General features: G+C 70.1%; 45 protein-coding genes and 2 tRNA genes (2 of these 47 only partly in view). 14 read left to right on the forward strand and 33 right to left on the reverse strand.

The annotated features are described in order from the left end of the window. Window positions 1-1,432: the 3' portion of a glycosyltransferase family protein gene (locus tag H9Y04_RS27550; protein WP_187816736.1), read on the forward strand. 719 nt of this gene lie to the left of the window's left edge; only the last 1,432 of its 2,151 coding nucleotides appear in the window; its start codon lies off the left edge, out of view; its stop codon occupies window positions 1,430-1,432. A gap of 84 nt (window positions 1,433-1,516) precedes the next feature. Here H9Y04_RS27550 and H9Y04_RS27555 read toward each other — a convergent pair whose 3' ends face one another. The 20 genes from H9Y04_RS27555 to folC form a co-directional block, all read right to left on the reverse strand. Next, window positions 1,517-2,800 carry a nucleotide sugar dehydrogenase gene (locus H9Y04_RS27555; protein ID WP_187816737.1) on the reverse strand — a complete coding sequence of 428 codons (1,284 nt, stop codon included), beginning with the start codon at window positions 2,798-2,800 and terminating at the stop codon, window positions 1,517-1,519. Between the two features lie 9 nt (window positions 2,801-2,809). Beyond that, window positions 2,810-4,438: a glycosyltransferase family 2 protein gene (locus H9Y04_RS27560; RefSeq protein ID WP_187816738.1), complete on the reverse strand. Its 1,629-nt coding sequence runs from the start codon at window positions 4,436-4,438 to the stop codon at window positions 2,810-2,812. A 63-nt stretch (window positions 4,439-4,501) separates the two neighbouring features. Further along, window positions 4,502-5,524, reverse strand: a complete 1,023-nt coding sequence (locus H9Y04_RS27565) for a Gfo/Idh/MocA family protein (protein WP_187816739.1) — start codon at window positions 5,522-5,524, stop codon at window positions 4,502-4,504. Window positions 5,525-5,526: 2 nt separating this feature from the next. Further along, window positions 5,527-6,633 carry a DegT/DnrJ/EryC1/StrS family aminotransferase gene (locus H9Y04_RS27570; RefSeq protein ID WP_187816740.1) on the reverse strand — a complete coding sequence of 369 codons (1,107 nt, stop codon included), beginning with the start codon at window positions 6,631-6,633 and terminating at the stop codon, window positions 5,527-5,529. 333 nt (window positions 6,634-6,966) lie between these two features. Then, window positions 6,967-10,962 carry an Rne/Rng family ribonuclease gene (locus tag H9Y04_RS27575; protein WP_187816741.1) on the reverse strand — a complete coding sequence of 1,332 codons (3,996 nt, stop codon included), beginning with the start codon at window positions 10,960-10,962 and terminating at the stop codon, window positions 6,967-6,969. A 250-nt stretch (window positions 10,963-11,212) separates the two neighbouring features. Then, the gene (locus H9Y04_RS27580; RefSeq protein ID WP_187816742.1) at window positions 11,213-11,980 is read right to left on the reverse strand and encodes a TIGR03936 family radical SAM-associated protein; all 768 of its coding nucleotides are present in this window, start codon (window positions 11,978-11,980) and stop codon (window positions 11,213-11,215) included. Window positions 11,981-12,028: 48 nt separating this feature from the next. Further along, on the reverse strand, window positions 12,029-13,300 hold the full coding sequence (locus tag H9Y04_RS27585) for a hypothetical protein (protein ID WP_187816743.1): 1,272 nt from the start codon (window positions 13,298-13,300) through the stop codon (window positions 12,029-12,031). A 15-nt stretch (window positions 13,301-13,315) separates the two neighbouring features. Further along, window positions 13,316-13,867, reverse strand: a complete 552-nt coding sequence (locus tag H9Y04_RS27590; protein ID WP_187816744.1) for a GNAT family N-acetyltransferase — start codon at window positions 13,865-13,867, stop codon at window positions 13,316-13,318. 165 nt (window positions 13,868-14,032) lie between these two features. Beyond that, on the reverse strand, window positions 14,033-15,046 hold the full coding sequence (locus H9Y04_RS27595; protein WP_308801126.1) for an amidohydrolase family protein: 1,014 nt from the start codon (window positions 15,044-15,046) through the stop codon (window positions 14,033-14,035). A 96-nt stretch (window positions 15,047-15,142) separates the two neighbouring features. Next, window positions 15,143-17,188, reverse strand: a complete 2,046-nt coding sequence (locus H9Y04_RS27600; protein ID WP_187816746.1) for a restriction endonuclease — start codon at window positions 17,186-17,188, stop codon at window positions 15,143-15,145. A 197-nt stretch (window positions 17,189-17,385) separates the two neighbouring features. Beyond that, a complete protein-coding gene (locus H9Y04_RS27605; RefSeq protein ID WP_187816747.1) occupies window positions 17,386-19,347 on the reverse strand; it encodes a TIGR03960 family B12-binding radical SAM protein in 1,962 nt (653 codons plus the stop codon). Between the two features lie 59 nt (window positions 19,348-19,406). Next, the gene (locus H9Y04_RS27610; protein ID WP_187816748.1) at window positions 19,407-20,927 is read right to left on the reverse strand and encodes a CYTH and CHAD domain-containing protein; all 1,521 of its coding nucleotides are present in this window, start codon (window positions 20,925-20,927) and stop codon (window positions 19,407-19,409) included. Window positions 20,928-21,025: 98 nt separating this feature from the next. Further along, entirely contained in the window at window positions 21,026-22,213 is a 1,188-nt protein-coding gene (gene rodA, locus H9Y04_RS27615) for a rod shape-determining protein RodA (RefSeq protein WP_187816749.1), read from the reverse strand. Further along, on the reverse strand, window positions 22,213-24,393 hold the full coding sequence (gene mrdA, locus H9Y04_RS27620) for a penicillin-binding protein 2 (protein ID WP_187816750.1): 2,181 nt from the start codon (window positions 24,391-24,393) through the stop codon (window positions 22,213-22,215). The genes rodA and mrdA overlap by 1 nt, the downstream gene beginning before the upstream one ends. A 49-nt stretch (window positions 24,394-24,442) precedes the next feature. After that, window positions 24,443-25,111, reverse strand: coding sequence for a rod shape-determining protein MreD (gene mreD, locus H9Y04_RS27625; RefSeq protein ID WP_187816751.1), 669 nt, complete (start codon window positions 25,109-25,111; stop codon window positions 24,443-24,445). A gap of 5 nt (window positions 25,112-25,116) precedes the next feature. Next, a complete protein-coding gene (gene mreC, locus H9Y04_RS27630) occupies window positions 25,117-26,139 on the reverse strand; it encodes a rod shape-determining protein MreC (protein WP_187816752.1) in 1,023 nt (340 codons plus the stop codon). Window positions 26,140-26,270: 131 nt separating this feature from the next. Further along, window positions 26,271-27,290 (reverse strand): rod shape-determining protein, encoded by a 1,020-nt coding sequence (locus H9Y04_RS27635; RefSeq protein ID WP_093613129.1) that lies wholly within the window; start codon window positions 27,288-27,290, stop codon window positions 26,271-26,273. 306 nt (window positions 27,291-27,596) lie between these two features. Further along, window positions 27,597-28,010: a nucleoside-diphosphate kinase gene (ndk, locus tag H9Y04_RS27640; RefSeq protein ID WP_187816753.1), complete on the reverse strand. Its 414-nt coding sequence runs from the start codon at window positions 28,008-28,010 to the stop codon at window positions 27,597-27,599. 75 nt (window positions 28,011-28,085) lie between these two features. Further along, complete coding sequence (locus tag H9Y04_RS27645) at window positions 28,086-28,442, reverse strand: DUF4233 domain-containing protein (RefSeq protein WP_187816754.1); 357 nt, start codon at window positions 28,440-28,442, stop codon at window positions 28,086-28,088. A 6-nt stretch (window positions 28,443-28,448) separates the two neighbouring features. Beyond that, window positions 28,449-29,981: a bifunctional tetrahydrofolate synthase/dihydrofolate synthase gene (folC, locus tag H9Y04_RS27650; RefSeq protein WP_187816755.1), complete on the reverse strand. Its 1,533-nt coding sequence runs from the start codon at window positions 29,979-29,981 to the stop codon at window positions 28,449-28,451. Window positions 29,982-30,102: 121 nt separating this feature from the next. On the opposite strand from folC, the gene H9Y04_RS27655 reads away from it, so the two are divergent. Continuing rightward, window positions 30,103-31,110, forward strand: coding sequence for a rod shape-determining protein (locus H9Y04_RS27655; RefSeq protein WP_187816756.1), 1,008 nt, complete (start codon window positions 30,103-30,105; stop codon window positions 31,108-31,110). Between the two features lie 44 nt (window positions 31,111-31,154). Here the strand turns inward: H9Y04_RS27655 and H9Y04_RS27660 are convergent, their stop codons facing one another. After that, window positions 31,155-32,321 (reverse strand): sensor histidine kinase, encoded by a 1,167-nt coding sequence (locus H9Y04_RS27660; protein WP_187816757.1) that lies wholly within the window; start codon window positions 32,319-32,321, stop codon window positions 31,155-31,157. 192 nt (window positions 32,322-32,513) lie between these two features. Between H9Y04_RS27660 and H9Y04_RS27665 the strand changes: the two genes are divergently transcribed. From H9Y04_RS27665 to H9Y04_RS27685, 5 genes are all read left to right on the forward strand, one after another. Further along, window positions 32,514-33,104, forward strand: a complete 591-nt coding sequence (locus H9Y04_RS27665; protein WP_187816758.1) for a vitamin K epoxide reductase family protein — start codon at window positions 32,514-32,516, stop codon at window positions 33,102-33,104. Between the two features lie 107 nt (window positions 33,105-33,211). Next, window positions 33,212-33,799, forward strand: a complete 588-nt coding sequence (locus H9Y04_RS27670) for a hypothetical protein (RefSeq protein WP_187816759.1) — start codon at window positions 33,212-33,214, stop codon at window positions 33,797-33,799. Window positions 33,800-33,808: 9 nt separating this feature from the next. Beyond that, window positions 33,809-34,510: a response regulator transcription factor gene (locus H9Y04_RS27675; RefSeq protein WP_187816760.1), complete on the forward strand. Its 702-nt coding sequence runs from the start codon at window positions 33,809-33,811 to the stop codon at window positions 34,508-34,510. Between the two features lie 263 nt (window positions 34,511-34,773). Continuing rightward, window positions 34,774-35,817 carry a glycosyltransferase family 2 protein gene (locus tag H9Y04_RS27680; protein ID WP_187816761.1) on the forward strand — a complete coding sequence of 348 codons (1,044 nt, stop codon included), beginning with the start codon at window positions 34,774-34,776 and terminating at the stop codon, window positions 35,815-35,817. Window positions 35,818-35,868: 51 nt separating this feature from the next. Then, window positions 35,869-36,033, forward strand: a complete 165-nt coding sequence (locus tag H9Y04_RS27685) for a hypothetical protein (RefSeq protein WP_187816762.1) — start codon at window positions 35,869-35,871, stop codon at window positions 36,031-36,033. Between the two features lie 79 nt (window positions 36,034-36,112). Here the strand turns inward: H9Y04_RS27685 and H9Y04_RS27690 are convergent, their stop codons facing one another. Then, a complete protein-coding gene (locus H9Y04_RS27690) occupies window positions 36,113-38,740 on the reverse strand; it encodes a valine--tRNA ligase (RefSeq protein ID WP_187816763.1) in 2,628 nt (875 codons plus the stop codon). A 139-nt stretch (window positions 38,741-38,879) separates the two neighbouring features. Here H9Y04_RS27690 and H9Y04_RS27695 point away from each other — a divergent pair, with 139 nt between their 5' ends. Beyond that, the gene (locus H9Y04_RS27695) at window positions 38,880-39,857 is read left to right on the forward strand and encodes a single stranded DNA-binding domain-containing protein (RefSeq protein WP_187816764.1); all 978 of its coding nucleotides are present in this window, start codon (window positions 38,880-38,882) and stop codon (window positions 39,855-39,857) included. Between the two features lie 114 nt (window positions 39,858-39,971). Beyond that, a complete protein-coding gene (locus tag H9Y04_RS27700; protein WP_187816765.1) occupies window positions 39,972-40,979 on the forward strand; it encodes a hypothetical protein in 1,008 nt (335 codons plus the stop codon). A gap of 108 nt (window positions 40,980-41,087) precedes the next feature. Here H9Y04_RS27700 and clpX read toward each other — a convergent pair whose 3' ends face one another. The 5 genes from clpX to H9Y04_RS27725 all read right to left on the reverse strand — a co-directional run bounded on the left by clpX (window position 41,088) and on the right by H9Y04_RS27725 (window position 46,055). Beyond that, window positions 41,088-42,371, reverse strand: a complete 1,284-nt coding sequence (clpX, locus tag H9Y04_RS27705) for an ATP-dependent Clp protease ATP-binding subunit ClpX (protein WP_187816766.1) — start codon at window positions 42,369-42,371, stop codon at window positions 41,088-41,090. 255 nt (window positions 42,372-42,626) lie between these two features. Next, complete coding sequence (locus tag H9Y04_RS27710; RefSeq protein ID WP_187816767.1) at window positions 42,627-43,304, reverse strand: ATP-dependent Clp protease proteolytic subunit; 678 nt, start codon at window positions 43,302-43,304, stop codon at window positions 42,627-42,629. A 47-nt stretch (window positions 43,305-43,351) separates the two neighbouring features. Beyond that, on the reverse strand, window positions 43,352-43,957 hold the full coding sequence (locus H9Y04_RS27715) for an ATP-dependent Clp protease proteolytic subunit (RefSeq protein WP_187816810.1): 606 nt from the start codon (window positions 43,955-43,957) through the stop codon (window positions 43,352-43,354). Between the two features lie 279 nt (window positions 43,958-44,236). Further along, window positions 44,237-45,625 carry a trigger factor gene (tig, locus tag H9Y04_RS27720; RefSeq protein ID WP_187816768.1) on the reverse strand — a complete coding sequence of 463 codons (1,389 nt, stop codon included), beginning with the start codon at window positions 45,623-45,625 and terminating at the stop codon, window positions 44,237-44,239. A 353-nt stretch (window positions 45,626-45,978) separates the two neighbouring features. Continuing rightward, window positions 45,979-46,055: transfer RNA gene (locus H9Y04_RS27725), tRNA-Pro, on the reverse strand. Window positions 46,056-46,231: 176 nt separating this feature from the next. On the opposite strand from H9Y04_RS27725, the gene H9Y04_RS27730 reads away from it, so the two are divergent. Further along, window positions 46,232-46,302: transfer RNA gene (locus tag H9Y04_RS27730), tRNA-Gly, on the forward strand. 55 nt (window positions 46,303-46,357) lie between these two features. Here the strand turns inward: H9Y04_RS27730 and H9Y04_RS27735 are convergent. Next, complete coding sequence (locus H9Y04_RS27735) at window positions 46,358-47,026, reverse strand: hypothetical protein (RefSeq protein WP_187816769.1); 669 nt, start codon at window positions 47,024-47,026, stop codon at window positions 46,358-46,360. Window positions 47,027-47,116: 90 nt separating this feature from the next. Here H9Y04_RS27735 and H9Y04_RS27740 point away from each other — a divergent pair, with 90 nt between their 5' ends. The 3 genes from H9Y04_RS27740 to H9Y04_RS27745 all read left to right on the forward strand — a co-directional run bounded on the left by H9Y04_RS27740 (window position 47,117) and on the right by H9Y04_RS27745 (window position 49,323). Next, window positions 47,117-47,551, forward strand: coding sequence for a hypothetical protein (locus tag H9Y04_RS27740; protein ID WP_187816770.1), 435 nt, complete (start codon window positions 47,117-47,119; stop codon window positions 47,549-47,551). A gap of 132 nt (window positions 47,552-47,683) precedes the next feature. Then, window positions 47,684-47,881, forward strand: coding sequence for a DUF7660 family protein (locus H9Y04_RS48690; RefSeq protein ID WP_438818154.1), 198 nt, complete (start codon window positions 47,684-47,686; stop codon window positions 47,879-47,881). A gap of 134 nt (window positions 47,882-48,015) precedes the next feature. Then, window positions 48,016-49,323: a M48 family metallopeptidase gene (locus H9Y04_RS27745; protein WP_308801127.1), complete on the forward strand. Its 1,308-nt coding sequence runs from the start codon at window positions 48,016-48,018 to the stop codon at window positions 49,321-49,323. A 114-nt stretch (window positions 49,324-49,437) separates the two neighbouring features. On the opposite strand, the gene H9Y04_RS27750 is transcribed toward H9Y04_RS27745, so the two are convergent. Together H9Y04_RS27750 and H9Y04_RS27755 are read right to left on the reverse strand one after the other, a co-directional pair. After that, window positions 49,438-51,708 (reverse strand): serine/threonine-protein kinase, encoded by a 2,271-nt coding sequence (locus H9Y04_RS27750; RefSeq protein WP_187816772.1) that lies wholly within the window; start codon window positions 51,706-51,708, stop codon window positions 49,438-49,440. A gap of 35 nt (window positions 51,709-51,743) precedes the next feature. Continuing rightward, complete coding sequence (locus H9Y04_RS27755) at window positions 51,744-51,938, reverse strand: hypothetical protein (protein ID WP_093613165.1); 195 nt, start codon at window positions 51,936-51,938, stop codon at window positions 51,744-51,746. A gap of 665 nt (window positions 51,939-52,603) precedes the next feature. On the opposite strand from H9Y04_RS27755, the gene H9Y04_RS27760 reads away from it, so the two are divergent. Further along, entirely contained in the window at window positions 52,604-53,713 is a 1,110-nt protein-coding gene (locus tag H9Y04_RS27760; protein WP_438818153.1) for an acyltransferase family protein, read from the forward strand. Between the two features lie 93 nt (window positions 53,714-53,806). Here H9Y04_RS27760 and H9Y04_RS27765 read toward each other — a convergent pair whose 3' ends face one another. The 3 genes from H9Y04_RS27765 to eccCa form a co-directional block, all read right to left on the reverse strand. Then, window positions 53,807-54,613: an endonuclease I family protein gene (locus H9Y04_RS27765; RefSeq protein ID WP_187816811.1), complete on the reverse strand. Its 807-nt coding sequence runs from the start codon at window positions 54,611-54,613 to the stop codon at window positions 53,807-53,809. A 214-nt stretch (window positions 54,614-54,827) separates the two neighbouring features. Beyond that, the gene (locus H9Y04_RS27770) at window positions 54,828-56,216 is read right to left on the reverse strand and encodes a DUF6177 family protein (RefSeq protein WP_187816774.1); all 1,389 of its coding nucleotides are present in this window, start codon (window positions 56,214-56,216) and stop codon (window positions 54,828-54,830) included. 266 nt (window positions 56,217-56,482) lie between these two features. After that, a protein-coding gene (gene eccCa, locus H9Y04_RS27775; RefSeq protein WP_187816775.1) for a type VII secretion protein EccCa crosses the window boundary here: on the reverse strand, window positions 56,483-57,671 show its end. It continues 2,786 nt past the right edge of the window; the window shows 1,189 of its 3,975 coding nt (coding positions 2,787-3,975); its start codon lies off the right edge, out of view; the stop codon is at window positions 56,483-56,485.

A 57,671-nucleotide genomic window follows, 5' to 3' on the forward strand; every position in this document is an offset into this window, starting at 1 on the left:
GATCTCCGACCTCGCTCTGCGGGCGGAGCTTCTCGATGAGGCCGTGGCCCCCGCTCTCAAGCGGGGAAAGAGCCCTTCGGACATGGACCAGAGCGTCGCCGCGCATCTGGCGCACGCCGACGCCGCGTTCGCCGCGGGAGAGATCACCGCGGCCAAGGACGCGCTGGGACGTGCCCTGCAGCTGCACTTCCATCGAGTGATCCACATCGACCAGCTGTCCTCCCCGCTGACCGAAGATCCCGAAAGCTACGTGGACCCGCTGTACCGGTCCACGGCGATGCAGGCGTTGTCCCGCCCCCGGGGCAGGAAGGTTCCCGCCGCCGACGCGCCCACCGACCGCCCCTTGCGGCTGCTGGTGACCGTGAGCGCCAACGACAACTTCCTCCACCACATCCGGGACCACTTCTCGAACCATCCCGGAGTGGAGCTCCGCTTCCTGGACCTGGCCGCCTCCAAGCCGCTGTCGCGGATCTCGTGGGCCGCTGCCCGGATTTTGGAAGACCGGCTGTCCGACGGCACCAGCCCCTACCAGGAGGAAGTCGAGCGGCTCATGCGGCCCCACCTCGACTGGGCGGACACCGTGCTGCTGGAGTGGGCCGTGGGTCCCGCCGCCATGCTCACCACCATTGATCCGGGCGACACCCGGGTCATGGTGCGGCTGCACAGCTACGAGGTCTTCACCCGCTGGCCGCACATGACCGACTACTCCCGTGTCGACGACCTCGTTTTCGTCGCCCCCCACGTACGGGATCTCGCCACCTCGCTCCTCCCGCAGCTGCGTGGCGAGCAGGCGCCTCGCATCCACGTCGTGAACAACACCATCGACCTGCCCCACTTCGTCCGGCCCAAGTCGGCCGAGGCGCGCTTCAATCTGGGCCTGGTCGGCATCGGGCAGGTCCCCAAGGACCCGCTGTGGGCGGTGCGCGTACTGAAGTTGCTCCGGGAGCACGACGAGCGGTACCGCCTCCTGCTGGTGGGCGACGACATGGACCCCAGCAACAGCCAAGCGGCGCGCGCCTATCGGAAGGACTTCGAAAAGGAGGTCGCTCCGTTGGTGGAGGACGGTGCCGTGCTCCGGCTCGGGCACACGGATGACGTCGCTTCGAAGCTCACCGACATCGGCGTCATCCTCAGCGCCTCGGTACGCGAGAGCTTCCACATCGCCGTCGTCGAAGGCGCGGCAAGTGGTGCCGTCCCGGTCGTACGGGACTGGCCGTACTACGCCGGCAAGCCCAACAGCGCTCGCACCATCTATCCGTCGGAGTGGGTCGTGAGCTCACCCGAAGAGGCTGTGCAGCGCATCCTGCGCACCACGGCCGACGAGACGACGTGGCTGAACGCCGGCAAGCTGGCGTCCGACCACGCCATGACCACCTGGGACTGGTCCGTGGTGCGCAAGGGCTACGAGGAGCTCTTCCTCGGCGAGGACTGAGCCTCCCGGCACTCCCCGCACGACGACGGGCCCGCTCCACACCTTCGGAGCGGGCCCGTCGTCGTGCGGGGAGAGCGGCTCGGCTCAGCCGCCGATGACCACCCGGCGCACACCTTCCCAGCGCGCCGGATCCGTCGTGCGGCGACCGTCCACGAGGACGCGTACGTCCGGCAGATCGGCCGCGGCGAGCTCGCGGTACTCCGCGTGGTCGGCCTGCAGGATCGCGGCGGTGACGGTCTCACCGGCGTGCGGCGGCAGCCCGTGGGCGGTCAGCTCGTCGGCGGTGTACATCGGGTCCGAGACGAACGGAACGGCACCGCGCTCCTTGAGCGCCTCGACCGTGCCGTACACACCGGAGAACGCGGTCTCCTTGACGCCGCCGCGGTAGGCCGCGCCGAGCACCAGGACGTTCACCCCGGTCAGGTCGCCGTAGGCGGCCGCGAGGAGGTCCACCGCGTACGACGGCATCGCGGCGTTGGCCTCGCGCGCCGAGCGGACGACGGTCGCCTCCGGGTCGTTCCACAGGTACATCCGCGGGTAGATCGGGATGCAGTGGCCGCCGACGGCGATGCCGGGCTGGTGGATGTGGCTGTACGGCTGCGAGTTGCAGGCCTCGATGACCTTCTTGACGTCGATGCCGGTCTTGTCGGCGAAGCGCGCGAACTGGTTCGCCAGACCGATGTTGACGTCGCGGTAGGTCGTCTCGGCGAGCTTGGCCATCTCGGATGCCTCCGAAGTGCCCAGGTCCCAGACGCCGTTGGGGCGCGGCAGGTCCTCGCGTACGTCGAAGTCGAGCACCTGCTCGTAAAACGCGACGCCGCGCGCGGTGGACGCCTCGTCGATGCCGCCGACGAGCTTCGGGTAGCGGCGCAGGTCGGCGAAGACCCGCCCGGTCAGGACGCGTTCGGGGCTGAAGACCAGGTGGAAGTCCTCACCCGGGGTCAGACCGGAGCCCTCGGCGAGCATGGGGGCCCAGCGGTCGCGGGTGGTGCCGACCGGCAGCGTGGTCTCGTACGAGACGAGGGTGCCGGGCTTGAGGCCGGCCGCGATCGCCTTGGTCGCGGCGTCCATCCAGCCGAAGTCCGGCACGCCCTCGGCGTCGACGAACAGCGGCACCACGACCACGACGGCGTCGGACTCGGCGACCGCCGCGGCCGTGTCCGTCGTGGCGGTGAGCAGACCCGCGCCGACGGTCTCCTTGAGCAGCCGGTCGAGGTCGAACTCGCCGGGGAAGGGCTCCGTGCCGGCGTTGACCAGCTCGACGACCTTCTCGTTGACGTCGGCGCCGATCACCCGGTGCCCCTTGGCGGCGAACTGCACGGCGAGCGGCAGGCCGATCTTGCCGAGGGCGACTACGCAGATGTTCATGAGTGCTGGTTACTTCCTCTTGGAACCGGTCGTTGAGCCGGTGAGCAGGGACCGCAGACGCGAGCCCAGCGACTTCTGGGGCGGGAACATCTGGCCGGTGGTGATCACCATGCGGCCCTTCTTGTTCACCGTGGCCGACACCCGGTAGGGGTCTTCGCTGCGCCAGCGCCGTGCCAGCGGCATGGGCTCGCCCTTGCCTCTGACAGGAATCTCGTACGTACGTCCGGCCAGGCGCAAATAGACCCGGACGCCTCGGGTGGCCTTGACGGGTGCGATCGGGATACGGGCGTGGACGACCGTTCCGTCCGCCTCGCTCTCGGTGCGGAACTCCCCCACGGCCACCGGAAGTTCACGGTCGGCAGGCACCACGAGTGCCCCGGGCTTGTCCGCGCTCGTGGGCATCGCGCCGTCCGCAAGGCGGATCACCACACCACCCGTGTCCCCCACGACGGGAACGCGCACGGAGAGGCTGACCCAGAGGTCGTCGCCTTCCTGCTCCCAGTCGGAGGAGAGCAGCTTCGTGCCCTTGGCCAGCCGTCCCGGAACCTTCTCCTCCATCAACTCGAAGGCCCGGTCCGGCAGGCCGAATCGCTCGTCGCGAAAGCCGGGGTAGGCCGCGTACGCCCTGTCGTCCTCCGCGAAGAAGGTGGGAGTGCCGCGGCGGGCCTCGGCCACGATGGCCTCGCCGAGCTCCTCCACCGCCCCGCCCTGAGCCAGGCAGATACGTGCGCGGCGCTTGACGTCGATGGAGTCGCGCAGCGACTCGGTGAGATAGAGATCCGCGAGCTTGGCGATGCCCGTACACACTTCGCGCTGAGTGTCGGGGGCGAGAGCGGGGAAGTCGTCCTGGATCAGCTTGGCCAGTTCCCAGATGAAGTGGCGCTTGAGCACCGCGTCACGACGGGGTCCCGCCTCGATGAGGCCGGCCGTGAAGTGCATGATCTCGGCGGTGCAGTTGAGCCGTGCCAGATGGTCCGCGCGATACGTGATGTTGCTGGCGTCGCCCCGCTTCACCGCGTAGTAGCAGGTGTAACCGGCCACGACCGATATCTTGCGGGCCCGGACGCAGGCCTCGATGGTGAACGGCTGGTCACTCCCCACCGGCAGATGCTCGGGGAAGCGCAGCTTGTGCTTCTCCACCAGTTCGCGGCGGAACAGTTTGGTGTTGGCCAGGGCGAACGGCAGGTCGGAGTCGAAGAGGCTGATATCGGCGGCGTCGGCCTTGTACAGGTTCTGCCGGACATAACGGCCGTTGGTGCCGACCATCTTGCCCGCGACGACATCCGAGCCGTTCTCGTCCGCGCAGGCGACCAGGCGCTCCAGCGCTTCCTCGCCGAGGTAGTCGTCCGAGCCGATGAAGTACACATACCGCCCGGTCGCGGCGTCGAGGGCTCGGTTGCTGGGCGCCGCCGGACCACCGGAGTTGGCCTGGTGGATCACCTTGAAGGTGTCCGGATACCGCTCGGCGAAGCGGTCCAGCTCCTTCCCGCTGTCATCGGTCGAGCCGTCGTCGACGGCCACGACCTCCAGACGGTCGAGTCCGATGCTCTGCCCGACCAGCGAGTTCAGGCACTCGGTCAGGTAGGGCATGGTGTTGTAGACGGCGACGACCACCGTCACATCGGGAGTCGTTGTCATCTCGCCTCTCCAGTGGGTACCGAGGACATCCCGGCTTGCCCTTGCCGCCGCCCGGGTCCGGTCTCAGGCGCCATGGCCCGCGAACTCTCCAGCCCGGAGGTCCACCGAAAGGCCTGTCTCGGCGGATTCGAGTACCGCCGCCGCCACCTCGACCGTCCGCAGCCCCTGCTGCAACGTGCAGATGTCGGCGGGCTTGCCGAGCATCGCGTCCCGGAACAGCTCGTGCTCGACGAGCAGCGGCTCACGCTTGGGGATCGCGTAGCGGATCATGTCGCCCTCGGAGACCCCGCGGAATGCCTGCAGCGCCTCCCACTCGGTGGCGACGGCCGCGTTGGAGTGGAACGTCAGGTCGGCGGTGAGGGTGTCGGCGATGAACGTGCCGCGCTCGCCCGTGACCGAGGTGAAACGCTCCTTGAGCGGGCTCAGCCAGTTCACCAGGTGGTTGACCATGGATCCGTCGGTGAGCCGGCCGACGGCGGAGACCATGTCCTCGTGCGGGCGGCCGCTCTTGTGGATCGTGTGCGCGGCGATCGAGGTGTACTTCTGACCGGTCACCCAGCCCGTCAGGTCGATGTCGTGGGTCGCGAGGTCCTTGACCACGCCGACGTCTGCGATGCGGTGCGGGAAGGGACCCTGGCGGCGCGTCACCACCTGGAAGATCTCGCCCAGTTCACCGGCCTCGAGGCGGGCGCGGAGGCTGCGCAGCGCCGGGTTGCAGCGCTCGATGTGGCCGACGCCGGCGACCAGACCGCGCGACTCGAAGGCCTCCACGAGCTTGCGGGCGCCCTCGACGGTGTCGGCGACCGGCTTCTCGATCAGCGCACCGACACCGGCCTCGGCGAGCTTGAGGCCGACTTCCTCGTGCAGGGCGGTGGGGCATGCCACCACCGCGTAATCGACGCCGAGGTCGATCAGTTCGTCGACGGTGGACAGGACGGGGACGCCCTGGGCCCAGCCGTTCTTGTCGCCCATCGGGTCGACCACGGCGACGAGCGTGACGTCCTCGAGACCGGCGAGGACACGCGCGTGGTGGCGTCCCATCGAGCCCAGGCCGATGAGGCCGGCGCGCAGTGTGGTGGTGCTCATGCTCAGGCCCCCAGACCGTTCACAGCGGCGGCGATGCGCTCCAGGTCGGCGGCGGACAGCGCCGGGTGCACCGGCAGCGACACGACCTGGGCCGCGGCGCGCTCCGTCTCCGGCAGGTCCCAGGTGCGGCCGGCCTTCTGGTCCGGCTCCCAGTACGGCTTGAGGCGGTGGATCGGCGTCGGGTAGTACACGGCGTTGCCGACACCGGCGGCGGTCAGCTGCTCCATCGCGGCGTCACGGTCGCCCTCGACCCGCACGGTGTACTGGTGGTACACGTGCCGGGCGCCCTCGGCGACCGGCGGGGTGACCACGCCGGTGAGGTGCTCGTCGAGGTACGCGGCGTTGCTGCGGCGCGTCTCGGTCCAGCCGCCCAGCTTGCCCAGCTGCACGCGGCCGATCGCGGCAGCCACGTCCGTCATACGCATGTTGGCGCCGACGATCTCGTTGGCGTAGCGCTGCTCCATGCCCTGGTTGCGCAGCAGACGCAGGGTGCGGGCGACCTCGGCGTCAGCCGTGGTGATCATGCCGCCTTCGAGGGCGTGCATGTTCTTGGTCGGGTAGAAGCTGAAGGTGCCGGCCGTGCCCCAGGCGCCGACGGGCGTGCCGTTCAGGGCGGCGGCGTGCGCCTGGCAGGCGTCCTCGACGACCGCGAGACCGTGCCGCTCGGCGATGGCCATCAGCCGGTCCATCGCGGCCGGGTGGCCGTACAGGTGCACCGGCATGATGGCCGCGGTGCGCGGCGTGATGGCGGCCTCGACAGCCGCCGGGTCCAGACAGAAGCTGTCCCGCTCGATGTCGGCGAAGACGGCGTCGGCCCCGACGAGGCGGACGGCGTTCGCGGAGGCGGCGAAGGAGAACGACGGGACGATGACCTCGTCGCCCGGGCCGATGCCGAGGGCGAGCAGAGTCAGGTGCAGCGCAGAGGTGCCCGAGTTGACCGCCACGCAGTGCCGGCCCGCCACGACCTCCGAGAACTCCTCCTCGAAGGCGGCCACTTCGGGGCCCTGGACGACACGTCCGCTGCGCAGCACACGTACGGCAGCCTCTATCTCGTCCTCACCGATGACCGGCCTGGCGGCGGGTATCGGTTGGTGGATCGCAGCGGACATTGGCCCCTCCCCTTCAGCACCCTCTGAGGTGCCTTTACTTACCGAGGTGTGGGGGAACCGGCGCATGCGAGCCCCGCCCCCGGCACATCGCCGAACTCATGGTTGCTTTCGTACACAAACGTCCACGCCCCCGCCTGGCCGCTCATGGAATGCGCCCGCCTGTGCCGGATGTGACCATCCGGCAAACGTTCGGGGCGCAATCGGCGCCAGAGTAGCAGGAGTTTTCACAGGGTCTTCGAGGTCGTAACCAGCAAGAAATGTCACTTCGCGAAAACGAAAACGCGGCCTGCCCCGGGAGTTGCCCGGAGCAGGCCGCGTTCAGCTGGGACGAAGTCAGCTCTCGTCCGCCGAAGCCGACACCGTCGGCAGCGTCTGCTGCTCGGCGGCCGCGGTCTTCTTGGCCGCCGCCTTCTTCGTCGTCGACTTCTTGGCGGCCGTCTTCTTGGCCACCGTCTTCTTCGCCGCCGCGGTCTTCTTGGTCGCGGCCTTCTTGGCGGTGGCCTTCTTGGCCGACTTGCGCGCTGCCTTCTTGGCCGGCGCGGCCTCCTCGGCCGGAGCGGCCTGCGCCGCCTCGGGCTCCGCCTGCGGCTCGCCGCCGGTCGCGGGCACGACCACCACCGCGGCGTCCACGGACGTCGTCGGCGCGGACGCCTTGCGCACGGCGCGACGCCGCGGACGGGCCGGGGCCGCGCTCTCGGCCTCCTGTACGGGCGCCTCGGCGGGCTTCTCCTGTACGGGAGCGGGCTCGGGCTCGGCCGCCACAGGGGCGGGCTCGACGACCACGGCGGCCGCGGCCGCCTCGTCGGCGGGCTTGGGCGCCCCCGCGGGAGCGGACGCCTTGCGGGTGGCCCGGCGACGGGTGCGGCCCTTGGGCGCCGCGTCCTCGACGGGCTCGGTCACCTCGGCAGCCACCGAAGGCTCCGCCTCAGCAGGCTTCACCTCGGCCGCCTTCGGCTCATCCGCCTTGGGCTGCTCGACCTCGACCCGCTCGGCCTTGGGCTCCGCGGCCTTGGGCTGCTCGGCCTTGGGCTGCTCGGCCTTGGCCTCCGCCGTCTTCGGCGAACCCACCGGAGCCGACGCCTTGCGCGAACCACGGCGCCGCGAACGACCCCTGGACGCGGCGGCCTCGGCCTCGGCGGCGCTGGAGTACAGCTCCTCGTCGGGACGGAACTCGGGCTCGTCGAGCTTCACCGGAGCCGCCACCTCGGCAGCGACCTCGGCATGGGTCTCGACGGTCTCGACCGCCTCAACCGCCTCGTGCGTGTGCTCGTGGTGGTCGCCGCCCTTGCCGCGCTTCTTGCTGCGCTTGCCGCCGCCACCGGCGGAGGTGGCCTGCTCCATGTGCACGATGACGCCACGGCCGTTGCAGTGCACACAGGTCTCGGAGAAGGATTCCAACAGGCCCTGGCCGACGCGCTTGCGCGTCATCTGCACCAGACCGAGCGAGGTGACTTCGGCGACCTGGTGCTTCGTACGGTCACGGCCCAGGCATTCGAGCAGCCGGCGCAGGACCAGGTCCCGGTTGGACTCGAGCACCATGTCGATGAAGTCGATGACGACGATGCCGCCGAGGTCGCGCAGCCGCAGCTGGCGCACGATCTCCTCGGCCGCTTCGAGGTTGTTCCTCGTCACGGTCTCTTCGAGGTTGCCGCCCTGACCGGTGAACTTGCCGGTGTTGACGTCGACCACGACCATCGCCTCGGTCTTGTCGATCACCAGCGAACCACCGGACGGCAGCCAGACCTTGCGGTCCAGCGCCTTGGCGAGCTGCTCGTCGATCCGGTACGTGGCGAAGACGTCGACCTCGGAGGTCCACTTCGACAGCCGGTCCGCGAGGTCAGGCGCGACGTGCGAGACGTATCCGTGGATGGTCTCCCAGGCCTCGTCACCGCTGACGATGACCTTCGAGAAGTCCTCGTTGAAGATGTCGCGCACGACGCGGACGGTCATGTCCGGCTCGCCGTACAGCAGACTCGGCGACGAGGTCGAGATCTGCTTCGCCTTCTTCTGGATGTCCTCCCACTGCGCCTGCAGCCGCTCGACATCGCGGCGCAGCTCGTCCTCGCTCGCGCCCTCGGCGGCGGTGCGCACGATGACGCCCGCGTCCTCGGGGACGATCTTCTTGAGGATGGTCTTCAGACGCGCGCGCTCGGTGTCGGGCAGCTTGCGGCTGATACCGGTCATCGAGCCCTCGGGCACGTAGACGAGGTAGCGGCCGGGCAGCGAGACCTGGCTGGTCAGACGGGCGCCCTTGTGGCCGATCGGGTCCTTGGTGACCTGCACCAGGACCGACTGGCCGGACTTCAGGGCCTGTTCGATACGGCGCGGGCCGTTGCCCATGCCGAGCGCCTCGAAGTTGACCTCACCGGCGTACAGGACGGCGTTGCGGCCCTTGCCGATGTCGATGAAGGCGGCCTCCATCGACGGCAGCACGTTCTGGACCTTGCCCAGGTAGACGTTGCCGACGTACGAGGTGGCCTGCTCCTTGTTGACGTAGTGCTCGACGAGCACGTTGTCCTCGAGGACGCCGATCTGGGTGCGCTCGCCGTGCTGGCGTACGACCATGACGCGCTCGACGGCCTCGCGGCGCGCCAGGAACTCGGCCTCGGTGATGATCGGGACGCGACGGCGGCCCTGCTCACGGCCTTCGCGGCGGCGCTGCTTCTTGGCCTCCAGGCGGGTCGAGCCCTTGATGGACTGGACCTCGTCGCTGGCCTGCTCGCTCTCGGACTTCTTGGCGCGCGGCTCGCGCACCTTGACGACGGTGCGCTCCGGGTCGCCGTCGCCCGGCTCGCTGTCCGTGGAGCTGTCACCGGCGCGACGGCGGCGACGGCGGCGGCGGCGGCTGCTGCTCGTCGAGCCGCCCGCGTCGCGGTCGTTCTGCTCGTCGTCCTCATCGGACTCGTCCGAGTCGTCGGAGGCCTCGGCGCCGTCCTGCTCGTCGGCGGAGTCCGAAGCGTCCTCGTCCTCGCCACCGTCCTGGTCGGAGGCCTCACCGCGACGGCGGCGGCGGCCACCACGGCGGCGGCGACGGCCGGAACGGCCGCCCTGGTCCTCGGAGTCGTCGCCGTCGGCGGACTCGTCGGCGCCTTCGGCGTCCTGGTCGTCGGCGTCCTCGTCGGACTCCTCGGCACGCTCCTGCACCGGCTCGGCGACGGGCTCGGCCGGCTCACCGCGACGACGCCGGCGGCGACGAGAGGCGGGCGCCTCGGCCTGCTCCTCGACGACCGGGGCGCTCTCGGCGGCGGCCTCTTCCTCATCGGCCTCGGCGGCCTCGGCGGCAGCGGCGGCCGCGGCACGCTCGGGCGTCTGGAACATCGGCTCGGTGAACACCGGCGCCTGGAACACGGCGACGGCGGGGCGGCGCGCGGACCGCGCGGGAGCCTCGTCGACGCTCTCGTCCTTGCTCGCACCGTTGGCGGGCGCGGGCTCGGAGAAGAGCGCGCCGGACTTACGGGTCGCGCGGCGACGGCCCCGGCGGGGCGTCTCCTCGGCCTCGTCCTTGGCGGCGGGCGCGTCCTTGGCGGCCTCGGGGGCGGGCGCCTCGGCCACAGGGGCCGGCTCGTCCTGCGCGGGAGCGGCGGCGGGCGCCTGCAGCTCCTCGGCGACGGCGGGCGCACCGGACGGCGCGGTCACCTTGCGGGTGGCGCGACGGCGCGTACGGGCACCCTTCGCGGGAGCCTCCTCGGCGACCGCGGGCTGCTCGGCAGCGGCGGCGGGCTGCTCCTCGCGTACGTCTTCGCGTACGTCGGAAGTCTTCTCGGCCGGTACGTCAGCGGCGGCCTCGGCGACGGGCGCGTCGGCAGCGGGCTCGACAGCCTCCGGGGCCGACACCTTGCGGGTGGCGCGACGGCGGCTTCGGGCGCGCGGCGCGGGCTCCTCGACGACCGGCTCGACCACGGCGGCGGTCTCCTCGACGGCCTCGGCCTCTTCGTCCTGCGCGGCCTCGTCGGAGGCGACGACAGCGGCGGCGGGCGCGACGGTCTCGGCCGTCTCGGGGGCCTTCGGCGCCCCGGCGGGCGCGGAGGCGCGACGCGTGGCGCGACGGCGGGTGCGCGGCGCGGGGGTCTCCTCGGCCTCGTCCTTGGCGACGGGCGCCTCGGCCGCCTCGACGGCGGTCTCGTCCACGACGGGGTCCTCGGCGGCGACCGGCTCGGCGGCGGCTACTTCGGCGGCCGGTATGGCCGGCGCGTCCGAGGCCGTGGCCGCGACGGGCGGTCCCGCCGGGCGGGAGGCTGCGCGGCGCCGGCGGCGCGGCGGCAGCTTGTCCCCAGGTGCGTTGTTGTTCTCGGCTTCCCCGGACGTACCGGGTTCGTTCGGCTCGAGCATGCGGGCGGTTCTCCCGTCACGCTCCCGGGCGCCGCGCCGGTGCCGAAGACGTCCGCGGCAAAGGCGTGAGAACCAAGCCGCTCGTCCGGCAGGCGCGGGCGCCGCACGGGAGCTGTATGTGTCTGTCTCGCCGGTTCCGATACGAGGTACGCACGGCCTGGCGAAAGTCTGGTGGTCGGTGCGCGGCCCGACCCAGGTGGCTCCCGAGTACGAGGGCTGCGCTTCGGCGACCGTCCCTGCGCGGGACCGGCTAGCCCTGCGCTGCCGCGGCGGTCGGCTCTGCGTCCTCTTGGGTGGAGGGCGCGGCCGCCTCGCGGTCGGGCGCGAGCGGGTCGGTCACCGTGCCGGACTCCTCATCGAACGGCCCCTGGGCCAGCCTGGTCACCGCAGCGGGGACCGGCGGCACCAAGTCGGCTACGGCTCGGAGACCGGACAGGACGTCGTCGGGTCGTACGGCAGGCGTTGCATGCCTTACAACCAGCCGCAGTATCGCACAGGGCTCAGCCCCCGGCCTATCAGCCCGGGGTTCGAGCGCCTGCAGATCGGCGACGGCACCGCGGGCGTCGAAGGTGCGCATGCCGTTCTTCGTGAGCCGTCCGACCTCGACGGTCTCCGCTGCGAGGAACGCCTTCACGGCGGCCTCCGCCTGCGCGGGCTCGACGCCGTCGAGCCGCAGTTCCCAGACCGAGGCCTGCAGCCGGTCCGCGAGACCCGACGTACGGGCCTCGACCGCCTCGGTGATGTCGAGCCCGTCGGGCAGCGACTCGTCGAGGAGGACACGGAGCTGCGCGGGGTCGCGCTTCTCCGTCAGAGCGATCTCCAGATACTCGGCCTCGCTGCCCGTGCCGGTGGGTGCGGCATTGGCATAGGACACCTTGGGGTGCGGCGTGAAGCCCGCCGAGTACGCCATGGGGACCTCGGCGCGACGCAGGGCACGCTCGAAAGCGCGCTGGAAGTCGCGGTGGCTGGTGAACCGGAGGCGGCCGCGCTTGGTGTAACGCAGTCGGATGCGCTGCACCGCGGGTGCGGGCGGCGGGCCTTCGGGCTGTCGCTTGCCCAGTGTCAGTCAGTCCTTCGTGAACTTCACCGTCGCGGCGTCTCGCAGCGGCGGCTGTGTTGTCGGTGCGGTCGTACTGCTACCTAGAGTACGTGCCCGAGCGCCCTGCGGTTCCCGCCGGTCCTTTTGTACGGGGATGGCCGCGGCCTCCCGTACGGGCGTGCCGAACAGCATCCGCCGCAGGTCGGCGCGGGTCTCGCGGGCGCTTTCGCGGGCCGCAGCAAGGGCTTTGCGGGCGCTGCGCCCCGCTTCCCGCACGGCTTGTCCGACCGGCCTGAGGACCGCGTCGCGTACGAAGTGGCCGACCGGAGTGCACACGTTCCGGTACGCCCAGCGCACCGGCTCCACGAAGATCCAGCGCAGCAGCGTGCCGAGCGCGCGCCCCACGGCCCGCCAGATCCGCCCGGCGATGCGCCAGGCGTGGCCGAGCGCGTCGCCGACCTCCCGCGCCACGACGCCGATCGCCTTGCCGATGGGCACGAGCACCCAGCGCCACAGCGCGACGAGGGGCACGACGAAGATCCAGCGCAGCAGGGTGCCGATGCCACGGCCGGTCCAGAGGATGCCGTGTCCCAGGGGCGTCAGGACGTACGCGTACAGCCAGACCGACGGCGCGACGACGAGCACCCGCCACAGCCAGGCGGCGCCCACGGCGATCCCGCGTCCGGCCGGCGCAAGCACGTACTGCCACAGCGCCACCCACGGCCACACGAAGAGCGCCTTGCCGATCCACCCGAGTCCGGTGCCGAGCATCCGGCCCAGCCACGCGAGTCCGGTGCCGAGGGTCCGGCCCAGCCAGGCAAGACCGTGGCCGAGCGGGGTCAGGACATATGCGTACAGCCAGAGCGCCGGCGCCACGATCAGCACCGCGGCGAGCCAGCCGATCGCCTGGCCGACGGGCACGAGGACGTAACGCCACAGCGCCACCCACGGCCACACGAACAGAGCCATGCCCAGCCAGCCGAGCCCGATCCCGAGCATCCGGCCCAGCCAGGCGATTCCGTGGCCGAGCGGGGTCAGGACGTTCCCGTGGAGCCAGACGGCAGGGACGACGAAGAGCACCCGGCCCAGCCAGGCCAGCCCACGCCCGACCGGCCGCAACAGCACCCGCTGCAGAAACTTCCCGCCCACGACCAGCGCGTCCCACACCATCCGCACGGGCACGACGAGCACGAGCACGACGATCCGTACGGGGATCCTGATGGCCGCCGCTATGCACCCCTGCGGCGCGGAAGGGGGTGGCGGCGCCGGGGTGGCCTGGGGCGCCTTGTCGAGTTCCATACCCGGCAGGACGCGTCAGAGCCCGTCACGGATGCGCGCCTGGGTTGCAACCCAGTAACGCAACGTCCCGTCCTGCCCGCCCTCGCCCACCCCACCGTTCGCGTCGATGGCCTTCCGCGAGCCGGTGTTGGAGGCGTCGCAGGTCACGAGCACGCGCTCCAGGCCGAGTTCCCGCGCGTACGGCAGGACGTCCCGCAGCATCGCGGTCGCGTGGCCCCGACGGCGGGCCGTCGGCCGCACTCCGTACCCGATGTGTCCGCCGAACTCCCGCAGAAATGGCGTCAGTCTGTGCCGCACCTGGATCCTGCCGAGGTAGGTGTCCCCCTCGACGTACCACCACCAGGTGGCCGGCACGAACCCTTCCGGCCGCCGTCCCTCTTCCTCGGACTCCTCGCGGAGCGCGTCGAGATAGCGCGCGAACCCGCTCTCCGTATGCCAGCTGTCCCCGTACTCGGCGAGCTCCCGGGCAAGGGTGACCCCGGACGCTTCCCCCTCCGCGACGCACTCCTGCTGGGCTTGCACGAAGGATTCCCGTACGCGGGGGTCGGGGGCTATGAGGTGAGGCATGGGGCCATTGTGGCGCGTGGGAGGGCTGGGGCTGGACGTGCAGGCGGGGGCAAGGGCGGCGGGGCAATCGCGCGACAGGCCCGCAGGGCCACGACACCCAGGGCCACAGGCCTCACGCCGCATGCGCCCCGTGCCTCACGCCGCACGCCCTCCGCGCCTCACACCTCAGCGCACCACATGCCCCCGCACCACAACCCGCCGCGGATGCCTCAGCACTCCCGGCTCGCGGCGCGGGTCCGCGTCGTACACCGTGAGATCGGCCAAGCCGCCCTCGGCCAGGCCCGGCAGACCCAGGAATGCGCGGGCGGTCCAACTCGCCGCCCCCACCGCGGTCTCCGCCGGAAGTCCGGCCGCGATGAGGTGCTCGACCTCGGTGGCCACATTGCCGAAGGGCGCCGAATCCGTGCCGGCGAGCACGGTCACTCCCGCGTCGTACGCCTCGCGCACCCGCCGGATCATGGTGTCGTGCCCGCTCAGCCAGAGCGCCGCCCTGGCCGTCCCGCGCCCGGCCATCCTGGGCCGGCTGCCCGCGAAGGCCGTGAGTGTGGGGACGAACGCGGCCCCATTCGCGGCCATCAGCCCCAGACATTCCTCGGGCATCCCCATCCCGTGCTCGATGGAGTCGATCCCGGCCCGCGCCGCCTGCAACACCCCCTCGGCGGACTGGCAATGAGCGGCGACCCGCCCGCCGACCGCGTGCACGGCCTCGACGACCGCGCGCATCACCTCGTACGGCACGGGCGGCGCCTCGAAGTCCCAGTCCCCCATGATCTTGCACCAACCGTCGTGGGCCAGCGCCTCCTTGACGGCCATCGCCGCCAACTCATCGGTCACCGTATGGAATGCGGCACTCCGCGACAGCCCGGCCCACGCGAGCCACCGTCCTGCGGTGATCATCCGCGGCGCACCGGGAGCATCACGCACCTCGGCCGGCACCTCACCCGCCAGCCCGGGAAACCGCAGCGCCGCCGTACCGGCATCCCGGTGCGCGGCGATCTGCTCGGCGAACAGCCCGGCATCGAACCCGGGCGGCTCATCGGCACCCCCGGTGGCCCCCGGATGCGTATGCACATCCACCAGCCCCGGCAACACGAACCCACCCTCGGCAAGCGTCAGAACCTCACCCCGCGGCCGCTCGAAGGTGATCCGCCCGTCCAGGATCCACAGATCCCTGGTCACCCCATCAGGCAGGACGACCCCACGCACGTGAAACCCCATGCCACGCAGCCTGCCCGCCCGCTGGGCCCCGTACCAATCCCGCGGCTACCGTCTCAGCTACTCCACTTCGATGCCATAGTCCTGGACCAGCTCCTCCAGACCCCCCGCGTAGCCCTTGCCTCCGAGAACGAAATCCCAGTCACCGCTGGCCCGGTGTCTGAACGAGCCGAGCACCAGCGCTGTCTCACCGGCGCGGCCGTCGGAGACTTCGAGCCGGCCGAGTTCCGTCATCGACGGGTCGAGCAGACGAATGCCGGCGTCGGTGAAAGCGGACAGATCAGCGTCCGGATTCGTCTCCGGGTCCACGGCCGCCACCATGACCAGCCGGTCGGCAGCGCTCGGCAGCGCCTCGAACGCGACCCGGATCGCCGCCTTGTCCGGTGCGGAGGCCGGTACTGCGCGTACTGCCCCGTCCGGGGTCTGTGCGTTGTTGAAGAAGACGAAGTGATCTTCGCTGAGGACCTGGTTTCCCCGGCAGACGAGAGCGCAGACATCCAAGGCGACACGGCCGGACCAGGTCATGCCCAGCACGTTGTAGTCATCGGACGCGGTGTCGGGCTGCGCCGGAGCCGGTGCTCCCCGCTCTCCCAGGCGCCCGCGCAGACCGTGCCGGTGCAGCAGATCGACAAGTTCGCCACCGGCGATGAGCTCCAGTGGCTTGCCGCGGGCAAAGGTGTGCGCGCCCGGCCCGAATCCCGAAGTCGTCACCAGCACACCCTTGTTGGCGCCGGCGTCCTGCACCGTTCCGTACAGGTCGCGGACCGCGGTCGGCGGGACGGTGTTGCGATAGCGCTTCACCTGGACGACTATCTTGCCGCCCCGGATGGGTGTCGGATCCTGCGCGTCGACGTCCACACCGCCGTCGTTGGAGCGCTGAGTGGTCACGGCCTGCATCCCCATCGCACGGAACAGCTCGGCGACGAGGGACTCGAACTCGATCGGATCCATCTCGTAGAGATCCGGCTCGTCGCCGTCCGCGCCATGACTGACGACCCGATTTCCGACGTCCCGGGGCTGCCTGCTCGGCCGTACGGAAGCGAGCTGGTCCGGCTTCGCCGAGAGCTGTCCCCGTAATGCGCCCGTGAGGCAGCTGGTGGGGTCCACCTGCTCCAGGTGCAGGTCGGCGAACGCGGACCGCTGAGCCATCACCGTGGCCAGGAATATGTGCGCCGGCCTGCCCGTGGCCGGATCCGGAGCGTCCACGAATCCGTTCAGCGCCACCGAGTCGAGGATGCCGAATTCGTCCGCCGCGAACAGCTGACGCAGGACGAGGAGCACGCTCTGCGCCAGTACTTCCCGGTACAGCGCCCGACGCTGTGTGACGGGACGCGCTGTCTCCTTGTCCTGGTTCTGGGAAGGGACGTAGCGCACGGACTTCGCTTCAGGGACCACCTCGTACCGAGGAAGCTCCCACTCCAGCACCAACTGCCGCGCAGCCGGGTCGAACGCCGCGGCCACCTGCCGGGGGAAGCCTTCGGGCCAGGCGGCTGACGAGTAGAGCGCGGCTGAGAAGTACTCGACCACGGACTCGGGGTCCCCTCGCCTGACACCCGACGTCGCCTCGTCGATACCTGCGTTGTGCCTTCGCACCTCGGTTCGCTGGGCCTCGGCCCTTTGCTCGTGGTCCCGTTGAGCTGTGGCCAACTGCTGCAGCCGCTGGGCCTCGGCCAGTTGGGCTGCCTGTAGGTCCCGCTCGAAGCGGGCCCGTGCCTCGGCTTGCGCCTGCGCACGACGGCCGGCGGTCCAACCTCCCTGTGCCTGGTACTGGTTCGGATCAGGCATGCGCACGGGCCAGGCGAGCGGTCCTGGGTCGAAGGGCGTGATCTCGTCCGCGCGCTTCAGAGCTGTGGCGCTGAACGCCGGTGCCTGACAGCCGGCGCCGAGGAGCCCCTGCAGGGCCGCGACCTGCTCGTCCAGCTCTGCCGTTCGCTGTCGCGCTTCCGCCTGCCGGTACTCCCGGTACTCCTGATCGGCACGCCGTTGGTAATGACGCGCTTCGCGCGATTCCTCCCGGCGTCGCCGTTGTTCGGCCTCGATCTGGCGCTGGTACTGACGCTGCGCCTCAGCCCATGAGTTGACGAAACCAGCAGAGCGACGGCTCATGCGCTCAGCCCTCCCCAGGATGTCGGCAGCGCCGACCAGAATCCGGTTGTCCCCACAACCAGCCGTGACAAGCCGACTTTATCCAGTAATCACCAGGCGGGATATCCACATGGCAAGAGCGGCACGCCGAAAGCACGGAACCCCCTCCGGATCGAAGGGGGTTCCGTGGAAGAGGGCACGAGAGCGCCCCGTCCGCCTCAGTGCTGGTGACCGCTGACAGCCGGAGCGGGGCCCGCATTCTTGACCGTCAACGGCAGCAACTTCTTGCCCGTAGGACCGATCTGAATGTGCGTGTCCATCTGCGGGCAGACGCCGCAGTCGAAGCACGGGGTCCAGCGGCAGTCCTCGACCTCGGTCTCGTCGAGGGCGTCCTGCCAGTCCTCCCAGAGCCAGTCCTTGTCGAGGCCCGAGTCCAGGTGGTCCCAGGGCAGGACCTCCTCATACGTGCGCTCGCGCGTCGTGTACCAGTCGACGTCCACGCCGTACGGCTCAAGTGCCTTGTCCGCGCAGGCCATCCAGCGGTCGTACGAGAAGTGCTCGCGCCAGCCGTCGAAGCGGCCGCCGTCCTCGTAGACCGCGCGGATCACATCGCCGATGCGGCGGTCGCCGCGCGAGAGCAGGCCCTCGACGATGCCGGGCTTGCCGTCGTGGTAGCGGAAGCCGATGGAGCGGCCGTACTTCTTGTCGCCGCGGATCTTGTCGCGGAGCTTGCCGAGGCGCTCGTCCGTCTCCTCCGCGCTGAGCTGCGGCGCCCACTGGAACGGGGTGTGGGGCTTGGGGACGAAGCCGCCGATGGAGACCGTGGCGCGGATGTCGTTCTTGCCCGAGACCTCACGGCCCTTGGCGATCACGGCAGTTGCCATGTCCGCGATCTGCAGGACGTCCTCGTCGGTCTCCGTGGGCAGGCCGCACATGAAGTAGAGCTTCACCTGGCGCCAGCCGTTGCCGTAGGCGGTGGCGACGGTCCGGATGAGGTCCTCTTCGGAGACCATCTTGTTGATGACCTTGCGCATGCGCTCGGAGCCGCCCTCGGGGGCGAAGGTCAGGCCGGAGCGGCGGCCGTTGCGCGTGAGCTCGTTCGCGAGGTCGACGTTGAAGGCGTCCACGCGGGTCGAGGGCAGCGAGAGGCCGATCTTGTCTTCCTCGTAGCGGTCCGCGAGGCCCTTGGCGATGTCGCCGATCTCGGAGTGGTCGGCCGAGGACAGGGACAGCAGGCCGACCTCTTCGAAGCCGGTCGCCTTGAGACCCTTCTCCACCATGTCGCCGATGCCGGTGATGCTTCGCTCCCGTACGGGACGCGTGATCATGCCGGCCTGGCAGAAACGGCAGCCGCGGGTGCAGCCGCGGAAGATCTCGACGGACATGCGCTCGTGGACGGTCTCCGCGAGCGGCACGAGAGGCTGCTTCGGGTACGGCCACTCGTCGAGGTCCATGACGGTGTGCTTGGACACGCGCCACGGCACGCCCGAGCGGTTCGGCACCACGCGGCCGATCCGGCCGTCGGGCAGGTACTCGACGTCGTAGAAGGCGGGGATGTAGACGCTGCCCGTCTTGGCGAGGCGCAGCAGCACCTCCTCGCGCCCGCCGGGACGGCCCTCGGCCTTCCAGTGGCGGATGATCTCGGTCATGTCGAGCACGGCCTGCTCGCCGTCGCCGATGATCGCGGCGTCGATGAAGTCCGCGATCGGCTCGGGGTTGAAGGCCGCGTGGCCGCCGGCGAGGACGATCGGGTCGTCCAGGCCGCGGTCCTTGGACTCCAGCGGGATGCCCGCCAGGTCCAGGGCCGTGAGCATGTTCGTGTAGCCGAGCTCCGTGGAGAAGCTCAGGCCGAACACGTCGAAGGCCTTCACGGGACGGTGCGAGTCCACGGTGAACTGCGGCACCCGGTGCTCACGCATGAGCGCCTCCAGGTCCGGCCACACGCTGTACGTGCGCTCGGCGAGCACACCCTCGCGCTCGTTGAGGACCTCGTAGAGGATCATGACGCCCTGGTTGGGGAGACCGACCTCGTACGCGTCCGGGTACATGAGCGCCCAGCGGACGTCGCACTCCTCCCACGGTTTCACGGTGGAGTTCAGCTCTCCGCCCACGTACTGGATGGGCTTCTGCACATGCGGCAGCAGCGCCTCAAGCTGGGGGAAGACGGACTCGACAGGCATCACGGCGACCTTCGATGAGCTGGCAGGGGTGACCCTCCAGCCTAACCTGTCCCGCCGGGTTACTTGACTTCGCGCAGGTCGGCCGCATATTCCGGGTGCTCCTGCGGGCTCAGAGCGGGCAGCCCGCGCTCGCAGTCGGCGGCCGCCTGCTCCTCACGGCCGTAGAGCAGCCCGTACGTGAAGGAGCTCTCCCCCGCCGCCGAGGCCTGGGCCGCGATCTCGCGCAGGGCCTGGCGGCACATCACGGAGTCCTGGTACTCGCCCAGCAGCCCCTGCAGGCTCTTCGCGTACGCGGCCATCGCCCTGGCCGGTCTGCCGAGCGCGGGGGTGGCGGCCTCGGCGGCGTACCGGGTGCGCTTGGCCTTCTTGCGGGCCTCGTGCATCTCCAGGTCGCGCTCGGGCGAGGACGGTACGTCAAGGGCGCGCTGCACATGCTCGGCGAGCTTGCGGTGATCGCGCAGGACGGCCTTGGGCAGTACGTCGGCCGGGGCCTTGCCGGCGGCGGGCAGCAGCGGCGGTGCGCCGAGCAGCGCGTCAAGGGTGTCGAGCAGCGCGAGATAGCGCCGGCCGTCGAGCACGGCGGTCACATGGCGCTTGGTGCCGCTGCGGCGCGCGCCCGACCAGGTGCGCAGCCGGGTGCGGACGGGTCCGACGGTGAGCGTCCTGGGCAGCTCGGCCACGGCGTTCTGGATGCGCTCGGTGAGCACCTCGCGGTCCCGGTCGAGCCCCAGCTCCCCTGCCAGCCACTTGAGTTCCTCACCGATCGGGTCGGTGACGGCCCGGTCGACGATCTTCCCGTAACTGCGGAAGGCGCTGCGCATCCGCCGTGTGGCGACCCTCATCTGGTGCACGGAGTCGGGCTGGTCCTGGCGTACGGCGGGGTCGAGGGCGACGAGGGCGTCGCGCTGGGCGCGGAGGTAGGCGAGTACGTGTTCACCTGCGGTGACGGGCTTGGCGGGGGTGATCGGCGGGGCGGGCGAGGCTCCCGTCTCGGCGAGGGCGCGGGCCAGCTTGGAGGCGGATCCGGAGGGTGTGATCCCGGCCTTGCGCAGCCGCTTCTCGACCTTGTCGAGGAAGCCGGGGTCGACGCCGTCGGCCAGCTCGACCTCGATCTCGGTCCAGGCGGTGGAGCCGCCGCCCTCGGTGAGCCGGTCGGCCTGTACGGCGTCGATGCTGACCTCGGCGAGCAGGGCGCCGCTCTCGTCCACGAGATGGCGGACGTCGCGCTCGGAGCGCAGCCGTACGACCGGTATCAGCGGCTGTGCACGGACCCGGGAGCGGACGAGGCCGGCGAGCACGCGCGGGACCGCGGCGGACAGCGGGGCGTGCACCTCGTCGCGTACACCGGCGGAGACCGGCAGTTTGAGATGCCAGCCGGCATCGTCGCCGCCGGTGCGCCGGCGCAGGGTGCGCGAGGAGGCGGCGAGCCGCAGATCCTCGGTGTCGTAGTAGACGGCGTCGAGTTCGGTGATGCCCTTGTCGATGACGGACGAGACGCCCGCGACCTTCGTCAGGGCGGGCAGCTTGCCGCCTGGGCCGGCTTCGTACTTCCGCTCGATCTCGCGCTTCGTCTCCGCCATGAAGCGAATCTAGACGCGAACGGGGTCGAGAACCAGATGCCGCTTTCCGTTGCGTGAACGGAAAGCGGCATCCGCGTGGAGGCTGTCCTCACCGGGCGCTACGCCGACATCGGCCGCTGCACCCGGATCGACTGCAGGAGCCCGATCGCGATCCACACCGCGAACATCGAGGTGCCGCCGTACGAGACGAAGGGCAGCGGCAGACCGGCGACCGGCATGATGCCGAGGCACATCCCGATGTTCTCGAAGGCCTGGAACGCGAACCAGGCGATGATCCCCGCGGCCACGATCGTGCCGTACAGCTCGGTGGTCTCCCGGGCGATACGGCAGGCACGCCAGAGCACCACGCCGAGCAGCAGGATGATCAACCCGGCGCCGAGGAAGCCGAGTTCCTCGCCGGCGACCGTGAAGATGAAGTCGGTCTGCTGCTCGGGCACGAACTGCCCGGTGGTCTGCGACCCGTTGCCGAGCCCGGAGCCGGTCAGGCCGCCCGAACCGATCGCGATCCGCGCCTGGTTGGTGTTGTAGCCGACGCCGGAGGGGTCGAGCGCGGGGTTGGCGAAGGCCGCGAAGCGGGCGATCTGGTAGTCGTCGAGCACGCCGAGCTGCCAGACGGCGAGCGCACCGGCCGCACCCGTGCCGAGCAGGCCGAGGATCCAGCGGTTGGAGGCCCCGGAGGCGAGCAGCACCCCGAGGACGATCATCGCCATCACCATGACCGAGCCGAGGTCCGGCATCAGCATCGTGATCATTATCGGGACCGCGGCCAGACCGAGGGCCTGTACCACCGTGCGGTGGTCGGGGTACTCGCGGTCACCGGCGTCCACGCGCGCGGCGAGCAGCATCGCCATGCCCAGGATGATCGTGATCTTCACGAACTCCGAGGGCTGCAGCGAGAGCCCGCCGAGGTCGAGCCACGCGTGGGCACCGTTGATGGTGGTGCCGAGCGGGGTCAGCACGAGCAGGACGAGGAAGACCGAGACGCCGTACAGGATCGGCACGGCCGTGCGCAGGGTGCGGTGGCCGAGCCAGATGGTGCCGGCCATCAGCGCGATGCCGATGCCGACGTTCATCACGTGCTTGAGCACATACGCGTACGGGTCGTCGCCGACGAGCTCGGTGCGGTTGCGGGTGGCCGAGTAGACCAGGGCCGAGCCGATCACCGAGAGGGCGAGGGTGCTCAGCAGTATCGGCCAGTCGAGCCGCCGGGCGACCGAGTCGCGCGCGAACAGCTTGGACATGGCGGTGCGCTCGGGCCCGTAGCCGGAGACGGAGAAGCCGCCCATCAGTCACGCCTCCCCGGGGTGAGCCCTGCCGCCAGCTCCTGCTGGGCGGGCGGTTCCTCCTGGAGCGGCACGTACGGCTTGACCTTGGGCGCGTCGATGGAACCGTCCGCCTCGATCTTCGGCAGATCCTTCTGCGGCTTGGGCAGGAGGGCCTTCTTCAGGTCCTGCTTGCCGCTCTTGTCCAGGCCGTACATCGCGTCGTAGATGTTGCGCACGGCCGGACCCGAGGCGCCGGAGCCGGTACCACCCTGGGAGATGGTCATCACGATCGTGTAGTCGTCCGTGTAGGTCGCGAGCCACGACGTGGTCTGCTTGCCGTAGACCTGGGCCGTACCCGTCTTGGCGCGGATCGGGATCTTGTCGTGCGGCCAGCCGCCGAACCGCCAGGCGGCCGTACCGCTCTGGGTGACGGAGCGCAGCGCGCCGTCCAGCTGCGAGATGGTCTTGCCGTTTATCGGCAGCTTGCCGTGCGCCTTGGGCTTGATCTCCTCGACGTGCTTGCCGTCGGCGCTGATGGTCGCCTTGCCGACGGAGGGGTCGTAGAGGGTGCCGCCGTTGCTGATGGCCGAGTAGACCGTGGCCATCTGGATCGGGGTGACCAGGATGTCGCCCTGCCCGATCGCGTAGTTGACGCTGTCACCGGCCTTGAGGCGGTTGCCCTCCAGGCAGTTCTCGTACGCGATCTGCTGGGCGTAGTCGCCGCCGTCCTTGGCCGACTTGCCCTGCTTGCACCAGGCGTCCTTGTTCGCCTTCCAGTAGTCCTGCTTCCACTTGCGGTCGGGGATGCGGCCGCTGACCTCGTTGGGCAGGTCGATACCGGTCTCGGAGCCGAGGCCGAAGTCCCGCGCGGTCTTGTAGAACCAGTCGCCGGGGTTCTTCTTCGGCTTGTTGCCGCCGTCGCGCTGCCACTCCTGGTGGCCCAGGGCGTAGAAGACGGTGTTGCAGGAGACCTCGAGGGCGCGGCCGAGGCTGATCGGGCCGTACCCCTTGGACTCGAAGTTCTTGAAGCTGCGGTTGCCGAGGCTGAACGAGCTGCTGCAGTTGTAGCGCCCGTCGAAGTCGTAGCCGGCCCGCACCGCGGCGCTCGCGGACACCACCTTGAAGATGGAGCCGGGGGCGGCCTGGCCCTGGATGGCGCGGTTGAGCAGCGGGTAGTTGGACTTCTTGCTGGTGAGCTTCGTGTAGTCCTTGCCGGAGATGCCGCCGACCCAGGCGTTGGGGTCGTAGTCGGGGTTGGAGGCCATCGCCACGACGCGGCCGGTCTTCGACTCCATGACGACCACGGCGCCGGAGTCGGCCTTGTACTTCTCCCCCGTGATCTTGTCGGTCTCCCCGCGGATCTTCTTCATCGCGTCGTACAGCTCGTACTCGGCGACCGCCTGCACCCGTGCGTCGATGCTGGTCACGACGTTCGCACCGGGCTGGGCGGGCTCGGCCTGCGTCTGGCGCATGACCCGGCCGAGCTTGTCGACCTCGTACGCGGTGACGCCGGCCTTGCCGCGCAGCTGCTTGTCGTAGGTGCGCTCCAGACCGGAGCGGCCCACCTGGTCGCTGCGCAGATACGGCGAGTCGGTGTCCTTGGCGGCCTGGATCTCCTCGTCCGTGACGGGCGAGAGATAGCCGAGGACCTGCGAGGTGCGGGCGTCGGCGGGCGCGGTGTAGCGGCGCACGGCGGTGGGCTCGGCAGTGATGCCGGGGAAGTCCTCGGCGCGCTCGCGGATCTGCAGGGCCTGCTTGGGAGTCGCCTCGTCGGTGATCGGGATCGGCTGGTACGGGGAGCCGTTCCAGCAGGGCTGCGGGGTCTCGGCGTTGCAGAGGCGGACCTTGTCGGCGACCTCCTTGGGCGTCATGCCCAGCACCTCGGCGAGCCGGGTGAGGACCGCTTCCCCGTCGTCCTTCATCTTCATCAGCTCGGTGCGCGAGGCGGAGACCACGAGCCGGGTCTCATTGTCGGCGAGCGGTACGCCGCGGGCGTCGAGGATCGAGCCGCGTACGGCGGGCTGCACCACGCGCTGGACGTGGTTGCCGTTGGCCTCGTCGGCGTACTCGTCGCCGTTGCGCACCTGGAGGTACCAGAGGCGGCCGCCGAGGGTGAGGAGCAGGGAGAGGACGAGGATCTGCAGGATGATCAGGCGGATCTGGACTCGGGGGGTGCGCCCCGTCTCCGGAATATTCGTCATGGGCGCAGCCCATTCCTCGGGGTGGTGGTGGGTGACGGGTGGGCATTCGTCACAGGCGCTTGACCCCCTTGATGCGTCCGGCCCTCGCGACCCGGGCCTTGCTTGCCTTCATACGGAATCCGCCGCGCTGGCTGCCGATCCGCAGACCCGTACCGGAGGAGAGCCAGCCGGAGGCGACATCGCTCGCCTTGGCCCCGCCGGAGTCGGCGAGCGGATCGTTCTCGGCGCGTCTGGCCAGCCACATGACGCCCGGCACGACGAACGGGGCGAGCAGCAGGTCGTAGAGCGTGGCGCTGAACAGCAGCCCGCCGAGGCCCACATGGCGCGCCGCGGTGTCACCGACGAGGGCGCCCACACCCGCGTACAGGAGCGTCGAGCCGATGGCGGCTGCGACGACCACGGCCATCGGTCCGGTGGCGGTGCGGACCTGGCCGCTCTCGGGCTTCACGAGCCCGGCGAGGTAGCCGATCACGCAGAGCACCAGGGCATAGCGCCCGGCGGCGTGGTCGGCGGGCGGTGCGAGGTCGGCGAGCAGGCCCGCGCCGAAGCCGACGAGACAGCCGCCGACATGCCCGTACACGAGCGCGAGGCCGAGCACGGTCAGGAGCAGCAGATCCGGTACGGCGCCGGGCAGGTGGAGCCGGGCGAGCACGCTGACCTGGACGACGAGCGCGACGACCACCAGCGTGGCCGACAGGAGCATCCGGTTGAATCGCATGGCAGTTACCCCTGGTCGTCCTGTGCGGTGCCGGCGTTCGGGTCCCGGCTGGCACCGGTCGGCGGCACCTGGCCGCCCGCCGCGTCCTCGCCCTCCACGCCGTACTCGCCGTTCGCGTTCGGTGACGGCGTGACCGTCACGGTCACGGTCGGCGTCGGCTTGGGCTTGACCGGCTCGGGAAGGACCTTGTCGCGCGGGTCGGTGCGCGGGGCTTCCACGACCACGCCCACGATGTCGAGCTGGGTGAATCCGACGTACGGCTCCAGGTGCACGGTCCGGGTCAGTCCGCCGTCGGAGGGGTCGATCCTGACGACCTGGCCGATCGGGACGCCCGGTACGAAGGGCTTGTCGGCCTGCGAGCCGAAGGTGACCATCCGGTCGCCCTTCTTGACCTTGGCCTTGCCGTTGAGCATCTGCACGGACAGCGGGCGGTCGCCCTGGCCGGTGGCGAAGCCCAGCTCGTCGCTGTTCTCCATGCGCGTGCCGACCGTGAAGTCCGGGTCGGTGGCGAGCAGCACGGTGGAGGTGCTGGGGCCGACGGTGGTGACACGGCCGACGAGTCCGTCGCCGTTGAGCACGGTCATGTCGCGCTTGATGCCGTCATTGGCGCCGGCGTCGATCGTCACGGTCCAGGAGAAGCCCTGGGCCGCTCCTATGCCGATGACCTGCGCACCCTTGATGCCGTACTGTCCGGCGCCCGCCGTCCTGAGCATCTTGTCGAGCTGGCGGACTCTGCTGCGGTTGCGGTCGTCGCTGCCGAGCTTGGTCTTCAGTGCGGCGTTCTCGCGCTCGAGTGCGCTGATCCGGTCGTGGCGGTCGCCGGACTCCCGGATGGCCTTTATGGCGTTGCCGATCGGGTCGACCGCGGCCGAGACCCCGTTCTCCACCGGACCGAAGACGGTCGCGGCGGCCTGCCGGGCACCGTCGACCGGCGACTCCTCGCCGCCTTGGATGTCCACCGTGATCAGTGCGAACGCGATGGCGATCAGCAGCACCAGGAGCAGCCGGCTCTCTCGTGTGTCCCTCACGTGCGGCGGCCGTGCCTTCCTCATTGGAATGGTCTGTCTTGCCGTTTTCTATGCGTTTGTGGTCTTGCCTCTATATCAACGATCCGCCGTACGAAGTGGCAGCTCCATACGGCGGATCGAAGGGAATTACGTCATCTGCGCGGCGTCGCGTCGAGCACCTGCTGCAGCGCCTCGAACTCCTCGACGCACTTGCCGGAGCCGAGCGCCACCGAGTCCAGCGGGTCCTCGGCGATGTGGATCGGCATGCCCGTCTCGCGGCGAAGGCGCTCGTCGAGGCCGCGCAGCAGGGCACCGCCGCCGGTGAGGACGATGCCGCGGTCCATCACGTCGCCGGACAGCTCCGGCGGGCACTTGTCGAGGGTGGTCTTCACCGCGTCCACGATCGCGTTGACCGGCTCCTCGATGGCCTTGCGCACCTCGGCCGCGGAGATCACCACGGTCTTGGGCAGGCCCGAGACCAGGTCACGGCCGCGGATCTCGGTGTGCTCGTCGGTGTCCAGGTCGTACGCGGAACCGATCGTGATCTTGATCTGCTCGGCGGTGCGCTCACCGAGAAGGAGGCTGTACTCCTTCTTGATGTGCTGGATGATCGCGTTGTCCAGCTCGTCGCCGGCCACCCGGATCGACTGTGCCGTGACGATTCCGCCCAGCGAAATCACGGCCACTTCGGTGGTGCCGCCGCCGATGTCGACGACCATGTTGCCGGTGGCCTCGTGGACGGGCAGGCCCGAGCCGATGGCCGCGGCCATGGGCTCCTCGATGATGTGCACCTGGCGGGCGCCGGCCTGCGTGGACGCCTCGATCACCGCGCGACGCTCGACGCCGGTGATGCCGGAGGGCACACAGACCACGACGCGCGGGCGGGCCAGATACCGGCGCTTGTGGATCTTGAGGATGAAGTAGCGGAGCATCCGCTCGGTGATCTCGAAGTCGGCGATCACGCCGTCCTTGAGCGGGCGGACCGCCACGATGTTGCCAGGGGTGCGGCCGATCATCTTCTTCGCTTCGGCGCCGACCGCGAGGATCCCGCCGGTGTTCGTGTTGATCGCGACCACGGACGGTTCGTTGAGTACGATCCCTCGGCCCCTGACGTAGACCAGCGTGTTGGCGGTCCCGAGGTCGATCGCCATGTCACGGCCGATGAACGACATATTGGTTCCCATCAGGAGCGTCTGGCCTTCCCAAAATGGTGCGTTGATGGCTTGTCAGGTCGGCGCGGTGGGCACAGTGGCGTGGAGGCTCCATCGTAGTCTCGCCTGCACGGACACGGTGCGGGGGTCTTCGCCATTGTCAGCAGACGAACCGCCGCCCCGCTAATGGGGACGAGCCGACGGAAGGATGCGTTCCCCCAATCGGCTTGCATATGCCAAGGGGCGACCGCGTTTTTCGCGGCCGCCCCTGGTCAGAGCACTACTCCGCCTGACGGAGTATCAGAATCCGATCTTTCGCGCGGTCCGTTATGCGAGACCGGGGAAGAAGATCTTCAGCTCGCGCTCGGCGGACTCCTCGGAGTCCGAGGCGTGGATCAGGTTCTCGCGCACGATGGTGCCGAAGTCGCCGCGGATCGAGCCGGGGGTGGCGGCGATCGGGTCGGTCGGGCCCGCGAGCGTACGGACGCCCTCGATGACGCGCTCGCCCTCGACGACAAGGGCGACGACCGGCCCCGAGGACATGAACTCGACGAGCGGCTCGTAGAACGGCTTGCCCTTGTGCTCGCCGTAGTGCTGCTCCAGGACGTCCTGGGTCAGGGAGCGCAGCTCCAGCGCGGTGATCTGCCAGCCGGCCTTGCGCTCGATACGGCTGATGATCTCGCCCACCAGCGAACGGCGGACGGCGTCCGGCTTCAGCAGGACGAGGGTGCGCTGGGACATGGTGTGCGGCTCCTTGGCTAGGCGTGCGGGAGTCCGAGACTACAAGGAGTCACCAAGAGGCCTGAACCCGGACCGTCAGGCCGGGTCCGCGCCCACTCCGTCCTGCTGTGCGGCGAAGCGCGCCTTCGCCTCGTCGATCTTGCGGCCGAAGTGCACCGAGACACCCCACAGCGCGGCGAAGCAGAGGCCGAGGAAGAACATCGCCGGGACGATGAAGCCCGAGGCGATCAGGGCGATCTGCAGGGCCCAGCCCAGCTGGACACCGCCGGGGCGGGTGATCATGCCGCACAGGAGCACGGACAGGACCATGCCGATGCCGCAGACCGTCCAGACCGTCCCCATCGACAGATCCGGGTCCTTCATGGCGACCAGACCCGCGAAGCCGATGATGAAGAACTCGCCGATCAGCGTGGAAGCACAGAGCGTACGCATCGGGTGTCAGCCCCTCCCCAGGAGCAGCCGGGCCTCGCCGACCGTGATGACGGAACCGGTCACGAGCACACCGCCGCCGGAGTACTCGCCCTCTTCCTCGGCCAGCGTGATCGCGGCTTCGAGGGCGTCGTCGAGCCGCGGCTCGACCTGGACGCGGTCCTCGCCGAAGACCTCGACGGCGATCGCGGCGAGCGCATCGGCGTCCATGGCGCGGTGCGAGGAGTTCTGCGTGATGACGATCTCCGCGAAGACCGGTTCGAAGGCCTCCAGGAAACCCCGTACGTCCTTGTCGCCGCTCGCGCCGACGACGCCGATGAGCCGGCTGAAGTCGAAGACCTCGGTGATGGCCTCGGCGGTGACGCGGGCGCCCGCCGGATTGTGTGCCGCGTCGAGCAGGACGCTCGGCGACGTACGGACGAGCTCGAGGCGTCCGGGCGAGGTGACCTGGGCGAAGGCCTTGCGGACGGTGTCCACGTCGAGCGGTTCGCTGCGGGCCGCGCCGACGCCGAAGAAGGCCTCGACCGCGGCGAGCGCGACGGCCGCGTTGTGCGCCTGGTGCGCGCCGTGCAGCGGCAGGAAGATCTCCTCGTACTCGCCGCCGAGCCCGCGCAGCGTCACCATCTGGCCGCCGACCGCGAGCCGGCGCGCGACGACGCCGAACTCCAGGCCCTCGCGGGCGACGGTCGCATTGGCCTCGACGGACTTCTTCAGAAGCACCTGGGCGGCGTCGACCGGCTGCTGCGCCAGGATCACCGTGGCGTCCTGCTTGATGATCCCGGCCTTCTCCCCCGCGATCTCGCCGGGCGTCGTGCCGAGCCGGTCGGTGTGGTCCAGGTCGATGGGCGTCACGACGGCGACATCCGCGTCGATCACATTGGTCGCGTCCCAGCTGCCGCCCATGCCGACCTCGACGACGGCGACATCGACGGGGGCGTCGGCGAAAGCCGCGTACGCCATGCCGGTGAGGACCTCGAAGAACGAGAGCCGGTACTCCTGCTGCGAGTCCACCATCTCGACGTACGGCTTGATGTCCTCGTACGTCTCGATGAAGCGCTCGGCCGAGATCGGCGCCTGGTCGAGCGAGATGCGCTCGGTGACGGACTGGACGTGCGGCGAGGTGTAGCGGCCGGTGCGCAGCTCGAAGGCGGCGAGCAGGGCCTCGATCATGCGGGCCGTGGACGTCTTGCCGTTGGTGCCCGTGAGGTGGATCGAGGGGTAGGCGCGCTGCGGGTCGCCGAGCACGTCCATCAGCGCCTTGATCCGGCTGACGGAGGGCTCCAGCTTGGTCTCGCCCCAGCGCGAGGCGAGCTCGGTCTCGACCGCGCGCAGCGCCTTGTCGACCTCGGGGTCCTCGGGGCGGGCCGGGATGTCCGGGGCGGCGGGGCCCGACTGCGCGCGCAGGGTGCGGCTGCCCGCCTCGATCACCGCCAGGTCGGGGTCGCGGTCCGTCTCGGAGGCGACGATCTCGTCGAACTCGTCGGGAAGGCCGTCGGAAAGACCGTCGAAGGCGTCACTGTCACGCGGGGGGAGCTCACTCACGTACGCCAGTCTACGGAGGTGCGCCGACAGCCCGCCGCGCGCCACCGTCGGGACCTTGGACCCGGCCGCTCGGGACCTTCGCCGGTCCGGTCCACAGACGATCCCGGCAGACTTGCGGATCATGGACATAGGGATCGATCTCGGCACCGCGAACACCCTGCTCTACGCCCGTGGCCAGGGCATCGTGCTCAACGAACCGTCCGTCGTGGCCGTCAAGGAGGGCGTCCGCGGAGCGCTCGCCGTCGGCACGGAGGCCAAGGAGACCATCGGCCGCACCCCCGGCTCCATCACCGCGATCCGCCCGCTCAAGGACGGTGTGATCAGCGATTACGAGGCTGCCGAGGAGATGATCCGGGCCTTCGTCCGCCGGGCCGTCCCGGGACGGCGTCCCCGTACGCGCATGGTCGTGTGCGTGCCCAGCGGGGTGACGCCCGTGGAGCGGCGGGCCATCGTGCACGCCGCGCAGCGGGCGGGTGCGCGGCAGGTGCATCTGATCGAGGAGCCGATGGCGGCGGCGATCGGCGCGGGTCTGCCGGTCTCGGAGCCGCGCGGCTCGATGGTGGTGGACATCGGCGGCGGTACGGCCGAGGTCGCGGTGATCTCGCTCGGCGGGATCGTCACCGCGCAGTCGCTGCGGGTCGGCGGCGACCGCTTCGACGTGGCGATCACCGATTTCGTCCGCAAGGAGCATGCGCTCCTGATCGGTGAGCGCACCGCTGAGGACATCAAGGTGGCGATCGGGTCGGCGGGGCCCGTACCGGGTGAGGACGCGTTCGAGATGCGGACGTTCACGGTGCGGGGGCGCGAGAAGGTGGGCGGGCTGCCGAAGACGGTCGACCTGACCGTGAAGGAGATCCGTTCGGCGCTCGACGAGCCGGTCCAGGCGATCATCGAGGCCGTGAAGGCCACGCTCGAGGAGTGCCCGCCGGAGCTGTCCGGAGATGTGATGGGGCACGGGATCGTGCTGACGGGCGGGGGTGCGCTGCTGCCGGGGCTGGATCTGCGGATGTCCGCGGCCACCGGGATTCCGGTGTCGGTCGCGGAGAATCCGCTGGATTCGGTGGCGATGGGCTGCGGCCAGTGTGTGGAGGACTTCGACTCGCTGTCGCGGTTGATGTCGGCGGCATAGGTCCGCGCGGGTGCGGCTGAATGGGCGGGGTGCGGCCCGGTGGGTCAGAGCCCCCGCCCCGCCGGAAGCTCCGCCACCACCTCGTACACCCCGTCCCTGGGGCCCGCCGCAAAGGTGCCGCCGACGCTGCGGACGCGTTCGGCCATTCCGGCCGTGCCGGTGCCCGTGCTGACCGGGGCGCGTGTGGGCTCCACGGCCGGAAGGGGGTTGGTGACCTCCACGCGGGCGATGCCGGTCGCCACCGTTATGCGGACCTGGACCTTCTCGCCCGGCGCGTGTTTCGCCGCGTTGGTCAGGCACTCCTGCGCGACCCGGTAGACCGCGGCCTGGCGCAGCGGCGAGAGGCGCTCGGCCACCTCGTCGATGTCCAACAGGACCGGCGTACCGGCCCGTTCGCTCTGCTCCGCCAGGGCGGGCAGGGCGTCCAGGCCGGGGGTGGGTGTGCTGTCCTTGGCCCGCTGGACGATGATCTCGTTGAGCAGGGTGTGGGCCCGGCGGGCGGTGTCGCCCAGATCCTCGAACTGCCCGGCGTACGCCTCGTCCCCTGCGGTACGCGCCCTGCGGGCCAGCACATCGGAGCGCACGCAGAGCAGCGTCAGCTCGCGCCCGACGAAGTCGTGGACATCGCCCGCGACCTCGCTGCGCTCCGCGTGCACCGCCTGAAGGACCGCCGTCTCGGCCCGCTGCGTCTGCAGGGCCCGTACGAGATCCTGCCGGTTGGCGGCGATCCCGACCCCGGCCGCGAGCACACCGATCGGCACGACCAGGCTGAGGAAGTCCCCGACGGTGTCACCGCGGTGCGCGGGCCAGCCCGGCAGCTGGAAGAAGACGAAGGCCGCGACCACATAGAGCACGACACCGGCCACGCCCGCGCGCCGGCCCCGGTAGCGCCCGAGCGAGTAGAGCGCGAACTGCGCGAGCGTGAGCTCGTGCAGCCAGCCGAGCAGGAACAGCGCCACGGCATACGGCACCCACGGCGCCGTACGGCGAAGGAGCAGCGTCGCCGAACCGGCCGCGAGCACGACCGTGGCGGCCCAGCCGTTGAGCGAGTTGTCGGCGGCGGCCAGGCCCGGAATGTCCAGGGACATCAGCGCGAAGGCGCCGAGCGCGGTCAGCAGATCCAGGATGTGCGGATGGGCAGCCCAGCTCTCCACGCGGCGGCGGCCCGCGGCCGTCAACCGGCGGTACGCGTGCGCTGCCCGGTCATGCATCCCTCCATCATCAGGGGTCTTTAGGCCCGGTTTGACGGACCTAGTGCCCTATTTACGTGATTTACGGCACTCTGCTCGGAGGGATACGGCAGCCGACGCGCACCGCTTCGGCCGAAAGTACGGCCGCGACCGGGGACTCGTCAGGACCACTGGTCCTACAGCCGGACCCGGTGCGCCAGGGACGCTGGAGCCATGAGCACCCCCACCGCCCCCGTCCCGGCGAGCCGCGCCCTGAGCACGCTCATCGTGGTGGCCGGCGCCCTCGGCACGCTGGCGTCCGCGATGCTCACGTACGACCGGATCGAGACGCTGGCGAACCCGGCGTTCGTGCCGGCCTGCTCCCTCAACTCCGTGCTCAGCTGCACGGACGTGATGGACACCTGGCAGGGCAATCTGCTCGGTTTCCCCAACATGCTGCTCGGCATCCCCGCCTTCGCCGTCCTCCTCGGCCTCGGCCTCGCCCTCCTCGGCGGCGCCGCGCTCCCCCGCCGGCTCTGGCTCGGCCTGCAGGCGGGCGTGACGGCCGCGTTCGGCTTCGTCGTCTGGCTGATCACCCAGTGCCTGTACGTGATCGGTGCGCTCTGCCCCTGGTGCATGCTCGCGTGGGCGGTCGTCCTGCCCCTCTTCTGGTACGTCACCACGCATTGCGTGCGGACCGGCATCCTGCCCGCACCCGCCGGTTTGGCACGGTCCCTCGCGGCGAACTCGTGGGCCGGGCCCGTCGTCCTGTACGGCACCGTCCTGGTGCTGGTGCTGACCCGTTTCGGCGACCGGCTGTTCTGATCTCCGGCGCGGTTCAGACGATCGCACCGGCTCGGGAGGTGCAATCAGCGCATGTGGTACGCCCAGAACCCCGGCCGACGTAGAACCCCGGCCGACGTACGCGGCAGATGATCGGCGACGGCGCCGTTCTCCTGTGGATCCTGTTGTGGGCCGCACTGGCCCTCCTCGCCTACCGGCTCGTCCAGCTGCTCTCCGGTCCCGCCGACGACGTGGAGACCGCGGGCCGGCGCTTCAGCGACGGGCTCACCAACGCGGGCGAGACCGCGTCGAGGGTGCCGTTCGTGGGCGGCAAGCTCGACCAGGCGCTGACCAACGTCGCGGGCGCGGGCGACAAGCTCGCACAAGCGGGTGACAACGGAGGGACCGCGGTGGACGCGCTGGCAGCGGCCGGTTCGATCGCCCTGTTCGTGCTGCCCGTCGGCCTGATCCTCGCGCTCTGGCTGCCGCGCCGCCTTCGCTGGTCGCGGCAGGCCGAGGCCGCGCAGGAACTGGCGGCCTCGGACGACGGCCGCGAACTGCTCGCCCTGCGCTCGCTCCTGCGCCCCCTCGACGAGGTCTCCGCCCTCGCCCGCACCGCCGACCTGCCCGACGCGACGCCCGGCGCCCTCGCCGAGGGCTGGCGCGGCGGCGACCCGCACACCCTTGACGTCCTGGCGGAGGCCGAGCTGGAACGCCTCGGGCTGCGGACGGCGTAGCCGACGTCCATGGCCGGTCCCCCACGTCCTCCGCTGGTGCTCATCGCCGTGCCCGAGGAAACCCGCGAGGCCGTGGGCCGGCTGTTCACCGGCCACTCCATCGACACCCTCTCCGTGGCCGACGGGCGCTCCGCCCTGCGCGCCCTGTACCGCTACCGCCCCGACGCCTTGGTGCTCAGCCTGCGCCTGCCGGGGCTGAGCCCTTGGCGGGTGCTCGACCGCGTACGGGACATGAGCGATCTGCCGGTCCTGGCCGTGAGCGTGACGTACGACGCCGACGACGCGGTCCGTGCGCTGCAGGCGGGCGCCGACGACTACCTCACGCCCTGCCTGCCGGAACAGGTCCTCATCCCCCTGGTCCAGGCGCGGCTGCGGCGCGGACGGTACACGCCGGCGCCCGCCGAACTGATCGAGGACGGCTGGCTCACGGTCGATCTCGCCGCGCGCGAGGCCGTCGCCGACGGGCACTTCCTGGGGCTCTCCGCCCTCGAGTTCGACCTGCTCAAGGCCTTCGCCCAGAACCCCGGCCAGGCGCTCACCCGCGAAGTCCTGCTCGACCTCGTCTGGCAGCAGCCGGAGGCCGACACCGACCGGGTCAAGTACGCGGTGCACCGGCTGCGCGTCAAGATCGCGCGGGCCACCGGACAGCCGCCGCCGATCCACGCGGTGCGCTCGGTCGGCTATCGGTACAAGACGCCCGGGTCCGCGTAGCCCCGGGCTTCGCACCCGCGTCCCGGGGCTTCGCGTCTGCGTCCTGGGGCTTGCGCCTGCCCCGGGTCTTTGTGCCTGCCCCCCTCGGGCCCTTGTTCCCGCCCGACCAGGCCTTTCCGCCTGCCCATCCGGGCCCTCGTACCCGCCACGCGGCACTTTCGCGGCCTCCGCCACCAAGCAGCAACCGAGCCGCACTCGGCCCGCAACCGGCAAATGCCACGCTCCCGGTCGTTATCGGTCAAAAGGACGAGAGGAGGTCGGTCATGCAGCTGGTCGCCCTGATACCGGCGCACAACGAGCAGGAGTCCATCGCCGCCGCACTCGCCGGCCTCTACCGCCAGCAGCGCCGCCCCGACCGCATCGTGGTCGTCGCCGACAACTGCTCGGACGCCACCGAGCAGATCGCCGAGGCCTGGGGCGCCGAGGTCTTCGTGACCTCGGACAACAGCGCCAAGAAGGCCGGCGCGCTCAACCAGGCCCTTGCCGGCCTGCTGCCCGCCCTCTCCGATGACGACGCGGTGCTCGTCACCGACGCCGACTGCTCCCTCGACCCCGAGTTCCTCGCCGTGGCGCTCGACCACGTCGGCCAGGGATACGGCGGAGTCGGCGGCGTCTTCCGCGGCGACGAGGGCGGCGGTTTCGTCGGCCATCTGCAGCGCAACGAGTACGCCCGCTACGCCCGCGACGTGGCCCGCCTGAACGGCAAGTGCCTGGTCCTGACCGGCACGGCCGCCGTCTTCAAGGTCTCCGTACTGCGCGAGATATCGGCCGCGCGCCTGGCCGGCCGGCTCCCCGCCGGCGACGGGCGGGGCGGCGTGTACGACACCACGGTCCTCACCGAGGACAACGAACTCACCTTCGCCATCAAGCACTTGGGCTACGAGGTGATATCCCCCGCGGCCTGCACCCTGGTCACGGAGGTCATGCCGAGCTGGCGCGACCTGTGGAACCAGCGGCTGCGCTGGAAGCGGGGCGCGGTCGAGAACTGCTTCCAGTACGGACTCACCCGGGTCACCTGGCGCTACTGGGGCCGCCAACTTCTCACGTTCGCCGGAGTGTTGGTGACCTTCGCCTATCTCGGCACGATCGTCTGGGCGCTGACCAACGGCGGGATGCACGTACAGCCGTTCTGGCTGGCGATCACCGGCATCTTCGTCGTCGAGCGCGTGGTGACCGTACGGCTGCGCGGCTGGCGGCAGATGCTCGTCGCCGCGTCGATGTACGAGCTCGTCCTCGACTTCTTCCTCCAGGCCTGCCACGGCAAGGCGTATGCGGACGCCCTGCTGCAGCGCCGGCGCGCCTGGTGAATGTGCTGAATCCGCTGACCCGCTTCCCTTCTCTCTCCTAGGAGTTCATCCGTGTACAACAACGTCACCTCGGCCGCGGCCACCGGCACCGCCGCATCCGGCGGCGCGCTCGCCGCGACCGGCGCCTCGGTCCTCTGGCTCGTCCTGGGCGCCTTCGCCCTGGTGGCGGTCGGCACGGCCATCGCCCGCATCGTGCCGCGCGGCGGACAGAAGTAGCGCGGCCACAAGCAGCCCGGCGTACGCGAAGGCCCCGGAACCCTGACGGGTTCCGGGGCCTTCGTCGTCGTATCGGAAACTACGCGGCGGGCAGCCTGTCCAGCTGGCCCTTGATGCGCTCGATGTCGGCCTCGGCCTTGGCGAGACGGCCCCGGATCTTGTCGACCACCTGGTCGGGGGCCTTGGCCAGGAACGCCTCGTTGCCGAGCTTGCCGTTCGCCGCCGCGACCTCCTTCTCGGCCGCCGCGAGGTCCTTGGCCAGACGCTTGCGCTCGGCCTCGACATCGATCGTGCCCGACAGGTCGAGCGCGACCGTGGCGCCCGCGACCGGCAGCGTGGCGGTGGCGCTGAAGCCCTCGCCCTCCGGCTGCAGACGCAGGAGCTGGCGGATGGCCGGCTCGTGCGCGTCCAGGCCGGTGCCCGTCAGGTCCAGGCGCGCCGGGACCTTCTGGCCGGGCTGCAGACCCTGGTCCGTACGGAAGCGGCGGACCTCGGTGATCAGCGACTGGACCGTCTCGATCTCCTTCTCGGCGTCCGCGTCACGGAAACCGGAGTCCTTCGGCCACTCGGCGATCACGAGGGACTCGCCACCCGTCAGCGTCGTCCACAGCGTCTCCGTCACGAACGGGACGACCGGGTGCAGCAACTTCAGGGTGACGTCGAGGACTTCACCGAGAACGCGCTTGGTGTCCTCGGCCTCCTGGCCACCGGCCATGAAGGTCGTCTTCGTCAGCTCGACGTACCAGTCGAAGACCTCGTCCCACGCGAAGTGGTACAGCGCCTCGCTGAGCTTGGCGAACTGGTAGTCGTCGTAGAGCCCGTCGACCTCGGCCACGACCTCGTTGAGGCGCGAGAGAATCCAGCGGTTCGTCGCCGACAGGCGCTCGGCGGGCGGGAGTTCACCCTCGACCGTGGCGCCGTTCATCAGCGCGAAGCGCGTGGCGTTCCAGATCTTGTTCGCGAAGTTGCGCGAGGCCTGGACCCAGTCCTCGCCGATCGGGACGTCGACGCCGGGGTTGGCGCCGCGCGCCAGCGTGAACCGCAGCGCGTCGGAGCCGTACTTGTCCATCCAGTCCAGCGGATTGACGACGTTGCCGAACGACTTCGACATTTTCTTGCCGTTCTCGTCACGGACCATGCCGTGGAAGGCAATCGTGCGGAACGGGACCTCGCCGTCCATCGCGTACAGGCCGAACATCATCATCCGGGCGACCCAGAAGAACATCAGGTCGTAGCCGGTGACCAGGACCGAGTTCGGATAGAACTTCGCCAGGTCGTCGGTCTGCTCGGGCCAGCCCATCGTGGAGAACGGCCACAGGCCGGAGGAGAACCAGGTGTCGAGGACGTCGGTGTCCTGCGTCCAGCCCTCGCCGCTCGGCGGCTGCTCGTCCGGGCCGACGCACACAGTCTCGCCGTTCGGACCGTGCCAGACCGGGATGCGGTGGCCCCACCACAGCTGGCGCGAGATGCACCAGTCGTTGAGGTTGTCGACCCAGTCGAAGTAGCGCTGCGTCAGGTCGGCGGGGTGGATGTTGACCCGGCCGTCGCGGACCGCGTCACCGGCCGCCTTGGCGAGCGGCTCGACCTTGACCCACCACTGCATCGAAAGACGCGGCTCCAGCGTCGTCTTGCAGCGTGAGCAGTGCCCGACGGAGTGGACGTAGGGGCGCTTCTCGGCGACGATCCGGCCCTCGGCGCGCAGCGCGGCGACGATCGCCGAGCGCGCCTCGAACCGGTCGAGGCCCTCGAAGGGACCGTGCGCGGTGATGATGCCGCGCTCGTCCAGCACCTCGATCGACTCCAGGTTGTGGCGCTGGCCGATGGCGAAGTCGTTCGGGTCGTGCGCAGGCGTCACCTTGACGGCGCCGGTGCCGAACTCCGGGTCGACGTGGGTGTCCGCGACGACCGGGATGGAGCGGTCGGTCAGCGGCAGCTTGATCTGCTTGCCGATGAGGTGCGCATAGCGCTCGTCGTCCGGGTGGACGGCGACCGCGGTGTCACCCAGCATCGTCTCGGCGCGGGTGGTGGCGACGACGATGGTCTCGTCACCCTCGCCGTACGTCATGGAGACGAGCTCGCCGTCGTCGTCCTGGTAGTCGACCTCGATGTCCGAGATGGCCGTCAGACAGCGCGGGCACCAGTTGATGATGCGCTCGGCGCGGTAGATCAGGCCGTCGTCGTACATCTTCTTGAAGACGGTCTGGACGGCACGGGAGAGGCCCTCGTCCATGGTGAACCGGTCGCGGTCCCAGGCGACGCCGTTGCCGAGACGTCGCATCTGACCTGCGATCTGGCCGCCGGACTCTTCCTTCCACTGCCAGACCCGCTCGACGAAAGCCTCACGGCCCAGGTCGTGCCGCGACTTGCCCTCCTTGGCCAGCTCACGCTCGACGACGTTCTGCGTCGCGATGCCCGCGTGGTCCATGCCCGGCTGCCACAGCGTCTCGTAGCCCTGCATACGCTTGCGGCGGGTGAGCGCGTCGATCAGCGTGTGCTCGAAGGCATGGCCCAGGTGGAGCGAGCCCGTGACGTTCGGCGGCGGGATGACGATCGTGTACGGGGTCTTCTCGCTCTTGGCGTCGGCGGTGAAGTAACCGCGCTCTACCCAGCGCTCGTACAGCTTCCCCTCTACCTCGGCCGGCGCGTACGTCTTCGGCAGTTCGGGCTCGGGGATGCTGGCGTGCTGCTGCTGAGTGTTCTCGGTCACGACGCACAGTTTAGAGGTGTCACAGGCCCGTACCGAAACCGGAATTCTCGGTAACGGTGTGACCCCCGCCGCCCCGCTCGGCGTGCGCTTCCGCCAGGATGTTCGGAACGCATAAGCATCTGGAGGGGGAACCCACCGCATGAGTCACCAGCAGCCGGGTCCGTACGGCGGCCAGCCGCAGCAGCCCGGTCCGTACGGTCAGCAGGGTGGTTACCCGCAGCAGCCGCAGCAGCAGCCTTACGGGCAGCCCCAGCCGCAGCCCGGTTACGGCTACCCGCAGGCCGCGCCGGGCCAGCCCGCGTACGGCCAGCAGGCCGGGGGTTACGGCCAGCCGCAGGCCGGAGGCTATGGCCAGCCGCAGCAGCCCGGGCCCTACGGCCAGCAGCCGCAGGTGCCCTACGGGCAGGCACCTTACGGGCAGGTCCCGCCGCCTCCGCCGGTGGGCGGGGGCAACGGCAAGAAGGTCGGGATCATCGCCGGTACGGTCGTCGCGCTCGCGGCGATAGGCGCCGGTGTGTGGTATTTCGCGGGCGGCGGAAGCTCGGGGGTCGCGGACGACGGGCCGCACAAGCTCACGACACCGGAGACGGTGCTCGGCGAGTACAAGAAGGGCGAAAGCGGCGGCGGCGAGATGACCGAGTCGGACATGGAAGACGCCAAGAAGTGGGGGGTGAACAACCCCAAGGACGTGAGCGCCGGTTATCAGTCGGGCGACAAGAGCAACCCGCTCGCCGGCAAGCTCATCCAGTTCGGCGGCGTCTACGGCGAGATCGAGGACCCCGAGAAGGTACTCGACAAGCTCATGGCCGAGATGGAGAAGGGCCAGAAGGAGAGCAGCGACGAGGAGGGCAAGGTCGAGCTCAAGGGCGACCCGGCCTCGTACGAGCGTGACGGCGCACTCTTCAAGTGCCAGGAAGCGAAGATGACCAACCCGGAGCCCAAGGCCGGTGAGCCGGGCGAGGTCAACATGACGTACTGCGCCTGGGCGGACAAGAGCACGATCGGCTACGTGCTGCCGATGGACATGGCGAAGATGATCACGGGGGCGAGCACGTCGAAGGACGAGGCGATGGACATCACCGCGAAGTTCCGCAAGGAAGTCCGCGTCAAGCTCTGACGCGCATCTCGTCACGCACCACCCACGGGGCCTCCGCCGGCATGGTTCGCCAAGACCCCGCTCAGGTCAGGGTGCTGGCATACAAGCCGCCATCAGCATGGAGGAATTCAGATCATGAGCTACAACCAGCCCGGACCGTACGGCGGTCAGCAGCCCCAGGGGCCTTACGGCCAGCAGCCCGGTCAGCCTCAGCAGCCGGGTCCGTACGGGCAGCAGCCGCAGCAGCCTTATGGGCAGCCGCAGCAGCAGCCCGGGTACGGCTACCCGCAGACGGCGCCGGGCCAGCCGGGGGCCGGCTACCCGCAGACCGCGCCGGGCCAGGCCCCGTACGGTCAGCAGCCCTACGGCCAGGACCAGTACGGCCAGCAGCCCTACGGCGCACCTCAGCCCCCGCAGGGCGGTGGCGGCGGCAAGAAGGCGGCCATGATCATCGGCGCCGTGGTGCTCGTGGCGGCGGTCGGCGTCGGCGGTTTCTTCGCGTTCAAGGGCGATGACGACAACGGCGGTTCGGGCGGCGGCAGTTCGAACGTCGGGACCGAGGGCAAGCTCAAGGACGACGGGCCGCACCAGGTCTCCGCTCCCGAGCAGGTGCTCGGCGACTACAAGCAGCTGCAGCTCATCCCCGGCGCGCCCAAGCCGCAGCCGGCCGAGCCCACCATCGGTATGCCGAAGCTGGTCGCCGAGAGCTCCAAGATGGAGAACCCGCAGGCGTTGACGGTCGTCTACGCCAACCGCTCGATGGAAGAGCTCCAGGACAAGTCCAAGGTCGTCGGCTCGAAGGCCATGACCTTCGTCGGGATGCACGGCAAGCTGGCCGACCCGAAGCAGGCGCTCGACGACATCTTCGCGGACCTGAAGAAGGACAAGTCGCAGGGTCTGACGATGATCGGCTCGCCGAAGTCGGTCGCGCCGAACAGCCTCGAGGGCGCGCTGATGAAGTGCCAGGAGGCCGAGGCGAAGAACCCGGGCACGGGCAACATCGACCGCCAGTACATCTGCATCTGGGCCGACTACTCGACCATCGGCGTGGGCATCCCGGCCAAGGACGGCAAGGGCACCCCGCTGGACTACTCGGCGAACCTGACCGCGGACCTGCGTGGGGACGTCCGCGTCAAGGGCTGATCCACCGAAGCGGGCTGATCCGCCCGAGCGGCACACAGAAGGGCGCGCGGCCAACTCACTGGCCGGGCGCCCTTCTTGTACGGATGCGCTGCGGAGTTCCCGTACGGGCTACGCGCTCTTCTCGTGCCGTCCGTCCGTCTTGGGGACGATGCGCGGGACGAGGGTCGGGTTGACGTTGGAGTGGACCACGTCGGCGGTGATGACCACGCGGGCGACGTCCTTGCGGGACGGCACCTCGTACATCACCGACTGCAGGACCTCTTCCATGATGGCGCGCAGTCCGCGGGCGCCGGTCTGGCGCAGAATCGCCTGGTCGGCGATGGCCTCCAGGGCCTCGCGCTCGAAGTCCAGCTCCACGCCGTCGAGTTCGAAGAGGCGCTGGTACTGCTTGACCAGCGCATTGCGCGGCTCGACGAGGATCTGGAGCAGCGCCTCGCGGTCGAGATTGTGCACGCTCGTGATGACGGGCAGGCGGCCGATGAACTCGGGGATCATGCCGAACTTCACCAGGTCCTCGGGCATGACGTCCTCGAACTGGTCCATCTCCTCCAGCTCGCGCTTGGAGCGGATGGTGGCGCCGAAGCCGATGCCCTTGGCGCCCGCGCGCCCCTCGATGATCTTCTCCAGACCGGCGAACGCGCCGCCCACGATGAACAGCACATTCGTGGTGTCGATCTGGATGAACTCCTGGTGGGGGTGCTTGCGTCCGCCCTGCGGCGGGACGCTTGCCGTGGTCCCCTCAAGGATCTTCAACAGGGCCTGCTGTACGCCTTCGCCGGAGACATCGCGGGTGATCGACGGGTTCTCGCTCTTACGGGCGACCTTGTCGATCTCGTCGATGTAGATGATCCCGGTCTCGGCCTTCTTGACGTCGTAGTCGGCGGCCTGGATCAGCTTCAGGAGGATGTTCTCGACGTCCTCGCCGACATAGCCGGCCTCGGTCAGCGCCGTGGCGTCCGCGATGGCGAACGGCACGTTCAGCATCCGGGCGAGCGTCTGCGCGAGCAGCGTCTTGCCGGAGCCGGTGGGGCCGAGCAGGAGGATGTTGGACTTCGCCAACTCGATGGCGTCCTCGCGTCCTTGAGAACCGGCCTCGCCGGCCTGGACGCGCTTGTAGTGGTTGTAGACCGCGACGGAGAGGGCCTTCTTGGCCGACTCCTGGCCGACCACGTAACCCTCGAGGAACTCGTAGATCTCGCGGGGCTTGGGAAGCTCTTCCCAGCGCACCTCGCTCGTCTCGGCGAGCTCTTCCTCGATGATCTCGTTACACAGGTCGATGCACTCGTCGCAGATGTACACACCGGGTCCTGCGATGAGCTTCTTGACCTGCTTCTGACTCTTTCCGCAGAAAGAACACTTGAGCAGATCGCCGCCGTCACCGATGCGTGCCACGAGGTGCTTCCCCTTCGCCTGGGAGTCGCTCCTGCGAGCGGCTCCTGGTGCCTCATATCCGACGGTACCTTGCCGGGCCCCCCGTTCGGGCCCCCCTTGGCGCGGTTCGCTCTGAGCGTGCACGCCGCACATCGCGGCATATCAGCCACGGCGTGCGGCGTGCGCGGGCGCCTAGGGAGCGCAAGTAACGCTGTCGTCAGGTCCTGAGGTCCGGGCCGCGCCCGGACCTCAGGAGCCGTACGAGCCCGTACGGGCTCAGGAAAGCGACGAGTTGTTCAGCTTACGGGTCGACACGATCTGGTCGACGAGGCCGTACGCGAGCGCGTCCTCGGCGGTCAGGATCTTGTCGCGCTCGATGTCCTCGCGGATCTTCTCGATCGGCGTCGAGGAGTGCTTGGCCAGCATCTCCTCGAGCTGCGCGCGCATCCGCAGGATCTCGTTGGCGGCGATCTCCAGGTCGGAGACCTGGCCGCGGCCCGTCTCCGAGTACGGCTGGTGGATCAGGACGCGGGCGTTCGGCAGCGCCATGCGCTTGCCCGGCGTACCGGCGGCGAGCAGGACCGCGGCGGCGGAGGCCGCCTGGCCCATGCAGACCGTCTGGATGTCGGGCTTCACGAACTGCATCGTGTCGTAGATGGCCGTGAGCGCCGTGAAGGAGCCGCCGGGGCTGTTGATGTAGATCGAGATGTCGCGGTCCGGGTCCATCGACTCCAGGCACAGGAGCTGCGCCATGACGTCGTTGGCGGAGGCGTCGTCGATCTGCACGCCGAGGAAGATCACGCGCTCTTCGAAGAGCTTCGCGTACGGGTCGTACTCGCGCACGCCCTGCGAGGTGCGCTCGACGAAGCGCGGGATCACGTAGCGCGACTCGGCGCGCGGGCCCTGGTATTCGGCCTGCGCGCGGGCGAGACCGCTGCCGGGGAAGTCGTTCACTGGGTTCTCCTGAAGTGAGCTGGGGGTCGGCTGCGCGGGACTGAGGCTCAGGCCCCGGTGCCGCCACCGCCCGGCATACCGGCGGCCGTGGGCATGATGTCGTCGATGAGGCCGTACTCCTTGGCCTCCTGCGGGTCGAACCAGCGGTCGCGGTCCGAGTCGCGGGTGACCTGCTCCACGCTCTGGCCGGTGTGGAAGGCCGTCAGCTCGGCCATCTTCTTCTTGGTGAGCAGCAGCCGCTCGGCGTGGATCTTGATGTCCGACGCGGAACCCGCCAGGCCCGCGGAGGGCTGGTGGATCAGGATCTCGGCGTTCGGCAGCGCGAAGCGCTTGCCGGGGGTGCCCGCGCTCAGCAGGAACTGGCCCATCGAGGCGGCCATGCCCATGGCGATCGTCACCACGTCGTTCTTGATGTACTGCATGGTGTCGTAGATCGCCATGCCCGCGGTGATCGAGCCACCGGGGCTGTTGATGTAGAGGTAGATGTCCTTGTCCGGGTCGGAGGCAAGGAGCAGCAGCTGTGCAGTGATCTTGTTGGCGATGTCGTCGTCGACCGGCTGGCCGAGGAAGATGATCCGCTCGTTGAGCAGCCGGTTGTAGACCTGGTCGCCGAGGCCGCCACCGATGGAAGGCTCGCCGGCGGCGGAGGGCATCAGATTCGTCACGTATCCACCTGCTCGTCTTACGACGGCGCCGGGCCGTCTCACGTCTTCTGCTGGGGCCTGGGGCCCTGTGTCGCCTGCCGGTCTCGGCGGCTCCGGGGACTCCCCTGCCCTCGTCTTCATGGACCCTAACGCGCGGGCCGTCGCGGGGAATCCCGGTAGGGGAACTGTTCGCTGTGAGCGCAGGTCGTGCGGTCCGGGAATGCGAAGGGCCCCCGGACGCGGCATGCGTCCGGGGGCCCTTCGTACGAGCTGGGTTCAGGCGGAGGCTCAGGCCTCGGCCTTCTCCTCGGCAGCCTCGTCGGCGGCGGCCTCGACCGTCTCGCCGGCCTCGGCGGCCTCGTCCTCGTCGTCGCTCAGGTCGACGATCTCACCGTTGGTGTCCTTGACCGTGGCGGCCTCGACGACGACCGCGAGGGCCTTGCCGCGGGCGACCTCGCCGACCAGCATCGGGACCTGGCCGCCCTCGACGACGGCCTGGGCGAACTGGTCGGGGGACATGCCGGAGGAGGCGGCGCGGCGCATGAGGTGCTCGGTGAGCTCCTCCTGGCTGACGTTCAGCTTCTCCTTGTTGACGAGCTCGTCGAGGACGAACTGCGTCTTGATGCCCTTGACCGCCTGCTCCTTGGTCTCGGCGTCGAACTCCTCGACCGTCTTGCCCTGGATCTGGAGGTACTGCTCCAGGTTCAGGCCCATCTGGCCGAGCTGGTGGTGCTCGAGGTTGTGCTTGCGGGTGTTGACCTCGTCCTCGAGCAGCTTCTCGGGAACGGGGACCTCGACCAGCTCGAGCAGCTTCTCCAGGACGCGCTCCTGGGCCTGCGTGGCCTGGTCGTACTCCTTCATGTTCGCGAGGCGCTTGCGGCTGTCCGCCTTGAGCTCGTCCAGCGTGTCGAACTCGGAGGCGAGCTGCGCGAAGTCGTCGTCCAGCTCCGGCAGTTCGCGCGCGGCGACCTGCGAGACCTTGACGGTGACTTCGGCGTCCTTGCCCTCGGCCGAGCCGCCCTTGAGCTGCGAGGTGAAGGTGGCCTCGCCGCCGGCCTCGAGACCGGTGACGGCCTCGTCGATGCCGTCGAGGAGCTCACCGGAACCGATGGTGTACGAGACGTCGCTGGCGACGCCGTCCTCGAGGACCTCGCCGTCCACCTTGGCCTCGAGGTCGATCGTCACGACATCGCCCTCGGCGGCAGCGCGCTCGACCGGGGAGGTCGAGGCGAAGCGCTCACGGAGCTGCTCGACGGACTTGTCGACGTCCTCGTCGGTGACCTCGATGGCGTCGACCTCGACCTCGATGCCGGAGTAGTCCGGGATCTCGATCTCGGGGCGGACGTCCACCTCGGCGGTGAAGTTGAGGGTCTCGTTGTCCTTCAGCTCGGTGATGTCCACCTCGGGCTGGCCCAGGACGTTGAGCTCGGCCTCGTTCACGGCCTGCGTGTAGAACTTCGGCAGCGCGTCGTTGACGGCCTCTTCGAGGACCGCTCCGCGGCCGAACCGCTGGTCGATGACGCGCGCAGGGATCTTGCCCTTACGGAAGCCCTTCACCGTGACCTGCTGGTTGATCTTCTTGTACGCCGCGTCGAGGCTGTCCTTGAGCTCCTCGAAGGGCACCTCGACAGTGAGCCGAACCCGGGTCGGGTTCAGGGTCTCCACGGCGCTCTTCACGGTTCGGTCTCCTTGTGGCTGACTGCTTTGGTTTCTGCTGAGCCAGACAGCTGCAGCGGATGCGCGTTAGCCGGGACCGCTTCGTGGTGGGTTTCACGGGATGGCACACGGGCGCGCAGCTTGCATAGTAACCGCAGCGGGTACCCGCCCCAAAAGGCGATCTTGCAGGAAGCCCGGGGAGTGGGTGCCGGGTGCCTCGGGCGTGGGTGCCGGATGCTCGGAGACCGGGGGCCGGACGGCTGGAGACCCGGGGTCGGACGGCTGGAGACCGGGAGTCGGACGCCCGGAGGCGGGTGCCGAGGGGCCGGACCGTGCCGGTGCCGGGCCGGTGGCTGTGCTGGTGGCTGTGCTGGTGGTCGGGGTGGCGGGATTTGAACCCACGGCCTTCCGCTCCCAAAGCGGACGCGCTACCAAGCTGCGCCACACCCCGTCGGTGCGACACGTAGGGTACATGCCCGCAGGTCCCCGGGCCGCCGCATTTACGGGGCCGGACCCGCAGGCGGGCCGCCGCCGCTCATATGGGGTGTGCACCCTGCTGCACGGACCCGCTACGATGCATGTGCGCCGCGGCCGCCACCACCTGGTGGTTCCTGCGGTGCGAGCGTTGCGGGCGTAGCTCAATGGTAGAGCCCTAGTCTTCCAAACTAGCTACGCGGGTTCGATTCCCGTCGCCCGCTCTGTGTTGGCGAAGGCCCAGGTCAGAGGATGTTTTCTCGGCCTGGGCCTTCGTCGTCAGGTCATCTCGTCGCCGACTCCGTAGAGGCCCCACTGGTCGAGGCCGGAGTAGATCCACGCGGTGCGTCCTCTGGGGAAGGACAGGCAGCGGGCTTCTCCTGTGCAGAGCGCGACCAGCGAGTCGGTGCTCCGCCACCACGTGTCGGACAGGCCTCGCACCTCCCGCACCGGCTCCATGGCGTCGAGGTCGAGGCGGTTGACGTCATCGCCCGTGAGCCTCGTGATCCGCTCGGCGCACGCAGCCGCATGGTGTGACAGCGCGAGCGCCTCGATCCATCCTTCGACGGTCGCATGCAACGGCGCCCAGTGGTCGGCGTGGATCCCGAACTCGCCGGTCGGACCGATCCTGAACGCGTAGGGGACGGCCGTTCGTCGCGGGCCCGCGTCGAACCACCAGCCCTCGGATGCCGATCCTCCAGGGGAACGTGCACTCAGGTACTTCGGCCCGCCGTCGTACTGGGCGGCCGGCGGCAGAAGCAGGCCGCCCCAGCGCTCCTGGAAGGACGCCATACGGTCCACTGCATGCGCCGGGATTCCCCGGTCGAGCCATCGCTGCCTGCGCTCCTCGACGGACCGGGTGTCGACCCTGATGCCGTGCACGGCGACGAAGTCGCGGGCCCTGCGCGTCAGCCCGCCGGGAACGCTGTCGATGAGGTCGAGATCCACCTGGCGGACGCTACTCGGGCGGTCCGGTGGGCGGACGACCGGACCAGCTCGGGCCTTGGGCGCTACGGTGCCCGGATGGGGAGCGGCGGGGTGAACGGCTCCGAGCTGACGGCCGAGGACTATGCAGCTGTGCTCGGCGCGATGCAGAGCCTGTCCGCGACATACGGTGCACGAACGCTGAACGAAGCGCTGAGCCAATGGCGCCTGACGGTCATCGACCTCGAAGAAGGCTTCGACACCGAGTGGATCTGGGAGTACCACAACGAGCTCGTCTGCCGGGACTGGCTCCATGCGGCCTGGCCCCTGCTGACGCCGCGCGTACGCGAGGTGCGCCAGGCGGAGCTTGACGAATGGGACCGCCGGTTCGTCGCGGCCACCTTGCCCAGGCGGAAGGCCGATGGCTTGCCGGCCGGGATGGACGGCCGGTGGTGGCACGACCGGTATCCGCGCCGGATCACGGGCGAGCGGGGGCATGACCTGCCGCCGGGCTGGTCCCCGGCGCCGGTCCATGCCGACGACGACTGAGCACGGCCTGCCGGACGCCGGCCTTCGCGGACTCAACTGCCCGCCGCCGCAAGGGCGCTGTACGGTGCGCGGCATGGACGCCCTTCTCAAGGCCGATGACCGGGTACCGGACCGGGAAGCCAGGCCGCCTTCCTGAAGCGGCTGCGCGAGGACCACTCCCGTCGCGGAGCCGAGTGGGAGAACCGGACGCTGGACCGCTTCCTGGAGGCGCTCGCGGCGTGGGTCGAGGATTCGCCCGGCTGGTACGCGAACTTCGGCCAGGAGATGCCCCCGCAGGGCGACTGGACGCTGTTCGCCCGGGCGCTCAGCGTCGCTCGCGTCTACGAGTAGGGCGTGACCTCGCCCGCCCGATGGATCGGCGTCGTACCCGTGGCCCCGTGGATCTTGTCAGGGGTGGGGCGGGAGTGGTGCACTCCGAGTCTTCGTGTGAGGGCTTCTGGGGAGGGGTCGCGATGGAGGGTGGGGTGCGTGCTGCCGCAGAGGATGTTCAGGCGTGTCCGGAGTGCGGGGCCGGGATCAAGGGCGACAACAGGTACGTCGTGTGGTGTGCGGCCTGCGACTGGAATGTCGATCCGGAGCCGCCGGACGAGGACGGGGACCGGCTGGACAGGGCACGACGTGTGCTCGCGCGGCGCCACGGGGAGAGGCTTCTGGCCGAGGTGACGGCCGGCGGCGAGCTGCGCGCCCATCGTGATGTCTCCTCGGTGCTCGCCTTCGGCATCGCGCTCGCCGTGCACGGCGTCACCTTGGGCCTCGCCTGCGGCGGGGTCTGGTTTCTGGTGCGGGGATGGAGCGGCTCGGGCATCGGATACGGGCTGATCGGACTGATCCTGCTCCTGCTGGCATGGTCGCTCAGACCTCGGGCCGGTCGACTGCCCGACGACGACCCGGTACTTCACCGGCAGGACGCACCCGAGCTCTATGCGCTGATCGACGAGGTGGCCCGTGTGGTGGGGACCCGCACAGTCGACGAGGTCAGGTTCGACGCGGAGGTCAACGCGGGCGTCCTGTCCTACGGCGTGCGCGGGCGCAGGGTGTTGACGCTGGGACTCCCCCTGTGGGAGACCCTCACGCCGCAGCAGCAGATCGCCCTGCTCGGGCACGAGCTCGGCCACTACGGCAACGGCGACACCCGGCGCACCCTGGTGGTGTGGACGGCGCACAGAACGCTGACCGACTGGCTCTACCACTTCTCCCCGTCGGACGGCCCGGCTCCGGGCCCGCCGTCCGCGGACGAGATAGTCGCCAACGTCTTCTATGCGGTGCCCCGGGTGCTGACCCGCTGCGTGCTGTCGCTGTTCGACCATCTGACGCTGCGGGCCAGTCAGCGGGCCGAGTATCTGGCCGACCGTGCGGCGGCCCGGGCGGGTTCCACCGAGGCGGCCGTGTCCTTGATGGAGCACTTCTTCGTCGCGGACACCGCCACCGTCGTTCTGCGACGGGAGGGTGCCCAGGCCGCGTTCACGGGAGGACGCCGCGCGCCGGGCAACGAGAACCGGGCGGAGGGCGTCTGGGACCGGCTCAGGGCACACATGGCGTCCGTCCCCGCGCACGAATACGAGCGGCAGCGGAGGGTCGGCGTCCGGCGCCGGCACAGCGTCGACTCGACGCACCCGCCGACCGACCTCAGGCGCCAGAGCCTGCTGGCCGGCCCGTCCGTGCCTGCCGCCGTCGTGGCGGACGACGCTCGGCAGGGACGCATCGCCGCCGAACTCGCGGGCGCCCGCGCCGAGGTGGCCCGCCGCATCATCCGGGACGGGCTCGACGACTAGAGGGTCTCTTTTGGATCTTGTCGGCCACGGAAGCGCCGCCTTCGACGGCCGCGCCCCCGGCAAGATCCGAAAGAGAGCCCCAGGGCCTCCGTACGCGGTGCTGCGTGGCGGTGATCAACCGGGTGTCTTCGGGGAGGCCGTCGCCGGAGGGGACGGCCGCGGAGGCGGTGAGGCCTTGTCCAGGGGTGCGTGCGGGTCGGTGAGGGCGACGCTGAAGACCGACTGGCTGCCGTACGGAACGTAGAGCGCGTCGCCGAGGACCGCGGGGCGTGGGCCCACGCTGGTGGTGGGGGGGCCGGAGTCGCCGGGAGCGCTGCGGGTCCAGTCCAGGGTTCCGTCGCCGCGGTGGAGCGCCGAGACGCGGCCGCCCGGTGAGGCCACGATGACGTGTGTGTCGGTGGTCTCGGCCGGGCCGGGCAGGTCGAGGCCCGTGTCGCCCCGCCACAGGCGGCGGCCGGTGGCGGGGTCGATGGCGTCGACTCTGCCGTTGGCGTACGAGAAGTACAGCCCCCGGCTGGTCAGTTGGGGCGTGGAGTCGCCGGGCTGCGGCACGGAGAGCGGGATGGAGCGGACAGCGGGCTCGGCCGGGCCACTGGTGGAATCGCCCGCGGCCGGGCCACTGGTGGAATCTCCCGCCGCGTCGGGAGCGCCGGGTTCGACCGCGAGCAGGCGGGTGTAGTCGGCGGCGTCCGCGGGGCCGACCGCGAGCACCGCGCGGCCCCGGTGTCCGCCCAGCCACAGGACGGTGTCGCCGCCGAGGTCGGCCCAGGTGGGGCGGCCCGTCCGCGGGTCGAGGCTGCCGATGCGGGTGCGGCTGTAGTCGGCCGTCACGCACAGGAGATAAGCGCGGCCGGCGGCGGCCTGGAGTCCGCACTGCTCCTTCGCCGGCGTGGGCGCGGTCCAGAGTGCCTTGCCGGACGCTCCGTCCAGAAGGGTGTACGAGCTGCCGTTCCGGCCCGTGAAGGTGACCACGCCCGAGGGAAGGACGGCCGCGCCGCCCCACTCCGGACCAGGCGCGGGCGCCGGCGCCCGGTCGCCGTGGCCGACGGGGGTCTGCCAGCGGATCCCACCGGTCCCCGGGTCCAGGGACAGGATGCTGTAGCGCGCGCTGGTCGCCGCGTCGTCCCCTGTCCCCTTGCTCTCGTCCGCATTGTTGTAGACGAGGATTCCGCCGCGGCTCTCACCGATCACGGCGCCTTCGCCGAAGTCCTCGTCGTCCGCTGTCGGATCGATCGGGTGGTGCCAGCCGACCGCACCGTCCGCGAGCGCGAAACGCACGGCGGCGTAGTCGGCGCCCGCACAGACCAGGCCGCCCTTGTGGTGCACCGCGCAGCCGTTGAACTGCGCGTCGAGACCCGACGGCGCCGACGCCCGCGACTGCCAGGCCCGGTACCCCGCCGGGAGCTTCGCCTCCTGCCCCTGCGGCTTGTCGTCCGCGTCGAGCAGCGGACGTACGAGGAAGAAGGCCGCCACCAGGGCCACCACCAAGCCGATCACTCCGAGGACGCCCGGCAGGGGCAGTGGTCGTCGGGGTGTGGGCTCGGTGGGCAGCGGGTCCTGGGGCGGTGGCGGCAGCGGGGCGCCGCGAAGGAGCGCGAGGAGTTCGTCGGGGGTGGGGCGTGCCTTCGGGGACTTGTCGAGGCAGCGTTCGACGACGGGGCGTAACTCGCGGGGCACACCCTCCAGTTGGGGTGCGCCTTCGACCACGCGGATCGCCGTCTCGTACGGGTTCTCGCCGTCGAACGGGCCCCGGCCCGTGGCCGCGTACACAAGGACCGAGCCGAGCGAGAAGACATCCGCGGGCGGGCCGACCTCGCGCGGGTCGGCGAGCTGCTCGGGGGACATGTAGGGCGGGGTGCCCATGACCCGGCCGGTGTCGGTGAGCGGCTGGCCGTCGTGGAAGGCGGCCCCGCGCGAGATGCCGAAGTCGATGACGCGCGGACCGTCCTCGGCGAGCATCACGTTGGCGGGCTTGAGGTCGCGGTGGATCACATCGGTGCGGTGCAGTTCGCGCAGCGCCTCGGCGAGGCCGGTGGCGAGTTCGCGCAGCCGGTCGAGCGGCAGCGGGCCGTGGCGGCGGACATGGGTGCCGAGGTTCTCGCCGGGGATGAACAGCGTGGCCATCCATGGCCGGTCCGCATCCGGGTCCGCGTCGACGACCGGCGCCGTGAAGGCGCCGCTGACGCGCCGGGCCGCCGCGAGCTCACGCCGGAAGCGGACGCGGAACTCCTCGTCGTCGGCATAGTGCGTATGCACCACTTTCACGGCGAGCGGCCGGCCGGAGGCTGTGCGCGCACGGTAGACGACGCCCATGCCACCGGAGCCGAGCCGCTCCTCGACGGTATAGCCGCCGATCTCCCGCGGATCGGAATCACGCAGCTCCATACGCCGTGCGCCGCCCCCTCGCCTCCGCCCGCGCGTCAGAACTGGATGTCGTTCAAAGTCCTCGCTATCGAGTCGAGGAAGCGCTGGATGTCGTCGGCCATTCCTGTGGACGCGAGGAAGAAGCCGAAGAGGACCGCGACCACAGCCGGGCCTGCTTTGAGCGATCCCCCGCGGATCAGCACCACAAGGATGATCGCCAACACGAGTACCGCTGAAAGCGAGAAGACCACAACTGATCACACCCTAGGTCGGTCCGCACTACCGCCCGGAGGCCCGCAGCCGCACGCCCCCGCCAGAACCATCGTGCCACCAACAGGCCCTCCGTATGCGGCGGGTGACGCATCGTCGGTGATCGTCGGCCACGGCTCCGGAGCCGCGGATCGCCACCGTACGGGCACAGTACGGACACCTGACCTAATTCCAGGGGCACATGACACACTCAATTCGGCTGGATCGTTGCCCTACGCACGCGATGTGTTCGCAGAGAATTCGAATTGTTGCCGTGGGCACAGCATTTGGGCGCACGGAGCGCGGAGCGTCACGCTCCCCTTCCGTACGGAGATGACGACCTGGGCGGGTAAATGGCAATGAACCGGACATTCCGCCGGAGTCGCCTGCGGCCACTATGACCCGATATAGCGGGACTCAAGGGCCGATAAGGGAGCGAGAGCTGAGTCACTATTTCGTGCACGGATCTCTAAGTCGACTTCCCGGTATGCAGGGCACTCGTCACGCATGGCACTAATCACGTTCGTAATTCACTGGAAGGGTTTTACGAAAACCATCCGCCGCCGCTAGGGTGCCTCAGATGTTCCACGCTGCCACTACCCCCGAAGGCGCAGTGCGGTCACAGCACCGGGCACCGCTCCCGCCGGCCCAGGAAACGGCATCCGGTGTGCCGAGCCCGCGCTCCCCCCAGGACGTCCCCCACCGTCCCGCCGCCCCCACCTCCGGACAGAAGCCCGCCAAACAGCGCGACGCGTTCTTCGACAACGCGAAGTACCTGGCGATCGTGCTGGTCGCGATGGGGCACTCGTGGGAGCCCCTGACGGACGGAAGCCGCACGGCCGAGGCGCTGTACATGGTCGTCTACAGCTTCCACATGCCGGCCTTCATCCTGATCTCCGGCTACTTCTCGCGCAGCTTCGACATGCGCCCCGACCGGCTGCGCCGCCTGGTGACCGGTGTCCTCGTCCCCTTCGTGGTCTTCGAGGTCGCGTACAGCCTCTTCAAGAAGTGGGCGGACGACGACCCGTCGCACCCGATCAGCCTGCTCGACCCCTGGTACCTGACCTGGTTCCTCGTCGCGCTCTTCATCTGGCGGCTGACCACTCCGCTGTGGAAGGCGGTCCGCTGGCCGATCCCGATCGCGCTCGCCATCGGTGCGCTGGCCTCCATCTCGCCCGACATCGGCGACGACCTGGATCTGCAGCGCGTCCTGCAGTTCCTGCCGTTCTTCGTGATCGGTCTCTCGCTCAAGCCCGAGCACTTCCAGCTGGTGCGCCGCCGCGAGGTGCGCATCCTGTCGGTGCCGGTCTTCGCCCTGGCCTTGGTCTTCGCCTACTGGGCCGCTCCGCGCATGACGTCCTCGTGGTTCTACCACCGCGACAGCGCCCAGGAGCTCGGCGCCCCGTGGTGGGCCGGCATCGTGATGACCTTCGCGCTGTTCGCCTGCTCCATGGTCCTCGTGGCCTGCTTCCTCGCCTGGGTGCCCCGGCGCCACATGTGGTTCACGGTGCTCGGCGCGGGAACCCTCTACGGCTATCTGCTGCACGGGTTCCTCACCAAGGGCTCGAGCTTCTGGGGCTGGTACGAGCCCGCGTGGCTGCACAAGCCGCTCGGCGAGATCTTCGTGACGGTGGTCGCGGCCGTGGTGGTCACACTGCTGTGCACGCCGCCGGTGCAGCGGATGTTCCGCTTCGCCATGGAGCCGGACATGAAGTGGGCGTTCAAGCGGGACGCGGCCGAGCTGGCCCGCGAGCGGTCGAAGGCGCAGGCCGGCTGACCTCTCCCCCTGGACTCCGACCGGGCGGTGCCGATGATTCGGCGCCGCCCGGTGGTGTGTCCGGCGGGCGTCGCCACCCGTGCCAGGCACGGGCTACCAGATCGCCTCGACCCATTCCGGGTGGTCGATGAACGGGTTGCGGTTGCCCTGATACGTGCCGTGGATGAGCTCGTTGCGGCGCTCCTCGAAAGCGTCCGGCGGGTCCTGCTCGTTCCAGGCCTTCAGGACCGAGAGCCGTCCGTGCAGCGGGTTGCTGCCGTTGTTCACACGGTCGTTGGGCTCCAGATCGGCCCACGCGTCGTCGCCCTCGTAACGGACGGTCATGTAGAGGATCATGCGGGCCACATCGCCCCTGACGGCGCTGCGCGGCTGGAACGAGTCCGCGTCGACGAGGCTGCCGCCGCTGTTGGTGAAGCTGCTGCCGCCGAGGTCGAAGTCCAGGTTGCCGCGTATGGAGTTGACCTGGACGTCCTCCGGGCGCAGGTGGTGCAGATCGGTGCCGGGGCCGTTGGAGGTGCCGATGCTGCCGTGGGACTGGGCCCAGACGTGCTCACGGTTCCAGTTGCCCACGTTGCCCCCGTTCAGCGACTTGCTGCGGGAGATGCCCGAGTACAGCAGGATCACGTTGCCGCTGTTGTTCGGGTCCTGGTCCGTGACCTTCAGGGCCTCCCATACGGCGGAGTACGAGATGGTCCGCTGGTTCTTGATGATCGTGTGCAGCGAACTCTTCAGCGCCGTACCGGACTTGCCGATCGCGTCCTTGTAGTACGTGGAGTCGTACGCCGTCGTCGTCGCGGCGGCCGGCGAGGCGGTGAGGGCCGGGGTCATCAGGCCGACCAGAACGGCGGCCGTCGCCAGGGCAACGGGCTTCCAGCGGCGGGGTGTTCGCGGTGCCGGCATGTGGGGGTGTGCCATGGGGGTGTCCTATCTACGCGTGTTGAATGAAGGCAGCACGCAGGAGAGTGGCATGCACATGCGGCCGCGTCGAGGGCCCGCGCGTGTCCATCAGGTGTCGGGAAATGGCAAATCAGGCCATGTCTACGCGAGTTGATGAACCTGGTCGGGGGCTCGGTGGGTTCCGGAGGGCGGGCCCCGGAACCCACCGGACAGAGGCTCAGGCCCCCTTGAGGTGCCGCATCAGCTTTTCGAAGTCCGTCCAGCCCGCGAGGTCGGACGGGTCGCCCGGCAGCGGGTAGTACAGCGCGGGCCGGGTCGCCGGGCCAAGCTCCACGGGGGCCGCGGCCAGCGGGGTGCGGCGGGCGCGGTCGCCGGGCATCGCGCGGACCTCGTCGGCGCCGAGGGCGAAGCCGGCCGGTACGGCGGGTGCTTCGAAGTGCGGCGGTACGGCGAGGTCGCGGCGTGCCTTGCGGATCTGGACGAGCAGCGACTGCAGGTGGTGGCGGGTGGCCAGGGTCTCCGCGATCGCTGGCACCTTGTCGAGCGGCGGCTCCTCGTCCGCCCCGTAACCGGCGACGACGGTGATGTCCTCCTCGACCCCCGCCTTCGTACGGCTGACGCGCACCGTGGCGAAGAGCGCGTCGCCGACCGCGTACAGGAGCGTGGGCTCGGGGGCACGCTCGTACGCGAGGTCGGTCAACTGGCGCAGCGACCACGGGAGGTTGACCGGCTCGGCGGTGCCCCAGCCGGCCGGCGGGGCGCCGCGCAGCGCCTGGCAGACGGCTTCGAGCGCGCCGCCGAGCACCAGGCGGTCGTCGGCGGGGTGGATCGTGCGGAACTGCAGGGTGAGCTGGCGTTCGCCGGTGTCGGTGACGTCCTTGAACACCTCGGGCACGGGCGTCTGCCCGTCCTCGCCGGGGACCGGCTGGAACATGCCGCCCTGCCAGGCGAGCACCGCCCCGGAGAGCCCGTCGTAGTAGCCGCACTCCTCGTCGCGGACGACCCAGCGCGAGGGCCAGCCGTCGAGTGCGGCGCGCACGGCCGGGGTGAGGCGGGCGCCGGGCGGGGTGACGATCTGCAGACCGATGCCGGCGGCCGCGGCCGCGCCGACCGCGGTGGACAGCCAGGCCGTCATCGGGACGACGGGCCGGTCCTGGATGACGACGGCGGCCTTGTCGGTGAGGACGTCCACGGCGCCGCCCGCCGCGTCCGAAGTGGCGTGCACGCCTTCGGACTTGACCACGCCGAGCTCGCGTGCGGCTTCCGGCGGCCAGACCGCGCCGCCGACGAGGGAGGCGATACGGGAGACGTAGGCGGCCGCGAGCTGTTCGGCCTCGGCGACGCCGGTGGTGGCGCGGGCCTCGGTCCACCAGTACGGGGTGGCGGGCTCCTGCGCTCCGAGCAGGCGGGTTGCCTCGCCGGGGACCTGGACGAGGAGCGGGGCCTCCACGGAGACGAGCGGCCTCCCCTGCTCGTCGCAGAGCTGGACCACGGCGCCCTCGCCGGCGGCCTGCACCAGGTTGTCGGGGCCGCCGGCGAGCAGGCCCGCGAGGATGCTCAGGGGGTCGGGCATCTGCTGGGTGAGGGCGATGACGTCCTTGGTCATGGTGCGGTGGCTCGGCTTTCTGGTGGGGCTTGAGGTGGGCGCGGTGTCGGTGGGTGGCGGGTGCGGGTGCGTCTGGGCTCGGGTGGGTGGCGCCTGCGGCGGGCTTTTCTCCCCGCCCCGCCCCTTCCCGAAACCGGGGGCTTCGCCCCCGGGCCCCTGTTGCGGAGCCCCCAGGGTGGGTGGGACCGCGGGGCTTCGCCCCCTGCACCCCCGCATCCGCACTTCGTGCGGATCTGCTCAAACGCCGCAGGGGCTGGATTGCCGGATCACCCCGCATGCACCGTCTGGATCAAGCGCGACGCCTCGCCCCTGCGTACGAACACCCCACGCCCGGTGGGCTGTTGGGATGCGTACACGCCGGGGAAGAGCTGGCCCTCGCTGCGGTCGCCGGTCATCACCAGGGCCGACGAACCCGATTCGCGCAGGCCCTGCACCATCGGCTCGTACAGGCCGCGCGAGGCGCCCGCGACGCGGCGCGTGAGGACGAAGTGCAGGCCGATGTCGGCGGCCGAGGGGATGTAGGGGAGGAAAGGGGCCAAGGGCTGCTGCCCGGCCGTCGTCAGGACGTCGTAGTCGTCGACGAGGACGACGATCCGCGGGCCCGAGCCCCAGCTGCCGGGCTCCAGGTCCTCGGTGTCCTGGGCGTCGTCGGGCAGGCGCTTCTCCAGCTCGGTGGCGATGCCGGCCGAAAGTCCCGCCGCCAGCTTGGCGTTGTAGGCGTAGCCGCCGCGGTATTCCTCGGGGATCGCGCCGCGCAGCCCGCGCCGCGGGTCGTACACGGCGAAGACCAGCTCGTCCTCGGTGCAGCGCTCCATCAGACCCTCGGCGATCACGCGCAACAGATTGGTCTTGCCGCACTCGCTGTCGCCCATCACGATCAGGTGCTGGTCGTGCTGGAACAGGTCGAGCAGGACCGGCTTGAGCGCGGACTGGTCGAGGGCGATCGGGATCCGCTTCGGCTCGGCGGACGGGCCCGGCAGGAGTTCCTTTTCGAGTGCGTGCGGCAACACCCGTACGGGCTGGGCGACTTCACCCGTCCACGTGGCGCGCACCGTGCGGGCGGTGCGCTCGAGGACGGCGCCGAGCTCGGAGGTGTCGGACAGGGAGTCCGTACGGGGCAGCGCGACCTGCGCGAACAGCTTGGCGTCGGTGAGGACGCGCCCCGGCTCGTCCGGGGAGAGCGTCTCGGCGAGCTTGCGGTCGATGCTGGACTCGGACGGGTCGTTGAGCCGCAGCTCCACACGGGTGCCGAAAGTGGTCTGGGTGGCGATGCGCACGTCGTTCCAGCGGAGCATGCCGGCCACGACGTGGATGCCGTACCCGCCGCCGCGCTTGAGCAGATCGGTCACCGCGTCGTCGAGGTTGTCGAAGTCGTCGCGCAGCGCGCCGAAGCCGTCGATGAGCAACACGATCTCGGTGGAGGCGAGTTCGGGCAGGCGTCCGGCCGCGCGCAGA

Origin of the sequence: Streptomyces polyasparticus (assembly GCF_014493765.1) — a bacterium.
GTDB lineage: Bacteria > Actinomycetota > Actinomycetes > Streptomycetales > Streptomycetaceae > Streptomyces > Streptomyces polyasparticus.

Coding starts and splice junctions, on each gene's coding strand:
- H9Y04_RS27555 (WP_187816737.1), bottom strand. CDS start 2,800: ATGAACATCTGCGTAGTCGCCCTCGGCAAGATCGGCCTGCCGCTCGCC.
- H9Y04_RS27560 (WP_187816738.1), bottom strand. CDS start 4,438: ATGACAACGACTCCCGATGTGACGGTGGTCGTCGCCGTCTACAACACC.
- H9Y04_RS27565 (WP_187816739.1), bottom strand. CDS start 5,524: ATGAGCACCACCACACTGCGCGCCGGCCTCATCGGCCTGGGCTCGATG.
- H9Y04_RS27570 (WP_187816740.1), bottom strand. CDS start 6,633: ATGTCCGCTGCGATCCACCAACCGATACCCGCCGCCAGGCCGGTCATC.
- H9Y04_RS27575 (WP_187816741.1), bottom strand. CDS start 10,962: ATGCTCGAGCCGAACGAACCCGGTACGTCCGGGGAAGCCGAGAACAAC.
- H9Y04_RS27585 (WP_187816743.1), bottom strand. CDS start 13,300: ATGGAACTCGACAAGGCGCCCCAGGCCACCCCGGCGCCGCCACCCCCT.
- H9Y04_RS27590 (WP_187816744.1), bottom strand. CDS start 13,867: ATGCCTCACCTCATAGCCCCCGACCCCCGCGTACGGGAATCCTTCGTG.
- H9Y04_RS27600 (WP_187816746.1), bottom strand. CDS start 17,188: ATGAGCCGTCGCTCTGCTGGTTTCGTCAACTCATGGGCTGAGGCGCAG.
- H9Y04_RS27605 (WP_187816747.1), bottom strand. CDS start 19,347: ATGCCTGTCGAGTCCGTCTTCCCCCAGCTTGAGGCGCTGCTGCCGCAT.
- H9Y04_RS27610 (WP_187816748.1), bottom strand. CDS start 20,927: ATGGCGGAGACGAAGCGCGAGATCGAGCGGAAGTACGAAGCCGGCCCA.
- rodA (WP_187816749.1), bottom strand. CDS start 22,213: ATGGGCGGCTTCTCCGTCTCCGGCTACGGGCCCGAGCGCACCGCCATG.
- mrdA (WP_187816750.1), bottom strand. CDS start 24,393: ATGACGAATATTCCGGAGACGGGGCGCACCCCCCGAGTCCAGATCCGC.
- mreD (WP_187816751.1), bottom strand. CDS start 25,111: ATGCGATTCAACCGGATGCTCCTGTCGGCCACGCTGGTGGTCGTCGCG.
- H9Y04_RS27635 (WP_093613129.1), bottom strand. CDS start 27,290: ATGTCGTTCATCGGCCGTGACATGGCGATCGACCTCGGGACCGCCAAC.
- ndk (WP_187816753.1), bottom strand. CDS start 28,010: ATGTCCCAGCGCACCCTCGTCCTGCTGAAGCCGGACGCCGTCCGCCGT.
- H9Y04_RS27645 (WP_187816754.1), bottom strand. CDS start 28,442: ATGCGTACGCTCTGTGCTTCCACGCTGATCGGCGAGTTCTTCATCATC.
- H9Y04_RS27655 (WP_187816756.1), top strand. CDS start 30,103: ATGGACATAGGGATCGATCTCGGCACCGCGAACACCCTGCTCTACGCC.
- H9Y04_RS27660 (WP_187816757.1), bottom strand. CDS start 32,321: ATGCATGACCGGGCAGCGCACGCGTACCGCCGGTTGACGGCCGCGGGC.
- H9Y04_RS27665 (WP_187816758.1), top strand. CDS start 32,514: ATGAGCACCCCCACCGCCCCCGTCCCGGCGAGCCGCGCCCTGAGCACG.
- H9Y04_RS27670 (WP_187816759.1), top strand. CDS start 33,212: ATGATCGGCGACGGCGCCGTTCTCCTGTGGATCCTGTTGTGGGCCGCA.
- H9Y04_RS27675 (WP_187816760.1), top strand. CDS start 33,809: ATGGCCGGTCCCCCACGTCCTCCGCTGGTGCTCATCGCCGTGCCCGAG.
- H9Y04_RS27680 (WP_187816761.1), top strand. CDS start 34,774: ATGCAGCTGGTCGCCCTGATACCGGCGCACAACGAGCAGGAGTCCATC.
- H9Y04_RS27695 (WP_187816764.1), top strand. CDS start 38,880: ATGAGTCACCAGCAGCCGGGTCCGTACGGCGGCCAGCCGCAGCAGCCC.
- H9Y04_RS27700 (WP_187816765.1), top strand. CDS start 39,972: ATGAGCTACAACCAGCCCGGACCGTACGGCGGTCAGCAGCCCCAGGGG.
- H9Y04_RS27715 (WP_187816810.1), bottom strand. CDS start 43,957: ATGCCCTCCGCCGCCGGCGAGCCTTCCATCGGTGGCGGCCTCGGCGAC.
- H9Y04_RS27750 (WP_187816772.1), bottom strand. CDS start 51,708: ATGGAGCTGCGTGATTCCGATCCGCGGGAGATCGGCGGCTATACCGTC.
- H9Y04_RS27765 (WP_187816811.1), bottom strand. CDS start 54,613: ATGCCGGCACCGCGAACACCCCGCCGCTGGAAGCCCGTTGCCCTGGCG.
- H9Y04_RS27770 (WP_187816774.1), bottom strand. CDS start 56,216: ATGACCAAGGACGTCATCGCCCTCACCCAGCAGATGCCCGACCCCCTG.